Origin of the sequence: Pseudoalteromonas sp. PAB 2.2 (genome assembly GCF_001938575.1) — a bacterium.
GTDB lineage: Bacteria > Pseudomonadota > Gammaproteobacteria > Enterobacterales > Alteromonadaceae > Pseudoalteromonas > Pseudoalteromonas lipolytica.
Genome location: NZ_LYPI01000003.1, coordinates 1 through 52,892 on the forward strand (window position 1 = coordinate 1; position 52,892 = coordinate 52,892).

General features: G+C 40.8%; 52 protein-coding genes. 34 read left to right on the top strand and 18 right to left on the bottom strand.

Annotated features, from left to right (window positions below; translation table 11 throughout):
• Positions 1-9: 9 nt before the first annotated feature.
• On the bottom strand, positions 10-1,338 hold the full coding sequence (locus BWD47_RS00105) for an IS4 family transposase (protein ID WP_083633601.1): 1,329 nt from the start codon (positions 1,336-1,338) through the stop codon (positions 10-12).
• A 470-nt stretch (positions 1,339-1,808) separates the two neighbouring features.
• On the opposite strand from BWD47_RS00105, the gene BWD47_RS00110 reads away from it, so the two are divergent.
• The 4 genes from BWD47_RS00110 (at position 1,809) to BWD47_RS00125 (ending at position 6,042) form a co-directional block, all read left to right on the top strand.
• On the top strand, positions 1,809-2,759 hold the full coding sequence (locus BWD47_RS00110) for a porin (protein ID WP_075593156.1): 951 nt from the start codon (positions 1,809-1,811) through the stop codon (positions 2,757-2,759).
• A 147-nt stretch (positions 2,760-2,906) separates the two neighbouring features.
• Positions 2,907-3,596 carry a phosphate regulon transcriptional regulator PhoB gene (gene phoB / locus BWD47_RS00115; RefSeq protein ID WP_036970740.1) on the top strand — a complete coding sequence of 230 codons (690 nt, stop codon included), beginning with the start codon at positions 2,907-2,909 and terminating at the stop codon, positions 3,594-3,596.
• A gap of 54 nt (positions 3,597-3,650) precedes the next feature.
• On the top strand, positions 3,651-4,982 hold the full coding sequence (gene phoR / locus BWD47_RS00120; RefSeq protein WP_036970737.1) for a phosphate regulon sensor histidine kinase PhoR: 1,332 nt from the start codon (positions 3,651-3,653) through the stop codon (positions 4,980-4,982).
• 91 nt (positions 4,983-5,073) lie between these two features.
• Positions 5,074-6,042: a PstS family phosphate ABC transporter substrate-binding protein gene (locus BWD47_RS00125; RefSeq protein ID WP_065978046.1), complete on the top strand. Its 969-nt coding sequence runs from the start codon at positions 5,074-5,076 to the stop codon at positions 6,040-6,042.
• Positions 6,043-6,095: 53 nt separating this feature from the next.
• Here the strand turns inward: BWD47_RS00125 and mdoH are convergent, their stop codons facing one another.
• From mdoH to BWD47_RS00175, 10 genes are all read right to left on the bottom strand, one after another.
• The gene (gene mdoH, locus BWD47_RS00130; protein ID WP_036970731.1) at positions 6,096-8,078 is read right to left on the bottom strand and encodes a glucans biosynthesis glucosyltransferase MdoH; all 1,983 of its coding nucleotides are present in this window, start codon (positions 8,076-8,078) and stop codon (positions 6,096-6,098) included.
• Positions 8,050-9,714 (bottom strand): glucan biosynthesis protein, encoded by a 1,665-nt coding sequence (locus tag BWD47_RS00135; RefSeq protein ID WP_075593157.1) that lies wholly within the window; start codon positions 9,712-9,714, stop codon positions 8,050-8,052. The genes mdoH and BWD47_RS00135 overlap by 29 nt, the downstream gene beginning before the upstream one ends.
• A gap of 397 nt (positions 9,715-10,111) precedes the next feature.
• Positions 10,112-10,351: a hypothetical protein gene (locus BWD47_RS00140; protein WP_075593158.1), complete on the bottom strand. Its 240-nt coding sequence runs from the start codon at positions 10,349-10,351 to the stop codon at positions 10,112-10,114.
• Positions 10,352-10,408: 57 nt separating this feature from the next.
• Positions 10,409-11,260, bottom strand: coding sequence for a pantoate--beta-alanine ligase (panC, locus tag BWD47_RS00145; protein WP_074988882.1), 852 nt, complete (start codon positions 11,258-11,260; stop codon positions 10,409-10,411).
• Positions 11,260-12,054 (bottom strand): 3-methyl-2-oxobutanoate hydroxymethyltransferase, encoded by a 795-nt coding sequence (panB, locus tag BWD47_RS00150; RefSeq protein WP_036970718.1) that lies wholly within the window; start codon positions 12,052-12,054, stop codon positions 11,260-11,262. The genes panC and panB overlap by 1 nt, the downstream gene beginning before the upstream one ends.
• 29 nt (positions 12,055-12,083) lie before the next feature.
• A complete protein-coding gene (folK, locus tag BWD47_RS00155; RefSeq protein ID WP_036970716.1) occupies positions 12,084-12,572 on the bottom strand; it encodes a 2-amino-4-hydroxy-6-hydroxymethyldihydropteridine diphosphokinase in 489 nt (162 codons plus the stop codon).
• A 2-nt stretch (positions 12,573-12,574) separates the two neighbouring features.
• Positions 12,575-13,861 (bottom strand): polynucleotide adenylyltransferase PcnB, encoded by a 1,287-nt coding sequence (pcnB, locus tag BWD47_RS00160; protein ID WP_081759737.1) that lies wholly within the window; start codon positions 13,859-13,861, stop codon positions 12,575-12,577.
• Positions 13,862-14,154: 293 nt separating this feature from the next.
• Positions 14,155-15,099 carry a tRNA glutamyl-Q(34) synthetase GluQRS gene (gluQRS, locus tag BWD47_RS00165; RefSeq protein WP_036970711.1) on the bottom strand — a complete coding sequence of 315 codons (945 nt, stop codon included), beginning with the start codon at positions 15,097-15,099 and terminating at the stop codon, positions 14,155-14,157.
• A 20-nt stretch (positions 15,100-15,119) separates the two neighbouring features.
• Positions 15,120-15,563: an RNA polymerase-binding protein DksA gene (gene dksA / locus BWD47_RS00170; RefSeq protein ID WP_036970706.1), complete on the bottom strand. Its 444-nt coding sequence runs from the start codon at positions 15,561-15,563 to the stop codon at positions 15,120-15,122.
• A 211-nt stretch (positions 15,564-15,774) separates the two neighbouring features.
• On the bottom strand, positions 15,775-16,764 hold the full coding sequence (locus BWD47_RS00175) for an AraC family transcriptional regulator (protein ID WP_036970703.1): 990 nt from the start codon (positions 16,762-16,764) through the stop codon (positions 15,775-15,777).
• 147 nt (positions 16,765-16,911) lie between these two features.
• Here BWD47_RS00175 and BWD47_RS00180 point away from each other — a divergent pair, with 147 nt between their 5' ends.
• Positions 16,912-19,461 (top strand): penicillin acylase family protein, encoded by a 2,550-nt coding sequence (locus tag BWD47_RS00180; RefSeq protein ID WP_075593159.1) that lies wholly within the window; start codon positions 16,912-16,914, stop codon positions 19,459-19,461.
• Here BWD47_RS00180 and sfsA read toward each other — a convergent pair.
• Positions 19,451-20,170, bottom strand: coding sequence for a DNA/RNA nuclease SfsA (gene sfsA, locus BWD47_RS00185; RefSeq protein WP_074988886.1), 720 nt, complete (start codon positions 20,168-20,170; stop codon positions 19,451-19,453). The genes BWD47_RS00180 and sfsA overlap by 11 nt on opposite strands.
• Positions 20,171-20,331: 161 nt before the next feature.
• On the opposite strand from sfsA, the gene pepB reads away from it, so the two are divergent.
• From pepB to BWD47_RS00205, 4 genes are all read left to right on the top strand, one after another.
• Positions 20,332-21,627, top strand: coding sequence for an aminopeptidase PepB (gene pepB / locus BWD47_RS00190; protein WP_036971743.1), 1,296 nt, complete (start codon positions 20,332-20,334; stop codon positions 21,625-21,627).
• 194 nt (positions 21,628-21,821) lie between these two features.
• Positions 21,822-22,388, top strand: coding sequence for a phosphoribosyltransferase (locus BWD47_RS00195; RefSeq protein ID WP_036970696.1), 567 nt, complete (start codon positions 21,822-21,824; stop codon positions 22,386-22,388).
• Between the two features lie 419 nt (positions 22,389-22,807).
• Positions 22,808-23,308: a transposase gene (locus BWD47_RS00200; protein ID WP_036979831.1), complete on the top strand. Its 501-nt coding sequence runs from the start codon at positions 22,808-22,810 to the stop codon at positions 23,306-23,308.
• Positions 23,305-24,150, top strand: coding sequence for an IS3 family transposase (locus BWD47_RS00205; RefSeq protein ID WP_256719127.1), 846 nt, complete (start codon positions 23,305-23,307; stop codon positions 24,148-24,150). Before BWD47_RS00200 ends, BWD47_RS00205 begins: the two co-directional genes overlap by 4 nt.
• Before the next feature lie 62 nt (positions 24,151-24,212).
• Here the strand turns inward: BWD47_RS00205 and BWD47_RS00210 are convergent, their stop codons facing one another.
• Positions 24,213-24,590: a hypothetical protein gene (locus BWD47_RS00210; protein WP_075593161.1), complete on the bottom strand. Its 378-nt coding sequence runs from the start codon at positions 24,588-24,590 to the stop codon at positions 24,213-24,215.
• Between the two features lie 150 nt (positions 24,591-24,740).
• On the opposite strand from BWD47_RS00210, the gene BWD47_RS00215 reads away from it, so the two are divergent.
• Positions 24,741-25,493, top strand: a complete 753-nt coding sequence (locus tag BWD47_RS00215; protein WP_075593162.1) for a Nif3-like dinuclear metal center hexameric protein — start codon at positions 24,741-24,743, stop codon at positions 25,491-25,493.
• A gap of 18 nt (positions 25,494-25,511) precedes the next feature.
• Here the strand turns inward: BWD47_RS00215 and BWD47_RS00220 are convergent, their stop codons facing one another.
• From BWD47_RS00220 to BWD47_RS00230, 3 genes are all read right to left on the bottom strand, one after another.
• On the bottom strand, positions 25,512-26,276 hold the full coding sequence (locus tag BWD47_RS00220) for a YdcF family protein (RefSeq protein ID WP_036967513.1): 765 nt from the start codon (positions 26,274-26,276) through the stop codon (positions 25,512-25,514).
• Between the two features lie 52 nt (positions 26,277-26,328).
• Complete coding sequence (locus tag BWD47_RS00225) at positions 26,329-27,216, bottom strand: LysR substrate-binding domain-containing protein (RefSeq protein WP_075593163.1); 888 nt, start codon at positions 27,214-27,216, stop codon at positions 26,329-26,331.
• Positions 27,217-28,011: 795 nt separating this feature from the next.
• A complete protein-coding gene (locus BWD47_RS00230; RefSeq protein ID WP_075593164.1) occupies positions 28,012-30,384 on the bottom strand; it encodes an EAL domain-containing protein in 2,373 nt (790 codons plus the stop codon).
• A 191-nt stretch (positions 30,385-30,575) separates the two neighbouring features.
• Here BWD47_RS00230 and pyrC point away from each other — a divergent pair, with 191 nt between their 5' ends.
• The 10 genes from pyrC (at position 30,576) to BWD47_RS00280 (ending at position 39,719) form a co-directional block, all read left to right on the top strand.
• Positions 30,576-31,622, top strand: coding sequence for a dihydroorotase (gene pyrC, locus BWD47_RS00235; RefSeq protein ID WP_075593165.1), 1,047 nt, complete (start codon positions 30,576-30,578; stop codon positions 31,620-31,622).
• A 329-nt stretch (positions 31,623-31,951) separates the two neighbouring features.
• Complete coding sequence (locus tag BWD47_RS00240) at positions 31,952-32,161, top strand: cold-shock protein (protein ID WP_036967526.1); 210 nt, start codon at positions 31,952-31,954, stop codon at positions 32,159-32,161.
• Between the two features lie 435 nt (positions 32,162-32,596).
• Positions 32,597-33,211 (top strand): response regulator transcription factor, encoded by a 615-nt coding sequence (locus BWD47_RS00245; protein ID WP_036967529.1) that lies wholly within the window; start codon positions 32,597-32,599, stop codon positions 33,209-33,211.
• Between the two features lie 474 nt (positions 33,212-33,685).
• On the top strand, positions 33,686-34,456 hold the full coding sequence (locus BWD47_RS00250) for a DUF3450 domain-containing protein (RefSeq protein ID WP_036967533.1): 771 nt from the start codon (positions 33,686-33,688) through the stop codon (positions 34,454-34,456).
• Positions 34,457-34,462: 6 nt separating this feature from the next.
• Positions 34,463-35,827 carry a MotA/TolQ/ExbB proton channel family protein gene (locus tag BWD47_RS00255; protein WP_036967535.1) on the top strand — a complete coding sequence of 455 codons (1,365 nt, stop codon included), beginning with the start codon at positions 34,463-34,465 and terminating at the stop codon, positions 35,825-35,827.
• Positions 35,827-36,351 (top strand): MotA/TolQ/ExbB proton channel family protein, encoded by a 525-nt coding sequence (locus BWD47_RS00260; RefSeq protein WP_036967538.1) that lies wholly within the window; start codon positions 35,827-35,829, stop codon positions 36,349-36,351. Before BWD47_RS00255 ends, BWD47_RS00260 begins: the two co-directional genes overlap by 1 nt.
• A gap of 14 nt (positions 36,352-36,365) precedes the next feature.
• Complete coding sequence (locus tag BWD47_RS00265) at positions 36,366-36,770, top strand: biopolymer transporter ExbD (RefSeq protein ID WP_036967540.1); 405 nt, start codon at positions 36,366-36,368, stop codon at positions 36,768-36,770.
• Entirely contained in the window at positions 36,770-37,387 is a 618-nt protein-coding gene (locus tag BWD47_RS00270; RefSeq protein WP_036967542.1) for an energy transducer TonB, read from the top strand. The genes BWD47_RS00265 and BWD47_RS00270 overlap by 1 nt, the downstream gene beginning before the upstream one ends.
• Positions 37,388-37,398: 11 nt before the next feature.
• Positions 37,399-38,658, top strand: a complete 1,260-nt coding sequence (locus BWD47_RS00275; RefSeq protein ID WP_036967545.1) for a lipopolysaccharide assembly protein LapB — start codon at positions 37,399-37,401, stop codon at positions 38,656-38,658.
• Positions 38,659-38,714: 56 nt separating this feature from the next.
• Complete coding sequence (locus BWD47_RS00280; RefSeq protein WP_065978715.1) at positions 38,715-39,719, top strand: hypothetical protein; 1,005 nt, start codon at positions 38,715-38,717, stop codon at positions 39,717-39,719.
• Positions 39,720-39,745: 26 nt separating this feature from the next.
• Here BWD47_RS00280 and BWD47_RS00285 read toward each other — a convergent pair whose 3' ends face one another.
• On the bottom strand, positions 39,746-40,081 hold the full coding sequence (locus BWD47_RS00285; protein ID WP_036967551.1) for a TraR/DksA C4-type zinc finger protein: 336 nt from the start codon (positions 40,079-40,081) through the stop codon (positions 39,746-39,748).
• 51 nt (positions 40,082-40,132) lie between these two features.
• The gene (locus BWD47_RS00290) at positions 40,133-41,110 is read right to left on the bottom strand and encodes a tRNA-dihydrouridine synthase (protein ID WP_065978731.1); all 978 of its coding nucleotides are present in this window, start codon (positions 41,108-41,110) and stop codon (positions 40,133-40,135) included.
• 172 nt (positions 41,111-41,282) lie between these two features.
• Here BWD47_RS00290 and BWD47_RS00295 point away from each other — a divergent pair, with 172 nt between their 5' ends.
• From BWD47_RS00295 to BWD47_RS20170, 14 genes are all read left to right on the top strand, one after another.
• Positions 41,283-41,870: a hypothetical protein gene (locus BWD47_RS00295; protein WP_065978714.1), complete on the top strand. Its 588-nt coding sequence runs from the start codon at positions 41,283-41,285 to the stop codon at positions 41,868-41,870.
• A 54-nt stretch (positions 41,871-41,924) separates the two neighbouring features.
• Positions 41,925-42,788, top strand: a complete 864-nt coding sequence (locus BWD47_RS00300; protein ID WP_036967556.1) for a DUF692 domain-containing protein — start codon at positions 41,925-41,927, stop codon at positions 42,786-42,788.
• A complete protein-coding gene (locus BWD47_RS00305; RefSeq protein ID WP_256719125.1) occupies positions 42,781-43,539 on the top strand; it encodes a DUF2063 domain-containing protein in 759 nt (252 codons plus the stop codon). Before BWD47_RS00300 ends, BWD47_RS00305 begins: the two co-directional genes overlap by 8 nt.
• Positions 43,540-43,625: 86 nt before the next feature.
• Positions 43,626-43,748, top strand: coding sequence for a hypothetical protein (locus tag BWD47_RS20230; RefSeq protein WP_256213662.1), 123 nt, complete (start codon positions 43,626-43,628; stop codon positions 43,746-43,748).
• 139 nt (positions 43,749-43,887) lie between these two features.
• Positions 43,888-44,433: an adenine phosphoribosyltransferase gene (gene apt, locus BWD47_RS00310; RefSeq protein WP_075593166.1), complete on the top strand. Its 546-nt coding sequence runs from the start codon at positions 43,888-43,890 to the stop codon at positions 44,431-44,433.
• Positions 44,434-44,436: 3 nt separating this feature from the next.
• A complete protein-coding gene (dnaX, locus tag BWD47_RS00315) occupies positions 44,437-46,824 on the top strand; it encodes a DNA polymerase III subunit gamma/tau (protein WP_075593167.1) in 2,388 nt (795 codons plus the stop codon).
• 59 nt (positions 46,825-46,883) lie between these two features.
• On the top strand, positions 46,884-47,210 hold the full coding sequence (locus tag BWD47_RS00320; protein WP_036967566.1) for a YbaB/EbfC family nucleoid-associated protein: 327 nt from the start codon (positions 46,884-46,886) through the stop codon (positions 47,208-47,210).
• A gap of 10 nt (positions 47,211-47,220) precedes the next feature.
• A complete protein-coding gene (recR, locus tag BWD47_RS00325; protein ID WP_036967569.1) occupies positions 47,221-47,829 on the top strand; it encodes a recombination mediator RecR in 609 nt (202 codons plus the stop codon).
• A 353-nt stretch (positions 47,830-48,182) separates the two neighbouring features.
• Entirely contained in the window at positions 48,183-48,941 is a 759-nt protein-coding gene (locus tag BWD47_RS00330) for a hypothetical protein (RefSeq protein WP_075593168.1), read from the top strand.
• Positions 48,928-49,080 (top strand): hypothetical protein, encoded by a 153-nt coding sequence (locus BWD47_RS20060; protein ID WP_178387073.1) that lies wholly within the window; start codon positions 48,928-48,930, stop codon positions 49,078-49,080. The genes BWD47_RS00330 and BWD47_RS20060 overlap by 14 nt, the downstream gene beginning before the upstream one ends.
• Before the next feature lie 75 nt (positions 49,081-49,155).
• Positions 49,156-49,602 (top strand): DUF2513 domain-containing protein, encoded by a 447-nt coding sequence (locus tag BWD47_RS00335; RefSeq protein ID WP_075593169.1) that lies wholly within the window; start codon positions 49,156-49,158, stop codon positions 49,600-49,602.
• A gap of 225 nt (positions 49,603-49,827) precedes the next feature.
• Complete coding sequence (gene htpG, locus BWD47_RS00340) at positions 49,828-51,741, top strand: molecular chaperone HtpG (protein ID WP_036967589.1); 1,914 nt, start codon at positions 49,828-49,830, stop codon at positions 51,739-51,741.
• Between the two features lie 181 nt (positions 51,742-51,922).
• Positions 51,923-52,567 carry an adenylate kinase gene (gene adk / locus BWD47_RS00345; protein WP_036967590.1) on the top strand — a complete coding sequence of 215 codons (645 nt, stop codon included), beginning with the start codon at positions 51,923-51,925 and terminating at the stop codon, positions 52,565-52,567.
• Positions 52,568-52,650: 83 nt separating this feature from the next.
• A partial coding sequence (locus tag BWD47_RS20170) for a helix-turn-helix domain-containing protein (protein ID WP_218640584.1) occupies positions 52,651-52,892 on the top strand: 242 nt, incomplete at its 3' end.

Below are 52,892 nucleotides of genomic sequence, written 5' to 3' on the forward strand. Positions count from 1 at the left end.
TAATGCCAGTCAGTTAAGAGCTGACTGGCATTTTCTTTTGTAAGGATACTTATTTGGTTTCCTTCTTATCACCCTTGGATAATGCCTGTCTGGTAGCCTATCGGGTAAGATAAACAACCTAAGTGTTTTCAGTAACTCATCATAATGAACAGGTAACTTACTTGCACTATGTATTGGCGTAAACATGAAGAAAGCGATTACCTGCCGCATAGATTGGCTAAAGCTTAATTGAGTAGGCAAGATATCTTCTTCTTTAGTTGCATCAAGCATGATTATACGTATTAAGTTGTAAGCGAGTAGTAACCCCCATAACTCTTGGCGTACCATGTCTGGCTTCCTACTACGTAATGTATGTTTGCTGTGATTCAATCCCTGCTTTATTTCTCTAAACGCCAGCTCAATTTCCCAGCGTTGTGTATAAACCTCTATTAATTCGTCATGCGGAAATCGTAAAGGGTCAATAAGCGAACTCAGAACACGATAGCTTTTTCCATCAGCTTTATAAGTAGTTAATCTTGCCGTTATGGTATCTGGYAATGACTCAAACTTCTTTCTCGCCTGAAGGCTTGTAGAYAAGGTAACAATCTTATCATTGTCACTGATACTGTGTTCAACTTGATACTGTAAATCCTTCCTTGCTGGCAACATCCAGTGAGAGTTTTTTCCTTGGCTTTGCCATTGATAAAGTAGCCCTAATGAATAATAACCACGGTCAAACAAGGTCAGAGAGTTATCCGGTACGGCTGGTAATAGACGTTGAGCTAAGCTCATTTCGCCTACACAACGGGCATCAAAACTACTGTCTAACAATAAGTGGCTAGATACTTCCATTAAGCTACACATTCGAATTTGTGGATAGCTGACTTCTCCATGCTGATTACTGTCACTGCCAAACTTTTCTCGGTTTTCTTGATTATCATGAGTTCGGAAGCTAACGCCATCCACTGCAAGTAAATTAAGTCCACACCACTGCTCAAAAGGCTGGGTGGTAAAYACTTTATGTGAAAGTAATYGAAATGTTTGTTGGACTGCTTCGTAACCCAACCTTTGGCGACCTTGCACGAGCGCACTCGGCGCTACTAATTTGTTTTTTCCAGGCAAGGATATGTCGAGTCTGTTAGCAATATCCCACACAGTTTCGTTTCGGAATAAACTCATTCCAATTACAGACCACATAATAGCTTCTAGCGGTAACCGCCTTCTGCGAACAGTGGCAACTCCCGCATGTTCAAATGCTTGTTCAAGAATATCTGGGTCAAGAACCTGCTTAAGTTTGTCGAGTGTATGTACATCATCTAAAAAGGAGGACATATCATCGAAGTGTTGAATTAGAGACATAAAAAAATCCGATACTATTTCTAATATCGGATTGTGAAGCTATGAAAAGATCAGTCAAGTGATCATAAAAATATGCTTAACTGATCTGCATTAGGCTTTAATGGCCGGTTTTTTATTGCCTCGATCTTAACGGATCAGTGTTTTACTTACTGTTTATTTTAAGATCATTGTTTTACTAACCATAAATAGCACGGATCATTATTTTACTAGTTTTAGGATGATCATTGCCTATTTTTGTTTAACTTTTAAACAAGCGGGTAACGTGTTGAGCATTAAATCAAAGAGTTAGTAGACTAACTTAGTAAGATCATGATCCGAAATAGATCGGCTTGGTAAAAATCTGATCCTGACTTGCTGAAGTTAGTAGATCAGTGATCTGAAATGTTTATCTTAAATATACTGTTTAGAACTTGACCAATATGGCTTTATGTTCGATTTTTAAGTTATTGCTTACATTAAGGGTCGCTACCATGAAAAAAACCGCCATTATGTTCTCGAGCTTTGCAATGTGCCTACTTTCTTTTAATAGTGTTGCTGAAGCCGTTGATATATATGGTCGGGCGCATTTAGGGGTTGCCAATAGTGACACCAATGAAGGAAGTAAAACATCAGTTGAAAGCTACAGCTCGCGGATTGGAATTAAAGGCAGCGGTGAAATAAATGAGGGTCTGAAAGCGGTTTATAAGTTTGAGTTTGCTGTAAATGCAGCAGATCAAGATAGCGATGGTAAAACCGAAGAAAATATCTCTGCGCGTAATCAGTATGTCGGTTTACAAGGCAGTTATGGTCAAATTGTTTTAGGCCGTCATGATACTGCCCTTAAAATATCACAAGGCAAGATTGACCAAATGAATGACTTTAATGGGGACGTTAAAGCATTGTTTAATGGTGAAAATCGTTTAGGTGATGTCGTACATTACAGCTCACCAATTGTCGGAAACTTACAATTTGTTGTGACGTATATTGCTGAAGACAATTCAAAGCAAGATGATGAAACAGGCATCTCTGCTGCCTTTATATACGGTGATAGCAAACTTAAAAACACACCTTATTTTGTAAGTGTTGCACATGACAGTCAGGTTGCGGGTTACGACATCACGCGGTTTACTGCACAAAGCAAAATAGGTGATCTTGTGATTGGGGGCATGTATCAACAAAGTGAAAAAGTATCAGGCTCAGATACTGAAGATGGTTTTTTGCTTAGTGCCTCTTATAAAATTGATAAGTATAAGTTACTTGCTCAATATCAAGACTCAGAAGGAGACTTTGGTAAATTAAAAGACTCTGGCACCGGAACATCGGTCGGCGTTGAGAGAAGCCTTTCGAAACAAGCACGTATGTATATGTGGTATACGCAGTTTTCACTCGATAATAAAGCTGATGAAGATCACCTTGCTGTAACATTAAGGTATGACTTTTAAGGTGTAAAAAAGCATATTTAAGCGGAAAACCATTCATTTTTACTGAGTTTTTTTGGTGCTTTTTGAATTACTCGTTAGACTTTCATAAAAATGTCATACTTAGTCATAATAATGAAACCAGTTCGCTAACGAAAGAGATAAATTGGAATGTCACGTAAAGTACTAGTCGTCGATGACGAAGCGCCTATCAGAGAGATGCTGGTTTTTGTTTTAGAGCAAAATGGTTTTCAAGCAATTGAAGCCGAAGATTATGATTCTGCAATTGAGGCAATGGTTGAGCCATACCCCGATATGGTTTTATTAGACTGGATGCTACCCGGTGGAAGCGGAATTCAGATTGCGAAGAAATTTAAGCAAAGCGAATATACACGTCAAATCCCTATTATTATGCTAACAGCCCGCGGTGAAGAAGAAGATAAAGTACGCGGTCTTGAAGTGGGTGCTGATGATTATGTTACTAAACCATTTTCGCCAAAAGAATTAATGGCCCGTATTAAAGCGGTTATCCGCCGTGTATCGCCGACTTCACTCGAAGAGGCTATTGAAGTACATGGTTTGCGCCTTGACCCTATTTCACATCGTGTCACCTCTGAGGGAAGCGAATTAGATATGGGACCTACTGAATTTAGACTACTGCATTTTTTCATGACTCACCCTGAACGTGTTTACAGCCGTGAACAATTACTTGATCATGTATGGGGAACAAACGTTTACGTTGAAGACCGTACTGTTGATGTACATATTCGTCGTTTACGTAAAGCGATAGCACCCCTTGGACATGACAGGCTCGTACAAACTGTGCGTGGTGCAGGTTATCGTTTTTCAAGTAAATTATAAGTGCGTTGGCTGACTATATTCAGCTAATTTACATTCTTAAGGTAAAGTGAGTGTATGTATCGAGTAGTCAATAAACAGGCGTTAGCAAAACGCCTGTTTATGTATTTCTTACCTTTGTTATTAGTTGGCGTGCTTGTAGGTGCGCCATTTTTGCTTTTATTTTTAGGCTCCTTTGCACTACTGATTTGGCATTATCATCAACTCTATCGCCTTAGTGATTGGCTCCTTAATCAGCGTAGCTTCAACCCACCTGAAGGTGAGGGAGCTTGGGAGCAAGTTTTTGAAGGGATCTACCATTTACAGCATCGTAATCGTAAAAAGCGTAATGAACTGGCTGATTTAATTCGCCGTTTTCGTGATGGTGCAGAGGCGGTACCTGATGCGGTTGTGGTGTTGCAAAAAGATCTGAGTATTATTTGGTGTAATCAACTCGCGCTTAAAGTATTGGGCTTACAATGGCCAACGGATCATGGACAGCGACTCGATAACCTTATTCGTGATCCTAAATTTGCTAAATATATGCACCAAGCCAGTTTTGATGAGCCACTGGAGCTGGATGGTGGTCACAGTTATGAACAAATACTCGAATTTAGGGTCATGCCCTATGCAAGCTCGCAGTTAATGATGGTTGTTCGTGATGTCACGCGACTAAAGCAATTAGAGCAAATGCGTAAAGACTTTGTGGCCAATGTATCACACGAATTGAGAACACCACTTACGGTCGTGACTGGTTATTTAGAAATGCTTGATGGCGATAACATGCCACCGCCAAGTATGTGGAATAAAGCGCAAACAACGATGCTCGAACAATGCAAACGCATGGACAGTCTAGTAAACCAACTCTTGTCATTGTCTCGCATTGAAGGCGCTCGCCGTCAAGACAACGACAAGCCTGTGAATGTGCCAAAGTTACTCACCTATATTCACACAGAAGCACAATCGCTGAATCAAGATAAAGGCCATGAGCTTATTTTTAATGTCGATAGCCATTTAGATATTAAAGGTGCTGAGGATGAGTTACGCAGTGCATTTTCTAATTTGGTATTTAACGCCATTCATTACACTAAGCCTGGCGGTAAAATTGTGGTCGATTGGCAGCTTAAAAATAATCAGGCTGCGTTTAGTGTCACTGATAACGGTGATGGTATTGCCAGCGAACATATTAATCGCCTAACAGAGCGTTTTTATCGAGTAGATAAAGCACGTAGTCGCACAACGGGTGGCTCTGGCTTAGGTTTAGCGATAACAAAACATGTACTTACACGTCACGATAGTCATTTGAATATTAAGAGTAAAGTTGGTGAAGGATCGACATTTTCGTTTGCCTTTAGCAGCGATAAAGTCGTTCGCTTACCAGACTCTTTAGAAATTAATGCAAAGTCATAAAACTGTCATTTTAGGGTAATCTAACTGTCATCTAGTGTCTTTAGAGTAGACTGCAGTTAGGAAATGGGACGAACAAATCGGAGTAACCCCTATGAAATTTAAAAATCTCGTTGCCGCAATGGGTGTGGCTGTAACAACATTTGTATCAGCTCAAGCAGCTGCAGTTGATAAAGATATGCCTGAGTACCAAAAAACAAGTGGTATTTCTGGTAACTTTTCATCTGTGGGCTCTGACACACTTGCCAATATGATGACCTTTTGGGCGGAAGAATATAAACGCTTTTACCCAAATGTAAACATCCAAATCCAAGCAGCGGGTTCTTCAACTGCGCCTCCAGCACTGACAGAGGGGACTGCAAACTTCGGCCCTATGAGCCGACGTATGAAGTCTAAAGAAATTGAAGCTTTCGAGAAACGTTATGGTTACAAGCCTACAGAAGTTCGCGTTGCAATTGATGCGCTAGCGGTTTTTGTACATAAAGATAACCCAATCGAAGGTTTACGTATTGACCAAGTGGATGCTATTTTCTCTTCAACTCGCAAGTGTGGTGCTGATGCTCAAGTAAATCGTTGGAGTGATGTAGGTTTAACAGGTGATTGGGCTGCAAAAGATATCCAACTTTATGGTCGTAACTCAGTATCAGGGACCTACGGTTACTTCAAGAAAAAAGCATTGTGTAAAGGTGACTTCCGTAACAATGTAAATGAGCAACCAGGTTCTGCATCGGTTGTTCAGTCAATCTCTTCGTCAGTGAATGCGATTGGTTACTCAGGTATCGGTTATAAGACATCGGGTGTACGTACTGTGCCACTTGCTAAGAAAGGTGATAACTTTGTTGATGCGACATTAGAAAACGTTGCAACGGGCAAATACCCACTTTCTCGTTTCTTATACGTATACGTTAACAAACACCCTAATAAGCCACTTGCACCTATTGATGCAGAGTTCTTAAAAATGGTGTTATCAGTAGATGGTCAAAAAATTGTTGAGAAAGATGGTTATGTGCCGCTTTCAGGCAAGATGGCAATGGCTGAACTTAAAAAGCTAGATCTTCTGTAACAATCAATACAGACAGTGATAAAAGAACCGCTCAATGAGCGGTTCTTTTCGTTTTAGCTTTTAGCAAAGAGTTTTGCTTTTATGCGTTGCTGAGCAAGGCGAACTTGTTTGCGCTTTTTGCCAGGCTTAGCTTTAAAGCTTTGGATTGGCATCACCGTTGGGGTCTCGGTTGGTAATGCGGGAATGTTAAAATTAGCGTGCTCGTCTTTAGGAAGACCAATCTCTTGCTGATGCACACGAAGTGCTGCCAGAGTGTCATCGTTTTGCACTTCGCTTGGGCATAAGAATAAGCCCAATTTACGCATTTTTATGCCTAATCCTATACTACTTGAGTAACGTACAATCGGGGCTGCTAAAATCAGTCCAACTAAAATAGGTGATAACCACCAAAAGAAAGTCGGGGTATAGTAATAAGCTACACCACCCCAAATAATAGCGGTGATGGTTGAAAATAGAGTATACCCAATTGCTTCTTGCCACGGCACCATGCGTCCTTCACGAGGCTGCGCATCCCAGCTAACTTTCTTACCAAGAAATACACACACTACAAAGTAGCTATGAAACACCATCATGAGTGGCGCGATTACAATAGCAAATACGCTCTCAATGAGTGAGCCTGCGATCAATTTTACACTGCCACCAAAGGCTTTATTGCGATGCACTAAAGTCACTATCAATCCCATAAGTTTTGGTAAAAGTAGTAATACCGCAGTGATAAATAGCAGTGAATCAATTAAATCAGTTTTAGCAATTTGCCAAGTAGGAAATAGCTGGTACGCATGGTTAAAATACACATCACTATTCAGTGCACGCGTAACTGCATCCAAGGTACTTAATGCCAGCATAGATAACCAAATAAGTGATGAGATATACGCTGTGGCACCAAATAAAAAGTGCATTTTACTCATCAGTTTCAAACCTGATTTTGGCAATAAACCGAGATGCTGAATATTACCTTGCACCCATCGTCTGTCGCGAATTGCGTAGTCTAGAATGTTGCTCGGTACTTCTTCATAGCTGCCTTCAATATCGCTGAGTAATAATACATCCCAACCAGAACGGTGTAGCAGTGATGCTTCAACAAAATCGTGACTTAAAATCTCTCCACCAAAAGGGGCATTGCCTTTTAATACAGGAAGACCGCAACATTGCGTGAAGGCTTCAACACGAATAATTGCGTTGTGTCCCCAGTAATTTGCTTGATTGGTTTGCCAAAATGCAGAACCTGTCGCCAGCATAGGGCTGTATAAGATTGAGGCGAATTGTAAAAATCGACCAAAAAAAGTATCTTGGCGAACCGGAATCGGAATCGTTTGAATAAGGCCTGATTTTGGATTACTGATCATGCTTGTGGTTAACTCAAGCATACATTTTCCTGTCATGATGCTGTCAGCATCAAGTACAATCATGTGCTCGTATTGACTTCCCCAGCGTTCACAAAAATCAGTGAGGTTACCCACTTTACGGTGTTTATTATCTTCACGACGACGATAAAAAGTATGCTGAGCTAAGTCACCTAAACGTGCCGTTAATGCATTCCATGCTTTTAGTTCATTGCGCGCAATCTCTGGATCTTGTGTATCACTAAGTAAATAGAAATCGAAGTTCGGCATTTGGCCCGTTTTAGCGAGCGATCGAAGACTCACTTCAAAACCAGCGATCACACGCTCGGTATCTTCGTTATAAATTGGCATCACGACAGCTGTTTTAGTCTGGCTTAGTGCATGTTCGTTAATTTCAATGGGCTTTTGACGTTTAAGCGTCAGTGGGTCAATACGCAGCAGTTGTAAAATAAAGCCCATACAGCCACTACAAAAGGCTGTTACGATCCACGCGAAGGTCACTGAAAATAAAAACAGCAATGCGTACTCAAGCGGTGTCATGCCGTTAGAATTTAAAATATCGAACATGATCCACACACCATATGCAGTAATCGCTAGCGCAAGGCATGAAAATAGCCAAACGCGAGTTTTCTTAAATGGCATTGCGGTTGGTGTTAATGTTTTGCTATTGGACGTCATTTGGATACCAGACATAGCTCCATACCTCGCTGATTTCTTTGTCACGTAGTTTTAACGATAAGCGCATATCGACAGGCTTATCTCCCTCTGGCGCCACTTTAAACGCGACGCGCCATCCTTGATTATTCGGTAACTGCTGAACTGTTTTATCGCTAATCTCACCTGATGACAGTGCTAAATCGGCCTTCATAGCAAAATTTGCAGACAGTTGATTGATGTTTTCACCACTGAAGTCAACAGTAAATTGACGGTGACTTTTTGGTGGTGGATTCTTTTCGCCAGGCAGGGCTGCACTGCCTATGCGTGTTCTTAAAACACTCGCTTTATCCTGAGATGCAAGGGTTGCATTAAAAGTTGATAGCTTATAGCTGAAACTTAAGCTATCGCCTGCTTTCATCGCTTGCTCAGGCACCCAGTAGCTAACAATGTTGTCGTTAGTTTCTGTGTCTGTGGGAATCTCTACCAGCTCAACGCGGCCTTTCCCCCACGAACCCATTGGCTCAATCCACATACTCGGGCGGTTATGGTAATGTGCCTCTGTGTCTAAGTAATTGTTAAAATCACGGTCACGTTGTGCGAGGCCAAATCCCTTCGGATTATCATAACTAAATGATGTAACACTTAATTTTTTAGGGTTGTTAAGTGCTCGCCATACCCATTGACCCTCTGCTGATTGCATTAATAGGCCGTCTGAGTCATGTACTTCTGGACGGTAGTCATCAAAAAACTTGGTGCTGTTTTCACCGTGATAAAACATACTTGTTAGTGGTGCTATACCCAGTTTTTTAATATCTTTGCGGGCAAAAATTTGCATCTGAGTTTTTACTTCAGTGTTTGTCGAAGGTGTTAACTCAAAACGATATGCTCCAGCAACAGATGGGCTATCAAGCAGTGCATAAAGCACGATAGTGGTGTCTTCAGGCGCTGGTTTTACTAACCAAAATTCTTTAAACACGGGAAATTCTTCGCCCGAGCTAAGAGCAGTATCAACCGCAAGTCCGCGGGCTGAAAGGCCATAGACTTGGTGTGGGCCCACTAAACGAAAATAAGAGGCACCTTGGAATACCGCAACTTCATCTTTGTATTCGCTATTATTGAGCGGAAAATGCAGACGAAAACCGGCATGACCCAACTGAGTATTCTTAATTGCAGTGCTTATTTCTGCTTCCAACGGAGCCGCGGTTGCATCGTAACGATAATAATCAGTTTTAAAAGGCAGGCTTTTAACTTCGGCATTTTGCTCTAGGGTATTAATTGCCACCGGTGATTTATATAAAAAGCCAGGATGAAATAATTGCACTTCATATAAGCTTTGATCTTTCCAGATTGCTTGATCTGGGCGAAAGCGAATAGCACGGTAATCTTGATAACTAATGCTGGTTAATGCTTCAAGTTCTAAATCTTTTAGTGCGACATACGGCTCAGAGGCTAACTTTTTAGCGCGAGCAGTGATTACATCAAATAGTTTCTCTTGTGGAATTGTGATCATCGCAGGCTTTTGCTCAACAACGGTGTGCTGTGTTTCAGTTTTTTGTGGCTGAGTTTGGTTTTCAGTTGCGTAAGTATGGCCTGCACTCATGGCTAATAATACGCCCAAGAAGGTCTTCTTTTTAACAGCGCTGAAGAGCTTAGTTCGGGTTTCTGGTTTCATTAATTTTTCCTTTAGCCGTAAATCACGTTTATTCATTCATACCTCTCAGCAAAAAGTGAACCTAAAAAAACACTAATAATCTCAATGACGTTGAGTTGGTACAGCTAAATGCGAAGAGTAAATTTTGAAATTAGTGAGAAACAATTACACGGTAGCAGTTGTTAATTCGTCACCAATATGGAGAAGTTTAATGAACGAAAGCTTGCCCTAATATGAATAGCTTAAAGGATGAACAAAAATATGAACAAAATTAGCAGACGCTTAATTGAAAAAGTGAAATTGTAATCGAGAAGGAAGGTGCAGGCACTGAACTGACACATACCAATTCGCAATAACACTCAAAATAGAATGTTTAATTAAGTAAATTGATATAATTCAGTGCCTCAGAAAGGCAAATTTATTTAACTTCGCCTAACTTTTCTGCATTCGCTTTACATTGATTGTAAGCTTCGATGCACTTGTTACTACAGACTTTATGAACTAAGCCATCTGCGGTGCTTTGCTGTTCGCAGCTGGCTTCGCATTGATAGTTTTGTTGGGCACATTGTTGCATTTCTGGGTTATCAATCTTGCTTGAGCAAGCTGCTAACAAGGTGAATGCAAACAATGATACTGCAATAGCTGGTAATTTTTTCATGCTTATCCCTAGTTTATGGCTATTCTTTTAAATCCATCTTACCCAGATTGTTGAAACTTAATCCAGCGTAACTTGCAAATTATCAATTAAACGAACCGATCCTAAGAAGGCTGCGGCTAAAATAACCAGTTGTTTATCCGCTGCTGATGCAGCTTTTAGCGTTGATCGTTCGGCAATCGAGTAATAATCAGGTTTTAGGCCTGCGGCTTCAAGCGTGGCTTTGGCTTTAGCTTCTAATTCAGCGAAATCCGTTTGGCCTTGTTTTAGCTGCTCAGCCGTCTCGTTAAGGGTTGCAAATAATGCTTTTGCGGTGTCTTTTTGCTCATCAGACAAATAGCCATTACGTGAGCTCATAGCAAGGCCTGATATTTCACGGCACGTAGGTACACCGACAATCTCGACAGGGATAGAGAGATCGCGTGTCATGGTTTTAATCACTTGCAGTTGCTGAAAATCTTTTTCACCAAAACAGGCAAAGTCAGGTTGCACAAGATTGAATAACTTAGTCACAACGGTAGCGACACCTTTAAAATGGCCGGGACGTGAACCACCGCAATAACCCATCGACACGCCAGGTACATCAACAAAGCTTTGTTCACCAAGGCCATTTGGATAGATGGTTTCAACTGACGGTGTAAACACGATGTCAGTTTCAAGTTCTGCTAGGCCTTGTTTATCTTCGTTGAGCGTGCGCGGGTAGTTGTCGAGATCCTCATTGGCGCCAAATTGCATAGGATTAACAAAAATACTGACGACGACTTTATCGGCTAACGTTTTTGCTTTTTCAACTAATGAAAAATGCCCTTGGTGCAAGTTGCCCATGGTTGGGACGAGTGCAATGCTAAGTCCAGCTTGACGCCAAGCTTTGATTTGACTACGTAACGATTTTATTTCAGTGATTGATTGCATTATTTAAACTCATGTTCGGTACTTGGGAAAGCACCACTTTTTACATCTTCACAATACTTTTGCACGGCTGCTGGCATATTCCCTGTTTCAAGTAAAAAGTTTTTTGAAAACTTAGGGATATAACCAGCTGAAATGCCGACGAGGTCGTGCATAACTAAAATTTGTCCGTCGGTTTGATTGCCAGCACCAATTCCGATTGTCGGGATAGTTAATTCATCGGTAATACGCTTAGCCAATTCACTAGGAATACACTCTAATACCAATAATTGTGCACCTGCAGCTTCAAGCGCTTTAGCATCGCTAAGCATTTTATCAGCTTGTGATTGTTCGCGGCCTTGAATTTTAAAGCCGCCAAATACGTGCACAGACTGAGGTGTTAAACCTAAATGACCACACACAGGTATGCCTTGTTGCGTCATTGCGCGGATGCTGTCGTGTAACCACTCGCCACCTTCAAGTTTGATCATGTTGGCGCCAGCACGCATTAACTCGGCTGCATTTTTACACGCATCGGCAGGGTTTGAGTAGGTCATAAAAGGTAAGTCAGCGATGATGAATAGCTCGCGACTACCGGCGCGGACACACCGTGTATGGTAAGCAATCTCGCTGTTCGTTACTGCTAATGTGTCATCACCACCTTGTAAAACCATGCCCAGTGAGTCACCGACTAAAATCACTTCGACGCCATTATCATGAAACAATTTTGCAAAGCTGGCATCGTAAGCTGTAAGCGCGGTAATTTTTTGTTTTTCGTGTTTCATTTTATTAAGAGTTGAAACGGTGATTTTAGACATAATTTCCTCTAAGGCTTCGCCTAGGTTGATTACTGCTGAGGGAGTTTTTGTAAATCGTTTAAAGGCAACGTTTTTGTTATATCAGCAAGTGATTGGTTATTCGGTAAAACAAGAGAAGGGGCTATCTCTAATAAAGGATAAACAACAAACTCTCTCTCAACGAGGCCATAATGAGGCACGGTAAGGCGAGGCGTGTCGATCACTTGGTCACCAAATAATAGAATATCAATATCAAGGGTGCGAGGTCCCCAACGTTCTTCTTTACGTACACGGCCATGATCACGTTCTACTGCTTGGGTTAAATCGAGTAGTTGCTCTGGTTGCAGAGCCGTTTTAATACACGCAACCGCATTGACATAGTCGGGTTGATCTTGTGGCCCCATTGGCTTACTTGCGTAATCATGCGATACGCAAACCAGCTCAATTTCTGGTAGCCCTTGTAATGCTGCAATAGCATTACGAATTTGTGTACGTGGCGCATTTAAATTTGCGCCTAACCCTAAATACACTATGTTCATGTTTATTCTGCTCTTTTCTTACGAGGTCGACGGCGGCGTTTAGGGCCACCTTGATGGCCAAGTGCTTTAACCATCTCTTTTTGGCCATTTATATCTTGGCTTAAATACGCCGTCCACCACGTAGCAAGTTCCTGATGTTGCTGCTCACCAGCTTGAACACGTAATAGTAAAAAGTCGTAGGCAGCTTTAAAACGAGGCTGTTGCGTTAACCGGTATGCGCGTTGACCACCGCGTTTATCAAGGCGTTGTTGAATATGCCAGATATCTCTAGCGCCTAACGTAAACCGTTTAGGTACGGCAACATGTTGTGCGCTTTCACTGAGTACCTTATTCATCGCTTGTGCAAATGCATCAAACTCAGAAAGTTGGTCACGTTGCTGTAATTTTTTAGCGATGTCTAATAACGGGAACCACAATAGTGCAGCGAATATAAACGCAGGGGTTACTTTTTTCTCTGCATTGATACGTTTATCTGTGTTTTTAAACATTTGCAGAATAAATGCATGCTCGAGTCCATCTGGGTTAGCATTCAAAATTTTATCAAGGGCAGGGAATAGGGCTTTGAAAAGGCCATACTGACGCAACATGATATAGTTTTCTTCTGCTTTACCATTTAAAAACAGCTTGAGTGACTCTTCAAATAGACGTGCAGGAGGAATGTGGTCTAATAAGCTTGCAAGCTCTTTCATTGGCTTTTCTGTCGAAGGCGCAATGGTCATGCCTAACTTTGTTGCAAAACGGACTGCACGCAGCATACGTACAGGGTCTTCACGGTAGCGGGTTTCTGGATCGCCAATTAATTCAACCTGTTTGGCTTTTATTGCACTAATACCGTTGGCGTAGTCATAGATGCAAAAATCATTAATTGAATAATACAGCGCATTAATTGAGAAATCTCGACGCTCGGCGTCTTCTTCAATACTACCGTACACATTATCTCGCAGCAGTTGCCCATGTTCGCTTGATTGGCTAACGTGGTTTTTTTCTTCGTCGGCTTCATGATGGCCGCGCATCGTAGCAACTTCAATTATTTCACGGCCAAACACAATGTGCGCTAAACGAAAGCGACGACCAATTAGGCGACAGTTACGAAATAGTTTTTTGATTTGTTCTGGCGTCGCATTTGTAACTACGTCAAAGTCTTTAGGTTGTTGGCCTAACAATATATCTCGAATACAACCACCGACTAAGTAAGCATCGTAGCCACCTTCTTTGAGGCGGTATAATACTTTGATTGCATTTGGGCTAAATTGTTTGCGTGAAATACCATGTTCACTGCGCTCGATCACCAAAGGTAACTCGCTCGTTTGTGCGGCATTTGTTGAAGTCGAGGCATTTGGGCCGATAATTTGCCGACAAAATTGAAAAAGCTTGGAAATAATAATCTGTCTCCTACGACGCGGACTTTGCGACTCATCAAGTATAGCGTGTGTTTTTTCACTTCGTCGATATGAGATTGAGTCAGTAAATGTGTGTTTTATATGACGCTACAGTATGGTGTTAATGATTCGCACACTTTGGGTCGCTATCATATACCAGCGTGGCTCAAAAATTAAGTTACTCTGCCTTTAAAATTGGCAATTTATTTTGTAATGACTTGAAAATCACAAAAAGTGGCGTGTGGATTCTCACTAACTTGTATTTCTAGCGCTGTTGGGATGTTTTCAATACGGTAGGCTGAGATTGCCCAATTAAGCATTTCTTCGACTGTTGAAGACAATAGAGCAGGCTCTGGGTTTAAACCTAAAAAACGAAACGCATCAAATAATGCTGGTTTTGGCGAACGTTTTGATATGGCCGGTGCGTAGTTTTGTTTTGATAATTTAAAACCGGGCTTTGCAACAGCCAATGGTAGATGCGCGTAGTTAGGTGCTGGTTGCCCTAGTTGCTTAAATAAGCTGAGTTGTCTTGCTGTTGGCTCGAGTAAATCGGCTCCACGCACCACGTGGCTTATTCCTTGTGCAATATCATCGACGACGACAACCAGCTGATAAGCAAATAAGCCATCACTTCGTTTTATAAGGTAGTCTTCTTTAGCAAGTCGGCTGTCAATATTAACCTGACCTTGAATAAGGTCGTGATATTCACTCGTCGCAAATTGCTGAGTTAAGCGCAGTGCAGAATCGTTTAATGGGTGATGTTTTGATTTGCAATACCCTTGGTATATTCCGCCCATTGCTTTGATTTCTTTACGTGTGCAATGACAGGCGTAGACAAAGTTCTTTGCAATGAGTGCGTCAACAACGGCTTGGTATTCAGTATGGCGTTTAGTTTGGTAGATAACGCCTTCGTCCCAGTGCAGACCATACGCTTCTAGAGTGCGTAATATGTCATCGCTTGCGCCGGGTACAACACGGGGTGTGTCAATGTCTTCTATTCGGACTAGCCACTTACCTTGATTTGATTTTGCATCAAGGAAGCTGCCCACAGCCGCTATTAATGAGCCAAAGTGCAATGGCCCAGAAGGTGATGGCGCAAAACGGCCCCTGTATGTGCGCATAGGCGCATTAACGGCTGTGGTAGACATAGGTTAATTAATGTATGTAATTAACCGCGTCCTGATTGTTTTTCTTTAATTTCCGCAAGCGTTTTACAGTCAACACATAAATCAGCTGTTGGACGCGCTTCTAAGCGGCGGATACCAATTTCGATACCACATGATTCACAATAACCAAAGTCATCATCTTTGATTAATTGAATTGTTTTTTCAATTTTCTTGATCAGTTTACGTTCGCGGTCACGAGTGCGAAGCTCTAAAGAGAACTCTTCTTCTTGTGCTGCACGGTCTACTGGATCTGGAAAGTTAGCTGCTTCATCTTGCATGTGCGATTTAGTACGGTCTACTTCGTTACGTAAATCGTTACGCCAAGCTTCTAAAATTGTTTTAAAATGAGCACGTTGTGCATCATTCATATACTCTTCACCCGGCTGTTCCTGATACGGCTCTAACCCGGCCTGAGCCAATAACCCTAGTCTTTTCTGGTCTGGCATAACTTTCTCCTAAATCCTTAATATTTTGCCCAGCATTAGCCGGCGGCTATAAATAGCAGAATCTTCTGTTTGAGGCAAATTTATTTTTTAATTAATCCTGTATGCCCCAACTTATCGACTTTAAAAATAAGAATGGGCGGTTTTATTCGTTTACACGGCCCGTGCAATTTTTAATTTGCTAAGTTATATGGGCAAAAAATCATATTACAACTTAAAACATGTGTTCATTGAGAAACTTTTTGGGGGTTGTGTCGTACCAGCGTTTAAATGCGCGTTGTAAAGCACTCTGCTCTGAAAATCCCAGTTTATTGCTGATCTCAAGCACTGAATAGCCTTGCAGTAACATGCGTTTTGCGTGTTGTTTTCTTTGCTGATCAATTAACTTTGTGAAGCTTAGTTGCTGCCCAGTGAGGTAGCGCTGCAAGCTGCGTTTCTTTAAGCCTAATTGTAATGCGGCTTGCTCAACACTCGGAATAACAGGGAATTGGCAGGCAATAAAGGCATTTAATTCATTAATATGATCTGCATACGGCGTTAAATCTCCCGCTTGCGATAACAAGAGTTGTTCAAGCTCTGGGTTTGGCGAGTGTAAACGGCTATTAAGTAGTTTTTCATTAAAAATAAGGCTGTTGGATTTGGCACCAAATTCGATAGGGCAGTTAAAAGTATGCTGATAAATGTGCACACTCGCAGTGCTCGGAATGGGTCTGGTAAGGGTTACTTTTTCAAGCGCAAGTTCAGCGTTTTGCTGGCAGCAGTGGTTTGCAAACGATAACCAACTACTAAACAGTTCATCGACCATGTAATGTCGTATTGGACTTCGTGCATGCCAGCTCAGTTGGCATTGCTGCTGCACTTTTCTCAGCTCTATTCGACCAATGTTTCTTACCAGTGAATTTAATCTTTGCGCATGCTGCAGCGCTTTCTCAAGATTTTGACTCACCAAGGCGACATGCCCCAATAGCCCCCAGTTTTGTGCTTTGAGTGATTGACCAAACAAAAGGCCTATATGCTCTTGCTTAAGCTGGGTATCAGCATAATGCATTAACGATTCGTAATCTGATACAGGAAATCGGTAGCTAGTTTCATTGAGATAACAGCGGCGCTCAGCAAGTAATGCATGCAGCTGTTCTTTCTCAAGCCCTTGTTTTTGTAGGAAATAGACCAAGGAGCGAATGATTTGGCTATTGACATAAAACATAGTCGTTCATTTTTTATTATTATTAGCAACAGTTAAGCTGCATGACTAGGCGCGCAAAGTCAATATTTTGCGTGGAGGGTCAAGATTTAGTCTTTTAATTAAGGCAAGCTGGTTGATGGATATAATACTCATAATAAAGGAAGCACAATGAAACTTCATCCAATAATGTTCAGCATTGCAGCCGCATTTCTTGCTGTAGGTTGTAACTCAGATAACGATAATAAAACCGTTGAGCCCCCCGTTACGACAACACCCGAACCTGAAGATGTTGTAAAGGTCGCAATACCTACTTTTGCAGATAACAAGACGCTTGATGCCAATATTCGTTGGACAAGTTATGGCGTCCCACATATTACAGCATCAAACCTTGAAAGCTTGGCATTTGGCAGTGGCTATGCTTATGCAAAAGATCATGCGTGTTTATTAATGGATCAAATAATTAAAACCCGCGGCGAGCGTGCTAAATACTATGGCCCTGATCAAGTTGCGGGGAGTGGCGATTCAAAACACTTAATCTCTGATTTTGGTTATAAAGCACTAGGTGTAAATGAGTATGCGGCGGAACATTATGCTGAATTAGATGAAACAAGTCGTGCTCATTTTGAAGGGTTTGTGCAGGGCTTCAATAAATATGTGACTGATACGGGGGCTGAAAATTTAGCGCCTGAATGTGCATCTCAGCCTTGGGTTATTAGCTTAACGGCTCAAGATATGCTGGCTTATTCAATGGCGACAGTGCAACTTGCAAGCTCAGCTAACTTTTTAGAATTAGCATTTTTTGCAAACCCAGGTGATGGTGATGAGTATTTGCCTGTGCCAAGTGGTAGTGAACCGAGTGCCGTTTCGAGCCTTGTTAAAAATATAAATCAGCAAGCAAAGCAATTTAAGTTAGAGAAGAAATTTGAGCACTTGGGCTCAAATGGCTGGGGGCTGGGTAAAGAGATGATGGCCAACGGTCAGGGCGGATTATTAGCAAATCCACATTTTCCTCATGAAGGAAATTTGCGTTTTTGGCAGTCACACTTAACAGTCCCTGGTGCTATGAATGTGATGGGTGGGAGCCTGCAAGGCATGCCTGGCGTTATTAATATAGGTTTTAATGAACATGTGGCCTGGACGCACACCTTCTCGACGGCACGTCACTTTTTAATTTATCAGCTCGCATTAAATGAAAATGACCGCATGAGTTATGGTGTTGAGGGTGAGCAACACACTATTACCAGTAAAATGGTAACGGTGGAGGTTGCTGTGGGGCCAAACACAACGATTGAGCTTACAAAACCATTTTATTACAGCCACCATGGTTTGATGCTAGAAACGCCTGCTGAAAGAGGGTTAGGCTGGAATGACACTCAAGCATTTACCATAAAAGATGCCAATGAATTTAATATGGATGTTGTAGCGCAGTGGTCAGCACTCAACCAAGCCGTGAGTCTTGATGATATGAAAGCGTCATTCGCTCAGTTTGATGGGGTGTCGTTTAACAATACGATGGCAACAGATAAAACGGGCACTGTTTTTTACGTTGATGACAGCACAGTGCTTAAATTAGATGACACTGCTAACCTAGCAATTCGTTTGCAGCCTGAGCTCGTTGCTTTGAGGGAATCAACGGGCTTTGATTTGGTGCCTGGCAACATGAAGCTCTTTGAAAGCCAAGGTAAGGTGCCTTTTTCTGAAGCACCCCAGCTTACGCGGACAGACTATGTACAAAACTCGAATGATAGTTATTGGGTGACAAACTTAAAACAGCCTTTACTTGGTTTTGCTGCGCAGTATGGTGATGTACATAAGCCTTTATCACTAAGAACACGAATGGGTCTGAAGTTATTGCAAGAAGGCAGGGGAGAAGACGGTAAATTTACACTTGATGAATTAGAACAGGCATTAATTGGCAATCGTATCTATTTAGGTGAGCTGGTATTTACCGATTTAGCCTCACAATGTATTGCCCAAGGAAATACACCGGTGCAAGTTTCAGCGGGTATTGACGTGGATATTAGTCCTGCCTGCGATATCGTTGCTAACTGGAATGGTGCTATGAACTTAGATACAGAAGGTGCTGCATTGATCCGTGAGTTTGCGCATCTATTTAATCCTTCAGCACACTTATATAACAACTTTGATGTTACAGACCCGGCTAATACGCCTCATACTCTACGCCAAGATAAAGTTGCATTAAAAGCACTGGCGCACGCTATGTTAAATGTGCAGGCGAATGGGGTGCCATTAACAAGTACTTTAGCTGAGCTTCAGTTCGTAGAAAAATCACTGGCCGGAGGGCATGCTTCAGGTGAGCAGCTTCCATGGGCTGGGCCGATGCATGTTGAGGGAGGCTTTAATGTTTTCAGATACGATAGAAGTAATTTAACACGCTCTACTCTGATACCTTATGCTGATTATCAAACATTACCGGATGCAGTTACAGGCCAACCTTTAGCGTCAAATTTATCAGCGCAAGGCTACCCTGTGAACTATGGCTCAAGCTGGATGTTTGTGATGAATTTTACTGAGGATGGACCGGTTGCTAAAGGATTATTAACCATGTCACAGAGCTCTGATTCACGTTCAGAGCACTTTGATGATCAAAGCCGTTATTATTCTCAAACAGCAAAACTCAGACCGTTATACTACAAAGAAGCAGATATAGAACAAAATCTGATCGATGAAATTGATATCTCAATGACTAAGCAATAAACGGCACTTCTTCAGCCAGTACAATGTGACTGGCTGAAATCTCTGCTTTATAAGCATATACTTCTACACCACAGTCAACGGCGTGTACTAATAGTTCGCTGTATTTAGCATCTATATGTGATGCGCCACTGACTGTATTAATTCCTTGATGTAATACAGCAAAAAGCAAAACAGCTCGGTGCCCCTGTTGCACCATTTCTATTAACTCGCGCAGGTGTTTTTGTCCTCGCACTGTTTTAGCATCGGGAAAGTAACCTTGGCCAGTTTCTGGCTTTTCTTCTGATAGCAAGGTCACTGACTTAACCTCAACATAGCAATGAGCGGCGTTTTCAGCCGTTAATAAAAAATCGATGCGGCTATTCTCTTGACCGTATTTCACTTCAGCTTGCAGTGTATCGTAGCCATCAAGCTGCTTGATAAGATGATTTTCGAGAGCTTCTTGAACGACTTGATTAGCAACTGCAGTATTAACACAAATTAAATGCCCATGTTGATTTTGGGTGAGTTGTAACGATTGCGGGTATTTACGTTTTGGGTTATCACTGGTTGAGTAAAACGCGTTAAAACCTGGCTCGGCACAGCCTGTCATTTTGCCTGTATTGGCGCAGTGTGCTGTAAATTGTTGATTATCTTGCGTGACTAAATCAGCTAAAAATCGCTTATAGCGCTTTAATAAAGTGGCTGATTGTAATGGAGGATTAAATTTCATTATTTTGTTTTTATTTGAGCTTTTCTATATTGTAAGTGAATAACCAAGCAGAGTGCACCTTCGTTGTCATTTAAGGCGTTATTTATCGCAAGCGGTTGGGAACTGACGTAGCCTGTAGTAAACTCAGTGAACAATTTTTAGCGCAAAAAGAGTATTCTAACATGTCGGAAAAATTTTTAGTTCAACTAAGCGAGCAGGCTGCTGCCGCACATTGGGGTGATAAAGCCTCTCTTTCTTTTACTGAACAAGGCGCAACTATTCATTTAACTGAACAAGATACACTTAAAAACGTTCAGAAAGCAGCGCGTACGTTAGCGAATCAAGGTTTAAAAAATATTGCGCTAACGGGTGATGTTTGGTGCACAGAAACACAGTGGGCTTTTTACCAAGGCTTTGTTTCACCAAAGAATTTAGACGCAGTTGAATTTGCCGAGAATGCAAAAACAGACAGCAAAGAGCTGGCTTCTTTAACGCAAGCAGCGACTTGGGCTCGTCAAATGATCAATGGGACCGCTGATGATATTTTCCCTGAAAGCCTTGCTGGTAAAGCGGCTGAGTTTATTCAGTCATTAGCGCCTGAGCATGTTAGCTATCAAATTATTAAAGGGGATGCATTACTTGAGCAGCAATGGATTGGTATTCATGCGGTTGGTCGTGGTAGTGAGCGCCCACCTGTACTACTTGAGCTAGACTATAACCCTACGGGTGACGAAACGGCGCCAGTGGCCGCTGCGCTTGTTGGTAAAGGCATTACATTTGATTCTGGCGGTTACTCTATTAAGCCAAGTGAAGGCATGCTAGGCATGAAGTGTGACATGGGCGGTGCAGCAACCGTAACGGCTGGTTTAGCACTTGCGATTAACCGTGGCGTTAATAAGCGCATTAAATTATTCCTATGTTGTGCTGAAAACTTAATTTCAGGCCATGCATATAAACTAGGTGATATTCTTACCTATAAAAATGGCACCACAGTTGAAATTGTTAATACCGATGCCGAAGGCCGTCTAGTGCTTGCTGATGGCTTAATGGCTGCGGGTGAAACCGGTGCGCCATTAATTATTGATGCGGCAACGCTAACCGGTGCTGCACTGGTGGCTGTTGGTCAAGAGTACAACGCACTATTTGGCCTTGATAAAGAGTTTGTCCGTGAAGTGCAAGACTTTGCAGAGCAAGAAATGGAAGGCGCTTGGCCATTACCGCTTGAGAAGTGGCATCAACAAAATTGCCCTTCACCATATGCTGATACAGCAAACAGCCGCCCACAAAAAGGCGGTGGCTATGGTGGTGCATCGAATGCGGCTGGTTTCTTATCTCGCTTTGTGCCAAATGATGGCAAGGGGTGGGTTCATATTGACCTTGCAGCAGCATTTAATATGGGTAGCACAAGCGAGTGGGCTGCAGGTGCAACAACCCAAGGGATGCGCACAGTAGCAAGAACGTTATTAGAGAAAGCGTAATAACCAGTTTGCTAACTAAATAAGTAAAAACGCCCGATGATGGGCGTTTTTTCGTTTTTGGTAATTTTACAAACGGATACAAGATTTTTCGCACAATATAGTATAAAATCTCGCCCCACATTTTCTCATCAAGTGGTTAGTTTATATTTCATTAACTACACTTGGATGATCAATTCACACTGGGGTTTCTATTTATGTCAGATAAGTGCTATATCACTGCGCAGCAGCTTCTCGAAGATTCATTTCGTGTTGCGGCACAAGTTTATGACGATGGTTTTCGTCCTGATTTCATCATTGGTATTTGGCGTGGTGGCGCTCCAATTGGTATTGCAGTACAAGAATACTACGATTACAAAGGCATAGAGACAGACCACATTGCTGTTCGTACATCATCGTATTACGGTATCAATCAGCAATCGAAAGAAATTAAAGTACACGGCCTGCATTATATTATTGAAAATGCAAATGCGGGTGACTCTTTGCTTATTGTGGATGATGTTTTTGATTCTGGCCGCAGTATTTTTGCATTAAAAGAAAAGTTATCTGAATTAATGCGCTTAAACTTACCACGCGATATTCGCGTTGCTTGCCCCTACTACAAGCCTAAAAACTCAAAGGTAGACATGGTGCCAGATTATTATATTCATGAGTCTGACGAGTGGCTGGTGTTCCCTCACGAGCTTTCAGGCTTAACACCTGATGAAATTATTGAAGGTAAATCGGATTTAGCCAATATCCACGATTTACTGCTCAAAAAGTAAATTTTTTAAAAATGTATGAAAAAGGCCCTGTTCAGGGTCTTTTTTGTATTCAGTTCTCACACCAATTCGCAATAATACTTAATCATTTTGAGAGATTAAACAGCTCACTACCGGGCTAAAAATTTCTTATTTACGGCTGCATCGAAGCAGGAGGTAGAGCAGTGCAGGAGCAATTGCTGAGAACAACTAAATACCGAAATTTTGCTTTATTATCAACGAAGTTTTATCACCTCAAAATTTCTTACTTAATTAAGCGAATTGGTATCATTTGATAGTGCTTGTTGAAGATCGCTTTTTGTTATTTAGCCTTGTTTGCTACTAGCCCCAGCTGCTATTCGTTGTTGTTGATGAGAATAAAAAACCGCGCATAATGAAGTGACCCCCAATAGTTGGACATTCCAATTACTGGGGGTCTTTTTATGTCCAAACATCATCGAGCTTTTAAGCTCAAAATAGCAGAGCTCGCTTTGTCTGAAAGCTCTTCGACAGTAAGTAACAGATTTAATGTTACAGATAGGCAGGTCCGATATTGGACCGCTATTTATCGAATTCATGGCGCTGAAAGCTTCAGGTCTGTTCACAAACCTTATTCTCAAGCATTTAAGGTAGAAGTGTTAAAAACGATGACAGCAAACAGTTGGTCACTCGGTTATACCAGTGCTTTCTTCGATTTATCGTCCCCTGGCATTCTTTTTCAATGGCAAAAGCTTTATGCTCGTGATGGTATATCACGTCTCAAACCACAAATAAAAGGTAGGCCAGTCATGACTAATAATTCTTCTTCATCAAAACCAGTAGAGCAAATGACTGAGGAGGAGTTACGAGAAGAATTAGCATACTTACGAGCAGAGAATGATGTGCTAAAAAAGTTAGAAGCCTTGGCTCAAGCCAGAAAGAAAAAAGCAAAGACAAGACGATAGTCGTCGAAGAGTTCAAGGCAAAACATAGCTTACGACACCTTTTAAAGGCTACAGGGCTGCCAAAGAGTGTTTACTATTATCATCGCACTACCTGTAAGCAACCCTGTGCAAGCAATGATTTACTGGTAAAAATACGTGATATCTATCACGCGCATAAAGGACGATATGGCTATCGCAGAATTACGAGTGCTCTGAGAACAATGGGGGTACTTGTTAATCATAAGCGCGTTCAACGGCTGATGAATGAGTTAGGCCTCAAGTCAAAAGTAAGGCCTAAGCGCTATAAATCCTATAAAGGTGAAGTGGGTAAAATCGCAGAAAATACGCTTAACCGCGAGTTTAGTGCGCAGAAGCCAAATCAAAAATGGGTGACGGATGTGACAGAGTTTAAAGTGAATAATGAGAAGGTATATCTATCGCCTATGATTGACCTATTCAACCAAGAGGTAATCAGTTACGAAGTCAGAAAATCCGTTGCACTCCCTTTGGTAACTGACATGCTTAAAACAGCAACTGCTAGGTTGAAGCCAAATGAAAAGCCAGTTGTACACTCAGATCAAGGGTGGCAATATCAAAACAAACAATATCAAAATCATCTCAAGGAAAAAGGGTTGCAACAAAGTATGTCTAGAAAAGGAAATTGTTTAGATAATGCGGTTGCTGAGAACTTCTTCGGCATATTGAAGAGTGAGATGTACCACAACGAAACGTTTAAAGACGTGAATGAGCTTATTGAAAACATCAAAGAATATATCCACTATTACAACAACGAGCGTATTAAGCTGAAACTAAAAGGCCTGAGTCCGATACAGTATCGAAATCAGGCCTTGGCAGCCGCTTAAAAATGAGTCCAACTTTATGGGGTCACTTCATTAGTAGCGGTTTTTTCCCAATGTGTAATTAGTTACACAACACCACGAGGTAAACGACAATCGTGGTCTTTTTCAGCTAGGTTAACAATCCACAGCTCTTCAGCTTTGAAACCATCATCATTCGCTTTCACTACGGTGAATGGTGACTTTTTAATTGACTTAGCTGGCGCAGCGGTTTTAGTTTTGGTTTTTTTTGCCGGTGCTTTTGGTGCTTCTTCTGCTTTAGGCTCAGCTGTTTTACCAGAAGTGAGCTCTTCAGTCAGCGCTGCAACATCAGCAAGGCGCAAATTTTTGCCACCGTCGATGCTATACCAACCAGGTTTTGTTGTGATTTCAGGTTTTTTACCATTCGCTGCTTCATAAGCTGCTTCGAAGGCATTTAACACTTCTGTTTTGTCTAGTTTGCTCATCAGAGACCCTATACGTTGTAAACACAGATTAAGAATATATATTTATACCTATTTTCAGCTTACTTTTCAATTTTTTGCGATTTTCCTTCCATTTTTGACTTATAAACGCCAAAATTTGCACAAATTTAAGGGGTAGAGGACGATTTCTATATGCAACGTAAACAATTTACTCAGTTATTAAACGACATTCTAAAACCCGACTCAATCGCAGATTTTTGCCCGAATGGGCTTCAGGTTGAAGGTGCAAACGAGGTAAAAAAAATAGTGACAGGGGTCACGGCAAGCCAAGCATTGATTGATGCGGCTATTGAGCACGGCGCGGATACTATTTTGGTTCACCATGGATATTTTTGGAAAGGTGAGTCTCAGCCAATCACAGGTATGAAAAAACGGCGTGTAGCGGCGTTACTTGCTCATGATATCAACTTATTTGCTTATCATCTGCCATTAGATGTTCATCCTGTCATTGGCAACAATGCGCAACTTGCACACTTATTAGATATTGAGCTTAGCGCGGGCCTTGAAGCGGGACCAAACAGCGTCGCAGTAAAAGGATTTTTAAAAACACCTTTAACGGGCAAAGAGTTTGCAGACAAAATTAGCACAGTGCTACACCGTGAACCTTTAACGAGCTTAGTGCGCGATGACAAGATTGAAACCATTGCTTGGTGTACAGGGGGTGGGCAAGGTTATATTGACTTAGCTGCTGCTCAAGGTATTGATGCCTATTTGACAGGTGAAGCATCTGAGCAAACTATTCATAGCTCGCGAGAGCAAGGAATTGATTTTTTCGCTGCAGGTCACCATGCTACTGAGCGATACGGAATAAAAGCGCTTGGCGAGCTTTTAGCTGAGCAGCATGGTTTTGATGTTACTTTTATAGATATTGATAACCCTGTTTAATCTAACAGGGTTAAGTGATTACAACGCCTCTGGATCAATCCAGCGGCGTAATTTAATCCACAGACTGCCTACCTTTTCGTGGCTCACTCGTGTAACTGCAACGAGTACATCGGCACTGGGGATAAATTGTTTGTACATGGGAAATTGGCTGTAATCTTTATAATCTGTTGCTGCGGGTATTACCTCGATTCCTTGCGCGTTGAAGAGATCTTTTGCGCGCGGCATATGGCTTGCAGATGTGACTAAAGCACTCTTTTTGTCGACCAAATATATCGCCAGTCTTTTCGCTTCTTCTGCGGTGTCCATCGCAAGCGGGTTTTGTTTGATCCTTGATGCTGCGATACCTAATGTCTTGGCTGTTTCAAACATCAATTGGCTGTTTGTGGTATTGGCAAAGCCACCACCAGAGACAAATAAAATAGCATCCGGGTATTGATGCGCAAGTTTTACACCCTCTAATAAGCGGCTTATAGCACAATCGCCCAGTTGGTTATTAGCAACAAGTTGTGGATGCGGCATGATGGTACAACCTAAAACAACAATGTTATCAATCTGGGAGTGTTGGCGTTTATTAAATTGCCATTGTGGGTTATTACTTGAAGCAATCAGCGTTTGACCAACATAAGGGGTGCTTACAATTAGTAGGCTTAATACACTGATAAACCCTAAATAGAGCGCTTTTCGTCGCTGTGTTATCGCTAGAAATACCATTAGTAATGTTATTATGCCAAGCAACGGGAGTGGCATTAACAATGAGCCAATTATCTTCTTAATTTCAAACATAGTAAATACAAGTGATTGTAAGATATAACGATGTTAGATAGTTTATCTGTGTTTAGCGACCATTATTTAGTTTGCAAGTATTCAAAAAATGACGATATACAGGATTATCTTTCATATTTTTTTTCATTGCTAAGTACATAGGACGTGTAAGACCTAGAGCACCTAATGGAATTGATTTTATCAAGCCTTGGCTTTCATAAGGTGTAACTAACCAGTCTGGTAGCGCAGCAACCCCCATTCCAGCACTAACAAGCTGAAAAATTAATAAGCCTTGGTCAACGGTTTTAAGTGTGCCGTCAAAGCGTGCATTTTGTATAAAATGCTTAAAAATGTCCTGACGTTCACGTGGAATAGGGTATGAAATGATTGTTTCGTTTTTCAGATCCAGGGCGGTCACATAGGCTTTTTTTGCAAGCTCATGATCAGGTGCCACGATTAATTTTAATTTAAAGTCGAATAGATGTGCATATTCGAGCTGATCTGGTTCACGAATATCTGATGTAAGTACAAGATCGAGTTCGTCATTCATTAAATCAGGAATAGCATCGTAGCTAAAACCGCGTTCATAATCGACTTTAATGTCTGGCCAAAAATTATTAAATTCTTTAATTGTCGGCAACAGCCAATGGAAACAGGCGTGACACTCAACACTTAATCTCAAGTTTGATATTGGTTGATTAAGACTCTCTTTTAATCGACATTTTGTGGCTTCTACCCGAGGAAGCACCTCGTTGGCTAATTCAAGTAAGAGCATGCCCTGCGGTGTGAAACGAACCGGTTGTGTTTTTCGTTCGAATAACTGGCAGTCGAGTTTATTTTCGAGATCTTTAATCTGATGTGATAACGCTGATTGCGTTAAGAAGAGTTCTCGGGCTGTATTAACTAAAGAACCGGTCTTTTTAAGTGTCGCAATTGTTTTAAGGTGCTTTATATCAATCATCTTTAAAAAATCTCATGAAAAATGTGAGTCAAACTCAGATTACAAACATACTACGCTTTCGTTTATATTTTTTCAACGTCTAGACGTCTAAAGTAGCGTTGTTTTTTACTGCATGTTTACAATAACCTTTCTAAACAATAAATGACAGCGTTGTCAGTTTGTTTTTTTACACTTGCTGCGATATTTCCATGAATTTACCTCAAGTTTATAAGTGGCGAATTTAGCAGTCATAGGAAAAGCGACAAAAAAGAGAAAACTCAATAAAGGTATCCCGAGTGCCGCCAGTGCCAAATTTAGCTTTTGAAGCCTAAAAATGTGAACTGGGTATAAGGTGAACTCAGGTATAAAGGTAAACTTAAGGTATAGAGTGAGAAAGGTTAATGTGCTGTGTAGAGGGGAGTGGCATGTATATATTGCTCAATAGAGGGCTCTGTGTTCAGTGTTAGCAAGTTATATAAACACCGATATAAAAAGGTATACGTTGAGTCATCCCGTTGCTAGCAAGGCGTTTAATTTAGCGGCAATAAATGTGAGGTAAGAACACCGCGTCGGTAGCAAGCACATTGTGTTATGTAGCTGTGTTATTAGTGTTTGGTAATCGCCTTTGCATTGCTGTAACTCCTGCATCCATGGAGGCGTTAATCAGACATCCTTAACGCTGTGTATGTCAGGTTTAATGCCTGAAAATGATTGCGTATGGTTGCTAAAGGTTATTACAGCAAGCTTATCAAAAACAAATCCGTCTTTTTACAGTAAGGTCGTTTTTTTCATGGCTTATAAAGGCGAGTATGCTTTTTATAAGCCATGTAAAATAACGTTTTTAGCATCCTTTGCCGGCATTGGCCTTGCTTTTAAAAAGCCTTGACCAAATTTACACGGTGTTTGTTTTAAGATGGCTAGCTGTTGCTCAGTTTCAATTCCTTCTGCAACCACATCAAGCTGTAATGATTGTGCTAAAGATAATATGGCATCTATTAATGGGTTATGTGATTTTGTAATATGATCAATAAAGCTCTTATCAATTTTTAAGATATGAATCGGTAATTGGTGTAAATAGCCTAGGGCAGAGTAACCTGTCCCAAAGTCATCTAAGCAAAGTTTTACTTCAAGGGGCGCTAACCCTTTTATTATTTTAGTTGCGAGTTCTAAATTACCTATTAGCCCTGATTCTGTAATTTCTAGACAGAGTGACCCTAACGGAAGTTGATACTTTTTATATAAGGCATGCATTTGGGCTACAAAATCAAGACTCGCAAAGTGCCTAGACGAGACATTAACAGTGACTCTGGTAAAGGGAAGTCCGTGTTGATACCAATGTGAAATTTGCTGAGCTGCTAAGTCGAGTAAATGCAGGTCTAAGTTGATGATTTGCCCTGTATCTTCTGCAACGGGGATAAAATCATTCGGTGCTACAAACCCTTTGGTTGGATGGTGCCAGCGTACCAGTGCTTCAAAGCCAATGACCTGTGCCTCTTGAATTGTAAAAATTGGTTGGTAATAAAGCTCAAATTCATTGTGTTCAATACCATGCTGTAAATCATTTTCGATATCGGCATGGGTTTTTAGCTTTTTACGCATTGTGTTATTAAAAAACTTTACGTGTCCACGCCCTGAAGATTTAGCTTCGTACATGGCTGCATCAGCATGTTGCAATAATTTGTAAGCTTTGTCGTTTTCACTCTCACAAAATGCAACGCCAATACTGGTAGATGCCTGTAATAAGTGGCCGTCAATATTAAGGGGATCAGCTAGTGCAGTTTGAATTCGCTCTAGGGCATCATTTATTTGCTGCTTATCGGTTATATTCTCCATAAAAATCGCAAATTCGTCTCCCCCTAAACGGGCAAAAGTATCTGTGTTACGAATGGTGCCTTGAATTAACTCACAAATTCTCACTAAAAAATGGTCACCCACTTCATGACCTAATGAGTCATTAATACTTTTAAACCGATCAAAATCTAAGTACAACAACGCATGTTGGGTCTCTTTATTCGCACGTGCTAAACGCAATATGCCGTGTTTTATGCGTTCAATTAATAATGAACGGTTTGCTAACCCTGTTAGTTCATCATGTAATGCACGGTGCTCTAATTCTTGACGTGATAATTGACGGTCAATAGCCATGCTAATTTGGCGACTTACATAGGTAAGAAGCGCGCGATCATGCTCACTGTAGTGATAACGATCACTGTAGCTTTGCACCGCAATGACCCCGCTAATTCTGTCATTTACTTTAAAGGGAACACCTAACCATGATTCTGCTTGGCGACCCACCATTTTAAAATGGCCTGCATCAATATGTTGCTGGAATTCTTCCTTATTGAATAATAGAGATTGCTCTGTTGTGAGCAGATAATAGGAAGCCGTGTCTTTTAATAGATCCTTAGAGATTTTTTTGTGTGCGTTAGAGCGCACTCCTTCTTCGATAATATAAACGATATCGAGCACATCACATTTTTTGTCATAAAGCCCGATGAAAAAGTTATCAGCCCTGAGTAGCGTGGTAATAATGGCATGAAGTGACTCAAAAAAGCTGTCGAGTTCGCTAGATTGATAGGTAAGATTGGCTATCTGTAGCATACAATTTTCAAGTTTTTGCGCATCGTTTAACTGATTAACAGTTTGCTTTAAGTTTTTAACGGTTCTGACTTGGTCGATTTTTGCACTGAGTAAATGGGCAACCGTTGATAAAATCTCAAGGTGAGCATCGTTATAGTAATGTTTTTGCGGATGCTCGCAGTCAATGACCCCTAAGATTTTTTCTTTATAAACCAGTGGCACACATAATTCAGACAGGGCGGGGCGCGCATCTGCGATATAACGTTTTTCGTGTCTTACATCGCCTATCATTAAAGGTTTGCCAGTGGATGCAACATACCCGGTTATACCCTGATCAAAACTAATTTCTGTGCGGTCAATGTAATAAGAGTTATCACCGGTATTTGTTTTACCCATCGAAGCAACTTCTTTGAGGGTACGTGCTTCATCATCTGCTAAGTAAATGACACACTCAATGAACCCGAGTCTGTTTACAACATGTGATGTGACGTACTCAAGTAGCTCTTCTATGGTGTCTAACTGCATCAACGATGATGAAAACTGATTAATGATATGCAACTGATCTGTTTTGACTTCAAGTGCACTCGCGGTATCTAAATGTTTAGGCATAATAAAGAAAAATGAGCCAATTAATCTGTTAATTAATTACGTTAACCTACTATCAATATATCCACAAAGTTATTTTCAAAAAAAACTGAAACTGGTGTAAACTACGCACCTGAATATAAACGAAAGTAAGTCAATTAGTGATTTAACCTCGTTTAAGCTATCCCTCTAACTCTTAGCCGTGGAAACCAGCAATGTCAGATTTAAATACGATTCAAACCCTCACAATTACACGACCAGACGATTGGCATATTCATTTACGCGACGGTGATCAATTGGTCGATACTGTCCGTGATGCAAGCCGCTACATGGGTCGTGCGATTATTATGCCTAATCTTGTTCCACCGGCTACCTGTACCGATAGTGCATTGGCGTATTATGAGCGTATTAAAGCGGCTGGCCCACAGGGTGATTTTGAACCACTAATGGTGCTTTATCTCACTGATAAAACGAGCCCAGAAGAGATAAAAAAAGCAAAAGCAACAGGAAAAATTGTTGCTGCAAAGCTTTACCCTGCAGGTGCGACAACAAACTCTGACTCGGGTGTTACATCAATTAAGAATATTTACCCAGTTCTAGAAGCGATGCAAGACGTCGGTATGTTATTACTTGTTCATGGTGAAGTGACCGATTCATCGATAGATATATTTGACCGTGAAAAAGTGTTTTTAGAAACCATTCTTGCCGATGTTGTGAATGATTTCCCAAGCTTGAAAATTGTCCTTGAGCATATCACCACAAAAGATGCGGTAGAGTTTGTTAATAGCGCACCAGATAATGTTGCTGCAACAATTACAGCTCATCACCTTTTATACAATCGTAACCATATGTTGGCAGGCGGCATTCGTCCACATTATTACTGTTTACCTATACTGAAGCGCAATATCCATCAGCAAGCGCTGATTGCGGCGGCGACAAGTGGCAGTAAAAAGTTTTTCTTGGGAACCGACTCTGCACCGCATTATAAAGATAAGAAAGAGGCTGCTTGCGGTTGTGCGGGTGCTTATACCGCACATGCAGCGATTGAACTCTATGCAGAAGCGTTTGAGGAAGCGGGGGCTTTAGATAAGCTAGAAGGCTTTGCGAGTCATTATGGCCCTGACTTTTACGGTTTGCCGCGCAATTGCGATACCATCACGTTAGTGAAAGAAAGTTGGACAGTGCCTGCTACTTATAAATTAGGCGATTCGCAGGTAGTGCCTATTAAGGCCGAAGCGCAAATGGACTGGCAAGTAAAGTAAGATAAAATAAAGAAATAAAAGCCCATCAAAGTTGATGGGCTTTTTTCATTGTAATTTAATTGTTTAGAAATACGCCTGTCATATTTTTAAAACTGAAGGTTGACCTTAAAATAATTTTCGATTAATAGAGCTAAAAGACATTTATTGTGTTAGTCTTAAGTTGCTTTGAGTTTTTGCGTATTGAATTTACGGATAATGTGCGGCTTGTACGGTTACCGGTTGGTTATTAGTTCTTCCTGTACTTTACCCCAAGTTTATTGGGCATTCACTCAGGGAGGATAGAGCCATTATGGCTGAATTTTAATAATTGACTTACAGGAAAATTTGGTATGTCAAACACGGTTACTGGTAAAGTTAAGTTCTTCAACGAAGCTAAAGGCTTTGGTTTTATTGAACAAGAAAATGGTCCTGACGTATTCGTACATTTCAGTGCTATCACAGGTACAGGCTTCCGCACTCTTAGCGAAGGCCAACAAGTATCTTTCGGCATCAAACAAGGTCAAAAAGGCCCTGAAGCTGAGAACGTAGAAGTAGCATAATTTTTTATGTGAAACTTAGTACATTTTGGTGAAACAGTTTCTGTTTCACCAAAATTCATTCTTAATAAACACACTTCCTCTGCATAATTTAATCAATTACTTCTCATGTACCGAAATTATATTCCTCCAAAGGCATTAATTTAGGTTTTTTATATCAGCCATTCGGCTATAAGTTAAATAACTATTCCTTAAAAGCTACTCTCCATAACTAAAGTATTATATGCTTTGCGCAGGATCTATTTAATGTGACATTGATAGTTGTGTAATTTGGTAGTTTTTATCACTCAAGTTACGATTTCAAACTGGCGATAATAAGTTTGAAGATATTTTCAACAATCTGAAAATTTCCCGCTAAACTTAGTACAACTCGAACGTAGAAAAAATACTGAGTAATTCATACTTGTTTGATAAAATATAATGAAGGTTTGCTAATTGATGAGCATAGGAAACAATATTCTGCTGGTAGACGATCACCCGATGGTGGCAACAGCAATTAAAATGGTGCTAGCTAAGTCAACTCTCGTAAACGAAGTTCAAGCTGTTGCAAGTCAAAAGGAGGCGCTGCAGTTTTTAAAGAATAATAATGTTGCGCTAGCGATTCTAGATATTGAACTGGAAGACTCCGACGGCTTTAGTTTATACAAGCGAGCTGTCAGTGGCGGTTTTACTGGGAAAGTGTTGTTTTTGTCAGCTAAGCAAGACAAACACATTATTCGTACCGCTGCTAAATTAGGTGCACAAGGCTTCGTTAATAAAGCAGAAAGTTTAGAAGACATTTCGTCAGCTGTTGAAATGATTTTGCGAGGTTACACGTTTTTTCCACAAGACCACTTAGTGGCCTGTGAAAAAGACATTGATGAGCTGCTTACTGAGCGTGAACTTGCGGTAATGAATTATTTATTGCAAGGGCTATCCAATAAAGATATCGGTGAGAAGCTATTTATTAGCAATAAAACAGTGAGCACCTATAAAGCAAAGATTTTTGAAAAGCTTGAGGTAGACTCAATAATATCGTTGGCAAAGCTTGTAAAAGATCGCGCGGTATTCTAACCAATTTCTTGATGACACATAACACGCTCACTGTATTCATCCTTCCAGTCGGAAGGGTGAATTGCCTGCTTATTGAACATTAATCTCTTTTTAATGCATAAAAATTCTTCAAAACCGTTTTGTTCGAAAAAAAAGAGATTTTTTTTTTCACTTATCTTTACCTATTTAAACTTTTATTAAATGTTACATTTATGTTTAAGTTTGAATCTAATCTGAACGGAATGATTGCCAATCAAGGGTTATAGAACCTTAACGCGAACACCTCTGTTATATTTTTGTTAATTCATTGTTTTGGCTATTTTCATAGCAACGACGAGTGACCAAATTTTTCCGATGAAACCCGAACATCAAGTTGACAGACTCTAATGCATTTAGCATTATTGGAGGGTTGATATCTATTAAAAGATATCAGGGTTGTCCTCTTCGGAGGATAATTAAATTATAAAAGTAACATTACTTAATTGGTTGGGAACTATGTCTGTTAAAATCAGAAAGAGTCTTGTAGCATCTGCGTTGGTTGGCGCTTTTGCATTTGCAAGCAGCAATGTGATTGCAGATCCTTTGAAAGATGTGCAAGATGCAGGTCAACAAATTCAAAAGGCTGCTGTTAAGTCTCAAACTAAAATTGACAATGTATATGGTCAAACTCAAGAGCTAATCGCTGAGTACCGTAGCGTTGTTGATGAAACTGAGCTAATGAAGGTTTATAACGATCACGTAGCACGTTTGGTCGCTGACCAAAACGCTTCTATCGAATCGTTTGACCGTCAAATCGCAACAATCGATAACACGAAACAAAACGTTGTGCCTTTGATGTATCGCATGATCGATACGCTTGAGCAATTCATCAAAGCGGACGTTCCGTTTAATCTTGAAAACCGTCTAGCACGTGTTGAAAGACTTCGTGACATCATGGCGTCAGCATCAGTTACTACATCTGAAAAATTCCGCCAAGTTCTTGAAGCTTACACTGTTGAAACTGCGTACAGCTCAGCTGTAACTGCTGCTCAAGGTACTCTTGAGATCGATGGTAAGAGCATCAACGTTGACTTCGGTCGTTTAGGTCGTATTACTTACGTAGCTCAGTCTTTTGACCTTAAGCATGCGTGGGTATGGGATAACAACACTAAACAGTGGAAAGAATTAGGTGAAGAATACCTAAAACCTGTTAAAGAAGTTATTCGTATGGCGCGTAAACAAGCGACATTAGAACTTGTTAAACTACCAATCTTTGGCGCGGAGTAATCAATAATGAAGAAACTATTTAAAGGTTTTGCTGTTGCAGCAGTACTATCTGTTTCTGCAGGTACCGCGCTTAATGCACATGCAAACACTGATGCTTTAGACAAAATTCTTGAGCAAGTTAAGCAAGAACGTATCTCTGAAGGTAAATTAAATAAGCAACGTGAACAAGAGTTCCTTTCAGCTCGCGCTGACAAGCAAGCGTTACTTAACAAAGCGAAAAGTGACCTAGCTGCTGAAAAAGCGCGTGGTGACCGTTTAGCTAAAGAATATGCTCAAAACGAAAATACTTTAGCTGAGAAAGAGCAAGCTCTTTTAAATGCACAAGGTACGTTAGGTGAGATGTTCGGTGTTGTACGTCGTGCAGCAGCTGATGCAATCGGTTCAATCGAAGCATCACTTGTTTCTGCTGAAAAGCCAGGACGTGCTGAAGTACTTCGCTCATTAGCTGCAGCGAAAGAACTTCCAACAGTTCGTGAATTAGAAGAGCTTTGGATTTCACTTCAAACTGAAATGACTGAGTCTGCAAAAGTTTCAACATTTGAAACTGAAGTTGCTGGTCTTGACGGTTCATCTTCTGTGAAAAAAGTAACGCGTATCGGTAACTTTAACTTAGTAACTGATGATGGTTATTTAATTTACTCTCCAGAAACGAAAGCAATCCAACCTCTAGGTAAGCAACCTGATAGCTACATCCTAGCGGGTATTAGCGATTTAGAAAATACATCTGCTGACAACTATGCTGGCGTATACATCGACCCGACTCGTGGCGCGATCTTACGTATCAATACGCAGAAAAAATCGTTAATGGAATACTATGAGCAAGGTGCTGAAGTTGGTTATATCATCACAGTATTATTACTTGTTGGTCTACTAATCTTCGTAGTACGTTTCGTTGATCTTGCGCTTACTAGCACTAAGATTAAGAGCCAGCTTAAAAACCTTTCTACTCCGAATACAAACAACCCACTGGGTCGTATTCTTAAGGTTTATGCTGACAACAAGAATCAAGACGTTGAAAACCTTGAGCTTAAACTTGACGAAGCTATCCTACGTGAAACGCCTCGCATCGAAGCTGGTATCAACATCATCAAGATCTTGGCAGCAATCGCACCATTACTTGGTCTACTAGGTACGGTAATCGGTATGATTCTTACGTTCCAAACAATCACATTGTTCGGTACGGGCGATCCGAAGATCATGGCTGGTAATATCTCTCTAGCACTTGTAACTACAGCGTTAGGTCTAATTGCAGCTCTACCACTTATCCTACTTCACTCAATTGTTGCTGGTCGTAGTAAGTCGGTTTTACATGTCCTTGATGAGCAAAGCGCTGGTATCATCGCAGCTCACGCGGAGAAGGAGAAAGCCTAATGCTAGTCCTGATGGAGATCTGGGAATCTATCAGGGATTTTGTTGGCACAGGCGGCCAGGTTTTATACGTGGTCGCGATAGCACTCTTTCTTATGTGGGTTTTAATGATTGAGCGCTATTGGTTCCTACTAGCTGAGTTTCCTCGTATGACGAAGGATATTGTAGCTCAGTGGGATGCCCGCCAAGACACTACGTCTTGGTACGCACACAGAATCCGTGAAGCATGGATTTCTGAAGCGTCTGAAAAATTAGATCAGCGTATGTTGTTGATTAAGACATTGGTAGCTATTTGTCCTTTAATCGGTTTATTAGGTACTGTAACGGGTATGATCGCGGTTTTCGAAACCATGGCTACTCAAGGTACTGGTAACGCACGTTTAATGGCATCAGGTATTTCAATGGCAACAATCCCAACAATGGCTGGAATGGTTGCGGCACTATCTGGAGTATTCTTCAGCTCACGCCTTGAAGCGAGAGCAAGAATGGCGAAAGCTAAACTTGTAGATAGCATGCCTCATCACTAGAGAGAGAATTAAATATGGCACGTAAACAACGTTTTCGTGAAGAAGAAGAAGCAGCGGTTGACATGACGCCAATGCTTGACATCGTATTTATCATGCTTATTTTCTTTATCGTAACTACATCGTTCGTTAAAGAGGCTGGTATCGAAGTCAATAAACCTAAGGCAGCCCAAGCTACGAAGCAAAAAAATGCAAATATTTTTGTTGCTATTCGTGCTGACGGTGCGATCTGGATTGATAAACAACAAGTAGACGTTGAACGTGTTTCAGCTAAACTTGAAAGTTTATTAGCAGAACAACCTACTGAAGTTGTAATTTTGCAAGCTGATAAAGAAGCAAAACACGGCGTAGTAGTTAAAGTTATGGACCAGATCAAAGCGACGGGTGATAACCTTAAAATTTCAATAGCTGGAGATCAGTAATGATTCGTTTTCTGTTTTCACTGATTGCAGGTGGGGCAGTTACTTTCGGCTTGTTCTACTTCATGGCGTACCTCATCTCCGGTGGAGCTGATCGTGCGACTGAACAAAAAGAACAGATTGTAGTCGAAATTATGACGAATCCGCCTGAATCTAAGGTGCAGGAGAGGAAGCGTGTTCCGCCTCCGCCTCCGCCACCGCCAAAGCAGCCGCCTAAGCCGCAGCCGCCTCAGCCGGAAAACAGCAACCCTAACACTGGTGGTTTGTCATTTAATATGCCAAGCATCGATGTGGGTGGCACAGCTGGAGGCCTAAGTGGTCCAGGTGCATTTGGACGTGATGGTGATGCGACACCTATCGTTCGTATTGAACCAAAATACCCTACGCAAGCAGCGCGTGACGGTAAAGAAGGTTGGGTTCAACTTTCATTTACTATCAATGAAGTAGGTGGTGTAGAAGATGTTGAAGTGATCGACGCTGATCCAAAACGTATCTTTGACCGCGAAGCTAAACGTGCACTTCGTAAGTGGAAATACCGTCCGAAAATCATCGATGGTAAACCACAAAAACAATTTGGTCTTCAAGTACAACTAGACTTTAAACTTAACCAAGGCAACTAAGGAGGCGAGTAATGAGAAATTTATCTAAAGTAACAGCACTTGCGCTTCTTATGACTCTTTCAGGTGTGGTTTTCACTGCACCTGCTTTAGCAGCGCCAGATTACGCGAAGATTGAAGCGCGTAAAAAAGCAAAAACTAAAGTAATGGGTGAGCGCGTTGGTAAGAAAGTTATTAAAGCATTCGACCTGTACAATGAAGAGAAGCTTGATGAAGCGATTGCATTACTTAAAGAAATTGATCCATCGGATGAGTTTGATAAGGCAACTGTTGATCGCTACCTAGGTCAAATGTACGCTCAAAAAGAGCAGTATAAACTGGCTATCAAGCATGTCGCAGCGGCGGTGAAACCTGATGTATTAAACTTTGCTGACCAATCGCAAGGCTTAAAACTATTAGGTGACATGTACGCGGGTACTGAGCAATACGCAAAAGCAAAAGATGCGTATTACGCTTGGATGGACTTCACAGGTGAAGAAGACGACAAAGTTTACACTCGTATTGCGCAAGCAAACTATGAGTTAAAACAGTTTAACGACGTTCTTCCAGCTGCAAACAAAGCAATCAAATTGGCGGAGGAGCCTTCTAAAGCTTCTTACCAATTAAAGCTAGCTGCCTATTTTGAACTTAAACAGTACAAAAACATGGTAGAAGTAGCGGAAGAGATTGTTCGTGTTTGGCCTGAAGACAAAAAAGCCTGGGTTGGTTTAGGTAAATACTACCTTCAAACTGAAGACTTCAAGAAAGGTCTAGCGACCATGGAAGTTGCCTATAAAAATGGCTATTTTGAAAACGAAGTTGAATACAAAGTACTTTCTAACTTTTACTCGTTAAACGAAATTCCTTACAAAGCAGCTATTGTGCTTGAAAAGGCAATTAACGAAGAAAAAGTGGTTCGTAACAAGCAAAATATCAGTGCAGTGGCATCTAACTATCACCGCTCAAAAGATATTGAGAAAGCAGCTAAGTACTATGAAGAAGCGGCTAAATTTGATGACGATGCAGAGCTTTATCGCAAAGCAGGTTCATTACTTTTACAATCGCAAAATTATGGTGCAGCCGTTGTTCGTTTGAACAAGGCATTAGAGTTAGGTTCTGATAAAACGGGATCTATCTATACAGACTTAGCTGAAGCTTATTACTACCAAGAAAAGTATAAGCAAGCGTATGCTGCTATTACAAAAGCAATGGATGATCCGCGCACGCGCAAATTTGCGAAGAGCTGGTCGACCTACATCAAAGATAAAGCCGCTCGCAACGGTGTAAAAATCTAATTGATGTTGTTTTAAAATAAAAAGCCCCTCTGGGGCTTTTTTTATGGAATTTTATTATGATAAGACAGATCGTTTTGTTGTTATTAGTCAGTGTCATGTTATCTGCTTGCAGTGAGCAAAGTGATCGCTTTAGCACGTATACCGAAGGACAACAGCAAATTGGCAATATAAATAATCTTTTATCAACCCAGCTAGACAATGGTGGCAAAACATATTGGCCATTTTCTGAAGCGTACTTACAGGCTCGTCATCTTGCTTACCAAGGCTTAGCAAATGTTGAGTTGAGTGATTCACAGCAAGCGCAGTTAAATTATTTAATTATTGCGCAGCGATATCCAGAACGATTTTTTGTATGGCCCGTACAGCGTGATGTGATAAGTAATGCTATAAAGCAAGATGATTACACACCGGAAGCGCTCTGCAAGTGGATAGAGCGAGTAGAAACAAAACTCATAGAGGCTGAGCAAAGTAATTTAAGGCTTAATAAGCTTGAGCTAAAGTTGTTACGCAGTATGGTGATATCTCACCTCGATAATAATAATGAAAATGTCGTGATGGCACTAACGAAGCTTAATCAATATTTAGCGCAATACAAGCCTCGAACAAAGCTGGGGTTAGTTGGGCTTGCGAATGGTAAGGATTGGTATCAAAGTAAACTTAATTATTTTGCCAATACAACAAAGCCACCCTTGTCTTGGTTAAGTGAGATTCAGCATTTACTAAAAGAAAAGCCCACAGTCGATTTGTCATTACCTGTTTTTTCATCACATAACAAGCCACTCGTGTTGCAGTATTTAGAGGACGGCGATTTACATGCTGGGCTTGACTGGCAATTAGATTTCATTGATGTCAAACAAAGTAAACGTCAATTGAATCAAGATGAACAATACTTTTGGTCTGTAATGATGGAAACCGATTTAGGGATTCATTATCACACTTGGAATGAGCAACAAGCACGGGTAAATTTAATGAAGCGTTTAAGTGTTAATCAGCAGCAGGCTGATTGGCTAATCGAAGATATTGTACTTTATCCTGCAATGAGCTTTATTTTTGCGCGTTAACTAGGTTATCTATTCAACACTGCGCTTTAAGGAGCGCAGTGTCGGCAGCGTTGGCTTGCAGGGTCTGCAATTAAACGCTCATTATCAATTTTTTCCTCACAGTCACAGCAATAACCATATTGACCAATATCAATTTGGCACAGTGCTGCTTCGAGTTTTTCTAACCGAGATATCAATATTTGAAATTCGGGTCCGAGATTATTCGCTGTCATTTCTAACCAAACAGAAGGCGGGTTATCCTTAAGTTGCGAGAGTAGTAGCTGATGGTGACCTTGATTAGAACTAGCCAACATATCAAGTAAACGTTGTCTAACCTGCGCCAGTTCCGCAGATAGCTTTGTTTGGATTTCAGTATTGTTCATCGCGTTTGTTCCAAGTGGGCAATACTTTAATTATCCAACAAAAGCGATCCATTAGTTATGATTTGCATCAAAACTAGGCGCTTTGGCATACTTTCTTAGTACATTTGCAACGTCATCTTTCGCTTTTAAACGTCTAATTTCATCAAAAAGTGTATGTGCTTGTGGGTATTGGCGTTTCAGATAACCAAGCCACTGCTTGGTGCGAGAAGCAAAATATTTTTCACACTTACTCTCGTCTTGGTGCATTGATGAGTGAATAATGTGGTAAATAACATGTTCCCATTGCAGTGGAGTATATGTTTCATTGTTTACATGCGCTTTAATTTGCATTGCAAGATCTGGCATTGCCAAGGCGCCTCTGCCAAGCATTAAGTTTTGACATTGACTACGAATCTGGCACAGCATTGCGTCTTCGACTTGCCATATTTCACCATTAGCCACTACAGCAATATCTTTATTTTTAATTAATGGCGGGATTTTTTCCCAGTATGCAGGAGGGTTGTAGCCATCACGTTTTGTTCTTGCATGGATAGCGAGGCTAGATGCACCCGCGCTGACTACCGCATCAACGATTTCTTGGCTATTACTATCATCATCAAAACCCAGTCTAATTTTAGCGCTTACTTGATGTTTGCTATCTACAGCATCGCGAACCGTTTTAATGATGTCGTACATATGCTCCGGATCTTTCAATAGTACTGCGCCGCCTTTACTTTTATTGACCGTTTTTGCGGGGCAACCAAAATTTAGGTCAATACCGTGTGAGCCTAAGCTAATCGCCTTTACAGCATTTTCAGCTAATGCATCTGCAACTTGGCCAAGTAGCTGAATTCTCACTGGTGTTCCAGCACGGGTGTAGCCATCTGTTTTTAATTCAGGGCAGTAGCGATGAAATACACGTTCTGGAAGTGTTGCATCAACAACACGCACAAATTCAGTCACGCATAAATCAAACCCACCTATGTCAGTAAGAAGCTGTCTCATTTTAAAATCGACAACGCCTTCCATTGGTGCTAAAACTAGTTGCATAATACCATTAAACTTAATGAAAAATTGGACGCGTATTTTACCTGCAATTAGCAACTTGATAAATCGTAATTTGCTTTGTAGGGCGATTTACTAAAATAATTGCATAAATATGAAATTAATTTTTAATCGTCGGGTCTTGTTTAATATACCTTATAAAAAAGAGAGTCATCGTATGAACACAGTTAAGAAAAACTCAATTGCATTAACATTAGGCGCCGTTGTTGTGGGTGCATCAAGCTTTGTAGCCACAGATGTAAATGCAAACCCATTTGAGTTCCAACAAATGCAAGCGGGTTACCAGCTTGATGCTGCTGAAGGCAAATGTGGCGAAGGTAAATGCGGTGCCGAGAAAAAGGCAGAAAAAGAAGGCAAATGCGGCGAAGGTAAATGCGGTGCCGAGAAAAAGGCTGAAAAAGAAGGTAAGTGCGGCGAAGGTAAATGCGGCGCTGACAAAAAAGCAGCCAAAGAAGGTAAGTGTGGCGAAGGTAAGTGCGGCGCTGACAAAATGGCATCTAAAAAAGCAGCCAAAGAAGGCAAGTGCGGTGAAGGAAAATGCGGCGCTGACAAAATGGCATCTAAAAAAGCAGCCAAAGAAGGCAAGTGCGGTGAAGGAAAATGCGGCGCTGACAAAATGACATCTAAAAAAGCAGCCAAAGAAGGCAAGTGTGGCGAAGGTAAATGTGGCGCTGACAAAAAGGAATCTAAAAAAGCTGCTAAAGAAGGTAAATGTGGTGAAGGTAAGTGTGGTTCAAACCACTAAGCTTTTACTTAGCGAGTAAAAGGGCCATTTAGGCCCTTTTTAGTAGGAGATGATATGTCATTTGAATCGACCTTGGATTTTGGCCAAATTGGTTTAGGACTTCGACGTGAAATGCTTGATGATATGCTCGCAGATGTCCCAAAGCCAATTGATTTTTTAGAAGTGGCACCAGAAAACTGGTTGAAGCTAGGCGGTCGTTTTGCTAAACAGTTTAAGCAACTTACAGAGCAACATGCATTTATTTGTCATGGTTTATCGTTATCAATCGGCTCACCCGCTGCGCTGGATGTCGAGTTTGTAAAATCATTAAAAGCCTTTTTTAAAGAGCATAACATACGCTTGTTTAGTGAACATTTAAGCTATTGTTCGGGAGAGGGTCATATGTATGATTTAATGCCAATTCCTTTTACTGAAGAAGCTATTAAACATGTTGTTTCACGTATTAAACAGGTTCAAGATATTTTAGAGCAGACTATCGCTATCGAAAATGTGTCGTACTATGCGGCTCCAGGCCAAGAAATGACGGAGCTTGAATTCACAAAAGCGATACTTGAAGAAGCAGATTGCCAACTCTTACTCGATGTTAATAATATCTATGTAAACTCAATAAATCATGGCTACGATGCAACGCATTTTTTAATGGGCTTGCCTAGCCATCGAATAGCGTATGGACATGTTGCGGGGCATTATACTGAAGCTGAGGATTTATTAGTCGACACGCATGGCTCACCCGTTATAGACCCTGTTTGGCAGCTGCTAGAAAAGGCGTATGATGTGCACGGTGTGTTTCCAACACTGCTTGAGCGTGACTTTAATATACCGCCAATGAATGAGCTTCTTGCTGAGCTGGCAATTATTAATAACTTACAACGAGCAGCTTTAAAAACAAATCAACCAACGGTGAAACAAAGTGCCTAGTCATTTTATTGAAGTCCAACAGCAATTTATGGCGCATATCCGTGATCCTGCTCACAACGCAAAACCAGCTGATGTTGAAGAGCGAAGAATGGCGATTTATCGTGACTTATTTTTCAATAATGTTGATGGTTTTGTAAGTTCAGCATTTCCTGTTTTAAAAAGTTTGTATAAAGAAGATGATTGGCAACAAAGAGTGCGGCAGTTTTTTAGTAAACATGATTGCAGTTCCCCGTTTTTTTTAGACATTGCAGGAGAGTTTTTACAGTTTCTTGTTGGCAGCTACACAAAGCAAAAAAACGATCCGCCATTTATGCTCGAATTAGCCCATTATGAATGGGTTGAACTCGATGTATCGGTGTCACATCAAGGTAGTCATGAAATAAATTTAGAAGCTAACCAAGTTGCGCGTGCAGGTTTATATTTAACCAGTTTGGCACGTAATTTAAGTTATCTTTACCCAGTACATACAATCAGTCAGGATCATCAACCTACAGTGCCTGCCAGCGAACCCTATTATTTTGTTGTGTATCGCGATAACAACGATGAGGTACAATTTCTCTCAACAAATGCAATGACCGCTTTATTGTTAAGTATTATCGAATCACAACCCGGTATTGATTTAGCTGAGGTATGTCAGCAGGTTGCAAAACATGCTCCACAATTTACATTAGAACAGCTGTATCAAGGAGCATTAAGTACACTGAGTTCAATGGCTGAACGAGGCGTCATTGTCACTCAGCGAGCACCTTAAAAAACAGCATAAACGCTTTATTGATGTAAGCACTTCGACTATTATGTGCGCTTTGTTTTATCGTGCTTAATAGAAAGGTAGTAATTATGTCGAATGATAAAGACTTTAAAGATCCGTTCAACGCAACGTATTTTATTGCGTTCCTAGCAGTGTTTGCTGGTATTGGTTGCCTTAACGCTATCCTAGGCTGGATCACCGCTTTATCTTAATATGCGTATGCAAATTTAAGACATCAGGCTGCATTATGCAGCCTTTTTTGTGCTTATTTCAAAACTTGCTACCGACTTTTAAATAAGGCGATGTTATACTCGCAAGCTTTGTTATATTAACTATTGAGCAGTATAAATTATGACTCAAGCAACTTCAGCGCTCATTAAACAGAGCATTGCAACTATCGCTGATTACCCTAAGCCAGGTATTATGTTTCGTGACGTAACAACCTTAATGGCAAACGCAGACGCTTTTAAAGCAACAATTGATAGCTTTATTGCTGCGTACAAAGATCAAGGATTTACTAAAATCATTGGTACCGAATCACGTGGCTTTATTTTTGGTGCACCCCTATCTTATGCGCTGGGTATTCCGTTTATTCCTGTGCGTAAACCAGGCAAGCTTCCGCGTGAAGTCATTTCGCAAAATTACCAATTAGAGTATGGTGAAGATACACTTGAACTTCATACTGATGCTATCGTTGCAGGTGATAAAGTGTTATTAGTAGATGACCTACTCGCGACAGGCGGCACAATTGAAGCAACGGCTAAACTTGTTGCTAAATTAGGTGGTCATGCAACCGATGCTGCTTTCGTTGTTTCATTACCAGAGCTTGGTGGAGAGCAGCGTGTTGCACAAATGGGCATTAAAATTCTAAAGTTGGTTGAATTCGAAGGCGAATAATTAATGAGTTATCAGGTTCTAGCAAGGAAATGGCGACCACAAACCTTTCACGAGTTAGTGGGACAGTCTCATGTTAAGCAAGCGTTAGTGAATGCATTAACACAAAACAGACTTCATCATGCTTATCTCTTTACTGGAACCCGTGGGGTGGGTAAAACAACCATCGCACGTATATTTGCTAAAAGTCTAAACTGCGATAAAGGGATTTCTGCAGAACCTTGTGGTCAATGCTCAAGCTGTACCGACATTGAAGCGGGTCGCTATATTGATTTATTAGAAATCGATGCGGCATCGCGTACCAAGGTAGAAGACACCCGTGAAATCCTTGATAACGTGCAATATGCACCAACGCGAGGTCGTTATAAGGTTTACCTTATCGATGAAGTTCACATGCTTTCAAAGCACAGTTTCAATGCGCTACTTAAAACATTGGAAGAGCCGCCAGAGCATGTGAAATTTTTATTAGCCACGACCGATCCACAAAAACTGCCAGTGACAATTCTATCGCGCTGTTTACAGTTTAATTTAAACGCGTTATCACAATCAGAAATTCATGATCAACTTGCTCATGTTCTTAATCAAGAACAATTAAGCTTTGATGATAAATCGTTGTCTATCCTTGCTAAAGCCGCCGATGGCAGTATGCGAGACGCCTTAAGCTTAACCGATCAGGCTATTGCTCAGACAAACGGTAATATTAATCATCAAGCTGTTCAAACCATGCTTGGTTTGATGGATACACATTACAGTCAAACCATGTTAGCAGCCGTTTTATGCCAAGATGGTGATGCACTTCTGGCCGAAGTGAAAGCGGTTGTCAGTCGAAACCCAAATTTTGTCGCCTTATTGGATGATTTAATTGCACTTACTCACCTTATTCAGCTTGTGCAATTAGTCCCCAGTGCCGCTGCACTTGATGAGACTAACCGAGACTTTATTGAGCAGGTTGCACAAACAACCGATGCTCAACAAATGCAAGTGTATTACCAGTTGCTGTTAAATGGTAAAAAAGATTTGCAATGGGCACCGGATGCAAAACTAGGGTTTGAAATGATCATGTTGCGTTTGTTGGCATTCCAACCGACACAATTTGCGCAAAGCCAAACACCGACAAATAGTCAACAGCAGGTGAAACCAAGTGGTGCAGGTGCACTACGTGATATCTTAAAAAAATCATCAGCTCAGCGTGAACAAGCAGCATCCGAGCAAACGTCTACGGCAGTAAACCAAGCACCTTTGCAGCCACAGCCAATAAAAGCCGAGCCTACGGTTACACAAGCGGCAGCACCACAGATTGACCTAAAACCTGAACAAAAAGTCGATAATACAGCTGAGCAGTCACAACAACCTAGTCAATCTTTTGATACGTCAGGGAGTTCTGATAAACAGTCAGCGGCTTCTTTGTATCAACAAAATAGTACCGATACGCCTGATATGCCAGCGACAGAATACTATGATGATTACGATGCTCAAATGGACTCATCGCTTGCAGCGCAATATGATGATGTGATGAGTAGCGCTTATGATCAGGGTTTTATTGCTAACGAGCCAGATGTGCAACCACTGCCGCAGGCAGAGCAAACAGCGCCTGTGCAATTACAACAGCAGCAAAGCTTGGCTCAATCGGCAATTGCACGTATTTTAAAAGATCGTAATATTTCTGGTGCAGGGCGTTTAAGCGGTGCTGCAAGTCAAACTGACATAAAGCCAGAGCCCGCGGAATCGACAGTACATGAGCCAACGCAACATGGTTCAGCATCAACGAATTTTCAACCTCAGCAGCAAACAGTGGCTGCTGATGTAAAAAAGCCAAGCCCCCAGCCGACGGGGGAGAGCAGTCATAAAGTAAAAAAAGTCGACTTTAAAGCAAAGCATCAAACCATAACAGAAAATTTAGCCCCTGAGTTGCTTGAGCAGATTAATCCACAAAAAGCACCGGAGCCTGTAGCAGAAGAGCCTAGTATTCCTGTTCCTGATGATTTTGAAAGCCCGATCAGCAGTATTAAATTTGCACACGAACAAGATGAATGGGCTTATTTAATAAAACGTATGGGACTAGGTGGGCGTATGCGTCAATTTGCGCTACATTCTATTTTCACAAAGAATGATCGTCAGCTTCATATTGAAGTCGACTCTTCACAACGTCACCTCGACAGCGCCGTACTAAGACAAAAGCTCAACGCAGCGTTAAGCGAGATTTATGGCCATAATGTAGAGCTCAATATCGACTTTGCAGATGGGGTGATAGATTCGCCTTATTTGATTCAGCAAAAGATTGATGCAGGCCGTCATCAACAAGCAATAGATGTAATAAATAGCGATGAGAACATTGTGCAATTTCAACAATTATTTAGCGCAATAATCGACGAAAACAGTATTCAGGCATTGTAATTACACACAATAGCCCTTATCTTCATGCCAATTAAAGTAGTTTAGAAAGAGAGACAGTTATGTTTAAAGGTGGAATGGGTAACATGATGAAGCAAGCGCAGCAAATGCAAGAGCGCATGCAAAAAGCCCAAGAAGAAATCGCAAACCTAGAAGTTGTAGGTGAAGCAGGTGCAGGCCTAGTTAAAGTAACGATGCTAGGTAACCACAATGTACGTCGTGTAGAGCTTGACGAAAGCCTAATGGAAGACGACAAAGATATGATCGAAGATTTACTTGCAGCAGCATGTAATGACGCTGTACGCCGTGTTGCCGAAGAAACACAAGAGCGCATGAGCAAAGTAACTGGCGGTATGCAATTACCACCAGGTATGAAAATGCCATTCTAAGTGAACATTTATGCAACTATCGCCTAGTTTAACACAGTTAATTGAAGCACTGCGCTGCCAACCGGGTATTGGCCCGAAGTCAGCACAGCGTATTGCTTTTCATTTACTTGAACGCGACCGCCAAGGGGGTAAACAACTTGGCCACGCACTCACAAAAGCAATGGATGAAGTAGGGCACTGTCAGTCTTGTCGTACCTTCACAGAGCAGCCTGTGTGCGATATTTGTTCAAGTGTTAAACGCCAAGATAGTGGTTTATTGTGTGTGGTTGAATCGCCAACCGATGTACTTGCTATTGAACAAACCGGACAATATCAAGGGCTTTACTTCGTTTTAATGGGTCACTTGTCACCAATTGATGGCATAGGCCCCAAAGAAATCGGCCTTGATATCCTAGAAAGTAAACTGCAAAACGGCGGCATTAATGAGGTGATCCTCGCAACCAACCCAAGTGTTGAAGGTGAAACCACAGCCCATTATATTGCAGAGCTTTGTCACAAATACCAAGTGAATGCTTCACGCATTGCTCACGGTGTGCCAGTTGGTGGTGAGCTTGACTTGCTTGATGGCATGACCCTAATGCATGCCTTTAGCGGGCGACGCGCAGTAAATCAAAACTAATACCCAAAACGGTATCAAAAGCCTGCTTAATGCAGGCTTTTTTGTGTTTTATCCTAAATCAAAAGCTACAGTGAGTGTTGGTTATCACTTAAGTACTGCCAAATAACATCTATAAGATATTTGATTATAGTTAAATACCAGATTAATCAAATATTGATAGAAAAAATCCATCAATAAATGCTGTATTTAGATGTAATTGAATTAAAAGTAGAATAACCTTCAGAAAAATAAAATCAATAACTTAATGGCGCCTATAGTAATAGTCAAGCAGCTGAAATGATGTAAGATATTTGAAAGAAATTGATAATTTTATAAAACAAATCTCATTAGTATAAATGGAAGCTAGTTTGCTTATGGATAAAAACAAACCTAAAACAATGGAAGAATTTGGCACTTGGTTTAAAAGAACCACTCTTGCTTATGTGGCTCTAATTTTTGTTCTGGTTCTTTCATATGGCTATCTTGTTAAGGGAGGTAGCTGGGGGAGTTTTAGTGATTTAATAATTGCTGTATTTACTGTGTTAATAGCCTATACCACTAACCTTCTTCTTATTGCTGCATGGCTTACCGGCAATTCTTGGGTTGAGCAAAGTAAGCACCATTCAGCAAAAGAATTACTGCAAACACTCTCAGAATTTTATTTTACAATTCATGAAGTGCACACTATGGAATTTAAGCTTCAGTCAATTAAAAGCCTGCATAAAGTAACGGTTGATAATTTTTGTAATCTTTCTGATGCAGGAAAAAGGTATTTTGAAGGTACTCCTGATGATGCTTCTAAAGAACAAATAGAGGACTTTCTTAACTATATGAAGCCTATTTATGATGAGGAAATACAAAAATACTATCAAAAAATAAGTATGGTCAAGGACAGATTAAACGAACTGAAGTTTGCTGTCATGGTTAAATCCACCCCTTTCTCAGTTGAATTAAAAAAAGAAAATATAGAGATGATAAATGAAATTAACGGTTTGCTGAGTATGAAAGAAAATTTTCACACACCAACAAGCTCATTATTTGAAAAACTCAGAAGCGTCACAAACTATGACAGTTTTGAGCTAATCTATATTTCAGACCCGATAAAAGAGGAGTTATTCGATGATGGAAAGTAGCTTCAACAAAGCCAATAACTTTAAAGATTTGCCAAATGGCGTTGCTGGCTTAATCGAGAAGAACAAAGATGCAACCTCTTATGGAATTGCTAGTGACCGTTCTATGGAGGGGGCCGGAATTTTTATGGTAACTTACTAATAATTGACCGCAGCGTTGATGTTCAACAAGGTTACTATTTAGATTTTTTAGGACAGATCTAGGAACTATGATGTTATGAAAATAAATTTAGAATATATGAAAGCATTACTTGATGTTTTTATAGAGGCAGATACAGCAATTATTGAACTAAAAGAATTAGTTAATAGTGTAGGTTTCTCAGATTCTGACACAGTAAGCGAAAAATTTGTTTTTCATTATTCTTTGTTGATTGAAAATAATATGATAACGAAAAGCAATTTAATGACAGGTAAGCTTTCTGAAATGGGGATCGCCTTAATGTATGACGTGGAAAGCTATACCTATATCTGTAGCGATCTATATATAAGACTATCCCAAGCAGGGCACGACTTTGCAAAAGCGCTAAATAATAAAGAAGTACTAAACAAGTTAAAGGACAATTTTCAAGATGCACCATTTAAAGTTTTATTCGATGGTGGTCAAAAGCTACTAGAGCATTATCTTAAGAAGAAAATGGATAATTTGCTCAGTGAAAGCAACTAAAATTTACAACCCACCAATCCTGATATAGTATTTTCCATGTTGAGGAAATCCGCTTAGTTTATGACTTGGCGGATTTTTAGTTTTAAAGGAATGATATGCAGGCTTTTTTGTGTTTTATCTCCAATTTACCTGCAAATTTAATTTTTTGCCTTGAAGTTCCTAAAGCCTGCCCCATATATGAGTCATAGTGCAGATAAGACACTTTGTTAATTGGAGATTTACACAATGACTGCAGCACAAAAAGAAACATTAGGCTTTCAAACAGAAGTCAAACAACTATTAAACCTGATGATTCATTCTCTTTATTCTAATAAAGAGATTTTCCTACGTGAACTCGTATCAAACGCGTCAGATGCGGCAGATAAATTACGTTTCCTTGCGCTTTCAAATGGCGATTTATATGAAAACGATGCCGACTTAAAAGTACGTATCAGTGCCGATAAAGATGCAAACACAGTAACCATTACTGATAACGGTATCGGTATGAGCCGTGAAGATGTAATTAACTCATTGGGTACGATTGCAAAATCAGGCACGGCAGAGTTTTTTCAAAACTTAACGGGTGACCAAAGCAAAGATTCACAATTAATTGGTCAATTCGGTGTAGGCTTTTACTCAGCATTTATCGTTGCGGATAAAGTAACGGTACGCACCCGTAAAGCAGGTGAGAGCCAAGGTATTGAATGGCAATCAGCTGGTGAAGGCGAATACACGCTACAAGAAATTGATAAGCCAACCCGTGGTACTGAAATTATTCTTCATTTACGTGAAGACGAAAAAGAGTTTGCTGATGAATATCGCTTACGCAGTATCGTTACTAAATACTCTGACCATATTTCAATTCCTGTTGAAATGTACAAAGCAGAAGTACCAGAATCTGAAGGTCCTGATGGCGAGAAAATCCCAGCACAACCAGGCGAATGGGAAGGTATTAACCGCGCAACGGCACTGTGGACTCGCGACAAGTCAGAAGTAACAGACGAAGAATACAAAGAATTCTATAAACATATTGGTCATGATTGGGAAGAGCCATTAAGCTGGGCGCATAACAAGGTTGAAGGTAAAACTGAATACACAAGCTTGTTATACATCCCGAAAAAAGCACCATTCGATTTATGGAATCGTGACCGTCAAACAGGTTTAAAACTGTATGTGCAACGCGTTTTCATTATGGATGATGCTGAGCAATTTATGCCAAGCTACCTGCGTTTTGTGAAAGGTCTACTTGATTCAAATGACTTACCACTTAACGTATCGCGTGAAATCTTACAAGATAACAAAGTGACACAAGCAATCCGTAAAGGGTGTACATCGCGTGTCCTTAAAATGCTTGAGCGCATGGCTAAAAACCGTGAAGAAGATTATCAAACGTTCTGGAACGAGTTTGGTCAAGTGTTAAAAGAAGGCCCAGCAGAAGACATGGCAAACAAAGAAGTTATTGCTAAGTTGCTGCGCTTCTCTTCAACACACACAGACGAAAGCACACAAAATGTATCGCTTGATCAATACATTGAGCGTATGAAGCCAGAACAAGATAAGATTTACTACGTGGTTGCTGATTCATTTGCTGCGGCAAAAAATTCACCACACTTAGAAATCTTCCGTAAGAAAGGCATTGAAGTGTTACTACTAAGTGACCGTGTTGATGAGTGGATGATGAGCTACCTAACAGAGTTCAACGAAAAATCATTCCAGTCAATCACTCGTGGTGACTTAGACCTTGGCAACATGGATGATGAAGAAACCAAAAAAGCGCAAGAAGAGTCAGAAAAAGAAGTGGCAGGCTTAGTTGAACGTATTAAGACAGCCCTAGGTGATAGTGTTAAAGATGTACGCTTTACGCACCGTTTAACCGACTCGCCTGCCTGTGTTGTTGCTGATGAGCATGACATGAGCTCGCAAATGCAAAAACTAATGGAATCAGTAGGTCAAACAGTGCCTGAGCAAAAGCCAATTTTTGAGCTTAATCCAGAGCACCAACTTGTGAAGCATTTAAATGTTGAACAAGATGAAGACAAGTTTACTCAGTGGTCACATGTCTTACTTGACCAAGCATTACTGGCAGAGCGCGGTACCTTAAAAGACCCTGCAGGCTTTGTGACTCGCTTGAATAAACTAATGCTAGATTTAAGTAAGTAAGCGTTTTTACAGTTTGAATTAGAAAAGGAAGCCCAGCTTCCTTTTTTTATTGCCGCTAATATAGGCAATTGGTATAAGTTACTTGAGGTATAGCCTCAGTTGTGGAAGAATTCAGGCTCTAAAAACAAAACTCCACTGATCGACCATAATTAAAGATTAGTATCACACAGAGGACAATGATATGCGCATTATTCTTTTGGGCGCGCCGGGTGCAGGTAAAGGTACTCAAGCTCAGTTTTTGATGGACAAATACGGTATTCCACAAATTTCTACGGGCGATATGCTGCGTGCAGCAATCAAAGAAGGTACACCGCTTGGTCTTGAAGCTAAAAAAGTAATGGATGCAGGTCAATTAGTATCTGATGAAATCATTATTGGTCTTGTTAAAGAGCGTATTGCAAAGCCTGATTGTGAAAAAGGTTTCTTGCTAGATGGTTTCCCACGTACTATTCCTCAAGCTGATGCAATGAAAGAAAATGGCGTGGTTGTTGACCATGTTATTGAATTTGATGTTGCTGACGAAATCATCGTTGAGCGCATGGGCGGTCGTCGTGTACACCCAGGTTCTGGCCGTGTATATCATGTTGTTTACAATCCACCAAAAGTAGATGGTAAAGACGATATCACAGGTGAAGACCTTATTATTCGTGATGACGATACTGAAGAAACAGTACGTAAACGTTTAGGTATTTACCACGACCAAACTAAACCACTTGTTGACTATTACCAAGCTGAAGCAAAAGCGGGTAACACTCAGTACCACAAACTGGATGGTACACAAGCTGTTGAAGCAGTAAGCCAACAACTTGGTGAACTACTTGGTTAATCTTAGGATTAACTAAGCAAAAAAAACCGCCTGTTTGAAGTGACCCCCAATAGTTGGACATTCCAATTACTGGGGGTCTTTTTATGTCCAAACATCATCGAGCTTTTAAGCTCAAAATAGCAGAGCTCGCTTTGTCTGAAAGCTCTTCGACAGTAAGTAACAGATTTAATGTTACAGATAGGCAGGTCCGATATTGGACCGCTATTTATCGAATTCATGGCGCTGAAAGCTTCAGGTCTGTTCACAAACCTTATTCTCAAGCATTTAAGGTAGAAGTGTTAAAAACGATGACAGCAAACAGTTGGTCACTCGGTTATACCAGTGC

What these genes read in the sequence shown, in the direction of transcription:
- BWD47_RS00135 (WP_075593157.1), bottom strand. Translation starts at nt 9,714, where the DNA reads ATGAAACCAGAAACCCGAACTAAGCTCTTCAGCGCTGTTAAAAAGAAG.
- BWD47_RS00240 (WP_036967526.1), top strand. Translation starts at nt 31,952, where the DNA reads ATGTCAAACACGGTTACTGGTAAAGTTAAGTTCTTCAACGAAGCTAAA.
- sfsA (WP_074988886.1), bottom strand. Translation starts at nt 20,170, where the DNA reads ATGAAATTTAATCCTCCATTACAATCAGCCACTTTATTAAAGCGCTAT.
- BWD47_RS20060 (WP_178387073.1), top strand. Translation starts at nt 48,928, where the DNA reads ATGATGGAAAGTAGCTTCAACAAAGCCAATAACTTTAAAGATTTGCCA.
- BWD47_RS00140 (WP_075593158.1), bottom strand. Translation starts at nt 10,351, where the DNA reads ATGAAAAAATTACCAGCTATTGCAGTATCATTGTTTGCATTCACCTTG.
- BWD47_RS00175 (WP_036970703.1), bottom strand. Translation starts at nt 16,764, where the DNA reads ATGTTTTATGTCAATAGCCAAATCATTCGCTCCTTGGTCTATTTCCTA.
- BWD47_RS00110 (WP_075593156.1), top strand. Translation starts at nt 1,809, where the DNA reads ATGAAAAAAACCGCCATTATGTTCTCGAGCTTTGCAATGTGCCTACTT.
- pepB (WP_036971743.1), top strand. Translation starts at nt 20,332, where the DNA reads ATGTCGGAAAAATTTTTAGTTCAACTAAGCGAGCAGGCTGCTGCCGCA.
- adk (WP_036967590.1), top strand. Translation starts at nt 51,923, where the DNA reads ATGCGCATTATTCTTTTGGGCGCGCCGGGTGCAGGTAAAGGTACTCAA.
- BWD47_RS00320 (WP_036967566.1), top strand. Translation starts at nt 46,884, where the DNA reads ATGTTTAAAGGTGGAATGGGTAACATGATGAAGCAAGCGCAGCAAATG.
- BWD47_RS00220 (WP_036967513.1), bottom strand. Translation starts at nt 26,276, where the DNA reads ATGTTTGAAATTAAGAAGATAATTGGCTCATTGTTAATGCCACTCCCG.
- BWD47_RS00295 (WP_065978714.1), top strand. Translation starts at nt 41,283, where the DNA reads ATGAACACAGTTAAGAAAAACTCAATTGCATTAACATTAGGCGCCGTT.
- apt (WP_075593166.1), top strand. Translation starts at nt 43,888, where the DNA reads ATGACTCAAGCAACTTCAGCGCTCATTAAACAGAGCATTGCAACTATC.
- htpG (WP_036967589.1), top strand. Translation starts at nt 49,828, where the DNA reads ATGACTGCAGCACAAAAAGAAACATTAGGCTTTCAAACAGAAGTCAAA.
- BWD47_RS00180 (WP_075593159.1), top strand. Translation starts at nt 16,912, where the DNA reads ATGAAACTTCATCCAATAATGTTCAGCATTGCAGCCGCATTTCTTGCT.
- BWD47_RS00230 (WP_075593164.1), bottom strand. Translation starts at nt 30,384, where the DNA reads ATGCCTAAACATTTAGATACCGCGAGTGCACTTGAAGTCAAAACAGAT.
- BWD47_RS00280 (WP_065978715.1), top strand. Translation starts at nt 38,715, where the DNA reads ATGATAAGACAGATCGTTTTGTTGTTATTAGTCAGTGTCATGTTATCT.
- BWD47_RS00265 (WP_036967540.1), top strand. Translation starts at nt 36,366, where the DNA reads ATGGCACGTAAACAACGTTTTCGTGAAGAAGAAGAAGCAGCGGTTGAC.
- BWD47_RS00250 (WP_036967533.1), top strand. Translation starts at nt 33,686, where the DNA reads ATGTCTGTTAAAATCAGAAAGAGTCTTGTAGCATCTGCGTTGGTTGGC.
- BWD47_RS00195 (WP_036970696.1), top strand. Translation starts at nt 21,822, where the DNA reads ATGTCAGATAAGTGCTATATCACTGCGCAGCAGCTTCTCGAAGATTCA.
- BWD47_RS00200 (WP_036979831.1), top strand. Translation starts at nt 22,808, where the DNA reads ATGTCCAAACATCATCGAGCTTTTAAGCTCAAAATAGCAGAGCTCGCT.
- BWD47_RS00290 (WP_065978731.1), bottom strand. Translation starts at nt 41,110, where the DNA reads ATGCAACTAGTTTTAGCACCAATGGAAGGCGTTGTCGATTTTAAAATG.
- gluQRS (WP_036970711.1), bottom strand. Translation starts at nt 15,099, where the DNA reads ATGTCTACCACAGCCGTTAATGCGCCTATGCGCACATACAGGGGCCGT.
- BWD47_RS00225 (WP_075593163.1), bottom strand. Translation starts at nt 27,216, where the DNA reads ATGATTGATATAAAGCACCTTAAAACAATTGCGACACTTAAAAAGACC.
- dksA (WP_036970706.1), bottom strand. Translation starts at nt 15,563, where the DNA reads ATGCCAGACCAGAAAAGACTAGGGTTATTGGCTCAGGCCGGGTTAGAG.
- BWD47_RS00210 (WP_075593161.1), bottom strand. Translation starts at nt 24,590, where the DNA reads ATGAGCAAACTAGACAAAACAGAAGTGTTAAATGCCTTCGAAGCAGCT.
- BWD47_RS00300 (WP_036967556.1), top strand. Translation starts at nt 41,925, where the DNA reads ATGTCATTTGAATCGACCTTGGATTTTGGCCAAATTGGTTTAGGACTT.
- BWD47_RS00270 (WP_036967542.1), top strand. Translation starts at nt 36,770, where the DNA reads ATGATTCGTTTTCTGTTTTCACTGATTGCAGGTGGGGCAGTTACTTTC.
- panB (WP_036970718.1), bottom strand. Translation starts at nt 12,054, where the DNA reads ATGTCTAAAATCACCGTTTCAACTCTTAATAAAATGAAACACGAAAAA.
- dnaX (WP_075593167.1), top strand. Translation starts at nt 44,437, where the DNA reads ATGAGTTATCAGGTTCTAGCAAGGAAATGGCGACCACAAACCTTTCAC.
- BWD47_RS00245 (WP_036967529.1), top strand. Translation starts at nt 32,597, where the DNA reads ATGAGCATAGGAAACAATATTCTGCTGGTAGACGATCACCCGATGGTG.
- BWD47_RS00275 (WP_036967545.1), top strand. Translation starts at nt 37,399, where the DNA reads ATGAGAAATTTATCTAAAGTAACAGCACTTGCGCTTCTTATGACTCTT.
- phoB (WP_036970740.1), top strand. Translation starts at nt 2,907, where the DNA reads ATGTCACGTAAAGTACTAGTCGTCGATGACGAAGCGCCTATCAGAGAG.
- BWD47_RS00335 (WP_075593169.1), top strand. Translation starts at nt 49,156, where the DNA reads ATGAAAATAAATTTAGAATATATGAAAGCATTACTTGATGTTTTTATA.
- folK (WP_036970716.1), bottom strand. Translation starts at nt 12,572, where the DNA reads ATGAACATAGTGTATTTAGGGTTAGGCGCAAATTTAAATGCGCCACGT.
- BWD47_RS00260 (WP_036967538.1), top strand. Translation starts at nt 35,827, where the DNA reads ATGCTAGTCCTGATGGAGATCTGGGAATCTATCAGGGATTTTGTTGGC.
- pyrC (WP_075593165.1), top strand. Translation starts at nt 30,576, where the DNA reads ATGTCAGATTTAAATACGATTCAAACCCTCACAATTACACGACCAGAC.
- BWD47_RS00125 (WP_065978046.1), top strand. Translation starts at nt 5,074, where the DNA reads ATGAAATTTAAAAATCTCGTTGCCGCAATGGGTGTGGCTGTAACAACA.
- phoR (WP_036970737.1), top strand. Translation starts at nt 3,651, where the DNA reads ATGTATCGAGTAGTCAATAAACAGGCGTTAGCAAAACGCCTGTTTATG.
- BWD47_RS00330 (WP_075593168.1), top strand. Translation starts at nt 48,183, where the DNA reads ATGGATAAAAACAAACCTAAAACAATGGAAGAATTTGGCACTTGGTTT.
- recR (WP_036967569.1), top strand. Translation starts at nt 47,221, where the DNA reads ATGCAACTATCGCCTAGTTTAACACAGTTAATTGAAGCACTGCGCTGC.
- panC (WP_074988882.1), bottom strand. Translation starts at nt 11,260, where the DNA reads ATGCAATCAATCACTGAAATAAAATCGTTACGTAGTCAAATCAAAGCT.
- BWD47_RS00255 (WP_036967535.1), top strand. Translation starts at nt 34,463, where the DNA reads ATGAAGAAACTATTTAAAGGTTTTGCTGTTGCAGCAGTACTATCTGTT.
- BWD47_RS00215 (WP_075593162.1), top strand. Translation starts at nt 24,741, where the DNA reads ATGCAACGTAAACAATTTACTCAGTTATTAAACGACATTCTAAAACCC.
- BWD47_RS20230 (WP_256213662.1), top strand. Translation starts at nt 43,626, where the DNA reads ATGTCGAATGATAAAGACTTTAAAGATCCGTTCAACGCAACGTATTTT.
- mdoH (WP_036970731.1), bottom strand. Translation starts at nt 8,078, where the DNA reads ATGTCTGGTATCCAAATGACGTCCAATAGCAAAACATTAACACCAACC.
- BWD47_RS00285 (WP_036967551.1), bottom strand. Translation starts at nt 40,081, where the DNA reads ATGAACAATACTGAAATCCAAACAAAGCTATCTGCGGAACTGGCGCAG.